General features: G+C 36.6%; 32 protein-coding genes (1 of these 32 running past the window's edge). 18 read left to right on the top strand and 14 right to left on the bottom strand.

Annotation, left to right across the window (positions count from 1 at the left end; all coding sequences use genetic code 11):
- Nucleotides 1–64 precede the first annotated feature (64 nt).
- Nucleotides 65–1,180 carry a DUF4382 domain-containing protein gene (locus ABD792_RS05730; protein WP_345004883.1) on the bottom strand — a complete coding sequence of 372 codons (1,116 nt, stop codon included), beginning with the start codon at nucleotides 1,178–1,180 and terminating at the stop codon, nucleotides 65–67.
- A 430-nt stretch (nucleotides 1,181–1,610) separates the two neighbouring features.
- On the opposite strand from ABD792_RS05730, the gene ABD792_RS05725 reads away from it, so the two are divergent.
- Nucleotides 1,611–2,366, top strand: a complete 756-nt coding sequence (locus ABD792_RS05725) for an SDR family NAD(P)-dependent oxidoreductase (protein ID WP_345004881.1) — start codon at nucleotides 1,611–1,613, stop codon at nucleotides 2,364–2,366.
- A 25-nt stretch (nucleotides 2,367–2,391) separates the two neighbouring features.
- Nucleotides 2,392–3,525, top strand: a complete 1,134-nt coding sequence (locus ABD792_RS05720; protein WP_345004880.1) for an ATP-binding protein — start codon at nucleotides 2,392–2,394, stop codon at nucleotides 3,523–3,525.
- A gap of 700 nt (nucleotides 3,526–4,225) precedes the next feature.
- On the opposite strand, the gene ABD792_RS05715 is transcribed toward ABD792_RS05720, so the two are convergent.
- On the bottom strand, nucleotides 4,226–4,744 hold the full coding sequence (locus ABD792_RS05715; protein WP_345004879.1) for a CvpA family protein: 519 nt from the start codon (nucleotides 4,742–4,744) through the stop codon (nucleotides 4,226–4,228).
- A gap of 66 nt (nucleotides 4,745–4,810) precedes the next feature.
- On the opposite strand from ABD792_RS05715, the gene ABD792_RS05710 reads away from it, so the two are divergent.
- The 3 genes from ABD792_RS05710 to ABD792_RS05700 all read left to right on the top strand — a co-directional run bounded on the left by ABD792_RS05710 (nucleotide 4,811) and on the right by ABD792_RS05700 (nucleotide 6,801).
- Nucleotides 4,811–5,167 (top strand): hypothetical protein, encoded by a 357-nt coding sequence (locus tag ABD792_RS05710; RefSeq protein ID WP_345004878.1) that lies wholly within the window; start codon nucleotides 4,811–4,813, stop codon nucleotides 5,165–5,167.
- Between the two features lie 148 nt (nucleotides 5,168–5,315).
- Nucleotides 5,316–6,335, top strand: coding sequence for a phenylalanine--tRNA ligase subunit alpha (gene pheS / locus ABD792_RS05705; RefSeq protein ID WP_345004877.1), 1,020 nt, complete (start codon nucleotides 5,316–5,318; stop codon nucleotides 6,333–6,335).
- 70 nt (nucleotides 6,336–6,405) lie between these two features.
- Nucleotides 6,406–6,801, top strand: coding sequence for a hypothetical protein (locus ABD792_RS05700; protein ID WP_345004876.1), 396 nt, complete (start codon nucleotides 6,406–6,408; stop codon nucleotides 6,799–6,801).
- A 38-nt stretch (nucleotides 6,802–6,839) separates the two neighbouring features.
- Here the strand turns inward: ABD792_RS05700 and ABD792_RS05695 are convergent, their stop codons facing one another.
- Both ABD792_RS05695 and ABD792_RS05690 read right to left on the bottom strand, forming a co-directional pair.
- Nucleotides 6,840–8,060 (bottom strand): glycoside hydrolase family protein, encoded by a 1,221-nt coding sequence (locus tag ABD792_RS05695; protein WP_345004875.1) that lies wholly within the window; start codon nucleotides 8,058–8,060, stop codon nucleotides 6,840–6,842.
- Nucleotides 8,061–8,063: 3 nt separating this feature from the next.
- Nucleotides 8,064–9,065 (bottom strand): NAD(P)H-dependent glycerol-3-phosphate dehydrogenase, encoded by a 1,002-nt coding sequence (locus tag ABD792_RS05690; protein ID WP_345004874.1) that lies wholly within the window; start codon nucleotides 9,063–9,065, stop codon nucleotides 8,064–8,066.
- A 134-nt stretch (nucleotides 9,066–9,199) separates the two neighbouring features.
- Here ABD792_RS05690 and ABD792_RS05685 point away from each other — a divergent pair, with 134 nt between their 5' ends.
- Nucleotides 9,200–10,135 (top strand): nicotinic acid mononucleotide adenyltransferase, encoded by a 936-nt coding sequence (locus ABD792_RS05685; protein ID WP_345004873.1) that lies wholly within the window; start codon nucleotides 9,200–9,202, stop codon nucleotides 10,133–10,135.
- Nucleotides 10,136–10,214: 79 nt separating this feature from the next.
- Here the strand turns inward: ABD792_RS05685 and nadD are convergent, their stop codons facing one another.
- The 8 genes from nadD to ABD792_RS05645 all read right to left on the bottom strand — a co-directional run bounded on the left by nadD (nucleotide 10,215) and on the right by ABD792_RS05645 (nucleotide 22,671).
- Nucleotides 10,215–10,793: a nicotinate (nicotinamide) nucleotide adenylyltransferase gene (gene nadD / locus ABD792_RS05680; RefSeq protein ID WP_345004872.1), complete on the bottom strand. Its 579-nt coding sequence runs from the start codon at nucleotides 10,791–10,793 to the stop codon at nucleotides 10,215–10,217.
- Nucleotides 10,794–10,803: 10 nt separating this feature from the next.
- On the bottom strand, nucleotides 10,804–11,391 hold the full coding sequence (gmk, locus tag ABD792_RS05675) for a guanylate kinase (RefSeq protein WP_425568117.1): 588 nt from the start codon (nucleotides 11,389–11,391) through the stop codon (nucleotides 10,804–10,806).
- 29 nt (nucleotides 11,392–11,420) lie between these two features.
- On the bottom strand, nucleotides 11,421–12,278 hold the full coding sequence (locus tag ABD792_RS05670) for a YicC/YloC family endoribonuclease (protein WP_345004871.1): 858 nt from the start codon (nucleotides 12,276–12,278) through the stop codon (nucleotides 11,421–11,423).
- A gap of 294 nt (nucleotides 12,279–12,572) precedes the next feature.
- A complete protein-coding gene (locus ABD792_RS05665) occupies nucleotides 12,573–15,917 on the bottom strand; it encodes a VCBS repeat-containing protein (RefSeq protein ID WP_345004870.1) in 3,345 nt (1,114 codons plus the stop codon).
- Between the two features lie 75 nt (nucleotides 15,918–15,992).
- Entirely contained in the window at nucleotides 15,993–17,564 is a 1,572-nt protein-coding gene (locus ABD792_RS05660) for a SusD/RagB family nutrient-binding outer membrane lipoprotein (RefSeq protein ID WP_345004869.1), read from the bottom strand.
- Nucleotides 17,565–17,575: 11 nt separating this feature from the next.
- Complete coding sequence (locus ABD792_RS05655; protein ID WP_345004868.1) at nucleotides 17,576–20,920, bottom strand: SusC/RagA family TonB-linked outer membrane protein; 3,345 nt, start codon at nucleotides 20,918–20,920, stop codon at nucleotides 17,576–17,578.
- A gap of 89 nt (nucleotides 20,921–21,009) precedes the next feature.
- On the bottom strand, nucleotides 21,010–22,011 hold the full coding sequence (locus tag ABD792_RS05650; RefSeq protein ID WP_345004867.1) for a FecR family protein: 1,002 nt from the start codon (nucleotides 22,009–22,011) through the stop codon (nucleotides 21,010–21,012).
- Nucleotides 22,012–22,101: 90 nt separating this feature from the next.
- Nucleotides 22,102–22,671, bottom strand: coding sequence for an RNA polymerase sigma-70 factor (locus ABD792_RS05645; protein ID WP_345004866.1), 570 nt, complete (start codon nucleotides 22,669–22,671; stop codon nucleotides 22,102–22,104).
- 436 nt (nucleotides 22,672–23,107) lie between these two features.
- Between ABD792_RS05645 and ABD792_RS05640 the strand changes: the two genes are divergently transcribed.
- Nucleotides 23,108–24,211 (top strand): formylglycine-generating enzyme family protein, encoded by a 1,104-nt coding sequence (locus ABD792_RS05640; RefSeq protein WP_345004865.1) that lies wholly within the window; start codon nucleotides 23,108–23,110, stop codon nucleotides 24,209–24,211.
- A 64-nt stretch (nucleotides 24,212–24,275) separates the two neighbouring features.
- Here the strand turns inward: ABD792_RS05640 and ABD792_RS05635 are convergent, their stop codons facing one another.
- Together ABD792_RS05635 and ABD792_RS05630 are read right to left on the bottom strand one after the other, a co-directional pair.
- On the bottom strand, nucleotides 24,276–24,986 hold the full coding sequence (locus ABD792_RS05635; RefSeq protein WP_345004864.1) for a LytR/AlgR family response regulator transcription factor: 711 nt from the start codon (nucleotides 24,984–24,986) through the stop codon (nucleotides 24,276–24,278).
- A gap of 76 nt (nucleotides 24,987–25,062) precedes the next feature.
- On the bottom strand, nucleotides 25,063–26,121 hold the full coding sequence (locus tag ABD792_RS05630; protein WP_345004863.1) for a sensor histidine kinase: 1,059 nt from the start codon (nucleotides 26,119–26,121) through the stop codon (nucleotides 25,063–25,065).
- Between the two features lie 118 nt (nucleotides 26,122–26,239).
- On the opposite strand from ABD792_RS05630, the gene ABD792_RS05625 reads away from it, so the two are divergent.
- The 11 genes from ABD792_RS05625 to ABD792_RS05575 all read left to right on the top strand — a co-directional run.
- Nucleotides 26,240–28,480: a GH92 family glycosyl hydrolase gene (locus tag ABD792_RS05625; RefSeq protein ID WP_345004862.1), complete on the top strand. Its 2,241-nt coding sequence runs from the start codon at nucleotides 26,240–26,242 to the stop codon at nucleotides 28,478–28,480.
- Nucleotides 28,481–28,549: 69 nt separating this feature from the next.
- Nucleotides 28,550–30,427, top strand: a complete 1,878-nt coding sequence (locus ABD792_RS05620) for a sodium:solute symporter family protein (protein WP_345004861.1) — start codon at nucleotides 28,550–28,552, stop codon at nucleotides 30,425–30,427.
- 7 nt (nucleotides 30,428–30,434) lie between these two features.
- Nucleotides 30,435–31,400: a glycoside hydrolase family 130 protein gene (locus ABD792_RS05615; protein WP_345004860.1), complete on the top strand. Its 966-nt coding sequence runs from the start codon at nucleotides 30,435–30,437 to the stop codon at nucleotides 31,398–31,400.
- A gap of 9 nt (nucleotides 31,401–31,409) precedes the next feature.
- Nucleotides 31,410–32,486, top strand: coding sequence for a carbohydrate-binding family 9-like protein (locus ABD792_RS05610; RefSeq protein ID WP_345004858.1), 1,077 nt, complete (start codon nucleotides 31,410–31,412; stop codon nucleotides 32,484–32,486).
- Between the two features lie 80 nt (nucleotides 32,487–32,566).
- Nucleotides 32,567–33,694: a glycoside hydrolase family 18 protein gene (locus ABD792_RS05605; RefSeq protein WP_345004857.1), complete on the top strand. Its 1,128-nt coding sequence runs from the start codon at nucleotides 32,567–32,569 to the stop codon at nucleotides 33,692–33,694.
- Between the two features lie 111 nt (nucleotides 33,695–33,805).
- Nucleotides 33,806–34,927: a putative glycoside hydrolase gene (locus ABD792_RS05600; RefSeq protein WP_345004856.1), complete on the top strand. Its 1,122-nt coding sequence runs from the start codon at nucleotides 33,806–33,808 to the stop codon at nucleotides 34,925–34,927.
- A gap of 97 nt (nucleotides 34,928–35,024) precedes the next feature.
- Nucleotides 35,025–37,268, top strand: coding sequence for a GH92 family glycosyl hydrolase (locus ABD792_RS05595; protein ID WP_345004855.1), 2,244 nt, complete (start codon nucleotides 35,025–35,027; stop codon nucleotides 37,266–37,268).
- Nucleotides 37,269–37,282: 14 nt separating this feature from the next.
- On the top strand, nucleotides 37,283–38,308 hold the full coding sequence (locus tag ABD792_RS05590) for a glycosylasparaginase (protein WP_345004854.1): 1,026 nt from the start codon (nucleotides 37,283–37,285) through the stop codon (nucleotides 38,306–38,308).
- Entirely contained in the window at nucleotides 38,298–40,646 is a 2,349-nt protein-coding gene (locus tag ABD792_RS05585) for a glycoside hydrolase family 20 protein (protein ID WP_345004853.1), read from the top strand. The genes ABD792_RS05590 and ABD792_RS05585 overlap by 11 nt, the downstream gene beginning before the upstream one ends.
- Before the next feature lie 142 nt (nucleotides 40,647–40,788).
- The gene (locus ABD792_RS05580) at nucleotides 40,789–43,146 is read left to right on the top strand and encodes a PSD1 and planctomycete cytochrome C domain-containing protein (protein WP_345004852.1); all 2,358 of its coding nucleotides are present in this window, start codon (nucleotides 40,789–40,791) and stop codon (nucleotides 43,144–43,146) included.
- Nucleotides 43,147–43,150: 4 nt separating this feature from the next.
- On the top strand, nucleotides 43,151–43,938 hold the 5' portion of the coding sequence (locus tag ABD792_RS05575) for a DUF1501 domain-containing protein (protein ID WP_345004851.1). 670 nt of this gene lie beyond the right edge of the window; the window shows 788 of its 1,458 coding nt (coding positions 1–788); its start codon is at nucleotides 43,151–43,153; its stop codon lies beyond the right edge, outside the window.

Raw genomic sequence — 43,938 nt, 5'->3', positions numbered from 1 at the left:
AGAGTAAAAAGAGGGACTTTAGTCCCTCGTGTAACAAACCTATGGACTTTCAGTCCATAGTGGTTTAGTCTTCAACCAAAGAAACGGCTTCCAATACGGTTTCGGCATTTACTTCTACAATTACATTTATAACATCATGTGAAACATATCCGGTAGCACTAATGGTTACGGTATAAGTTCCTGCAGGAATATTTTCTAACAAAAATTCTCCAGCCTCGTTTGAATCTTGCGTAGCTATTACAGCATCGTCTCCATCTTTTACGGTTACAGTAACCACAATGTCATTAGTAACATCGCCGCTAATTGATCCCGGTTTTAACTGTAATTCAATTGGGTCGGCAATCGTTGTGATTTCACCATTAACAACTGTTATGTCCATAGCACTTCCACTACCATAATCAGACGTTTCGTCAATGGGAGTTGCAACAACCTCGTAAGTTCCAGCAGGTACACCCCATAAAGCAAAAGCGCCAGTCTCGTCTGTGTAAGCCGAAATAATAAAGTCGTCGTCGGTTTCTGGAGTTTCCATGTCGTCAACCAAAACAGAAACCATAGACGGTATAACTTCTTCTGTTGCTGTTGTTACAGTTCCTTCAATTATACCCGAACTCGCTTCAGCACTAACATATAATACCGGTTTTAAAATAATATTACCAGAGTTCCCTGCCATTACAATAGATTTTTCAACATCAAAATCTAAAATAAAATCATAAGTAAAACCTTCTTCGATAAGAGCATCAACCTTAAGTTTTAAGCCCGATTGTTGTGCGCTAGGTGTTTTTAAATCGAATGTTTCATCCTCATCGTTATCATTTTTTATAACAATGGTATTGCCATTACCTAAAACCAATCGCATTTGGGATAATGTTCCTGCTGGAATTGGGAAACGCTCTACAAGCACCTTGCTAAACCCACCCGTAAAGTCTAACAGGTTAACGATTTCATTGTTTGCTTCAAGAGATATCCACCCATTATCATCTTCACTATCATCATCCATTTTAATCATAACATCTACAATCTCAACATTTACGGCTTCAAAATCCCCAGGCGCGTCTACAAGCCTTACGGAGATCCTTGGAGCTTCTTTACCAACACTGCCCGATTCAGAATCATTACAACCAAAAAATGAAATCAACAATAATGAAAAAGCAATTAGTTTTAATCTTTTTAATGTTTTCATAGTCATTCTATTTTTAAAAATTTTAATACAGTAGTATATACGGTGTCTTTTAGGATTTGGATTATAAATGCCCCAATCTTAATGTGTAGGTAAAGGCAAATAATTGATATCTAAAATGTTATAAAATACAATTTAATTTGCCATAGCTTAATAAGCGGTTTGTAATAGAACTGTATGCTTTTTTGCTAAAGATGCCCTAAATTGATAGTTACAGGCAACCTAGAATTAATAGACAATTATACAATATTATAGACGATTTAAGTATTTTTATACGTGAATTACATAAAAAGGCATATAAACTGTAGCCCAATGCTAAAACGATCGATAAATGGATTGTCTTTTAAGCTAAAAAAACTAAAACAATACAATCAATATGCTTGTTTAGATAGCCTTAAGGTAACATTTTCGAGAGAGCAATAAATATAAATACATGAATAAAACAGCCCTTATTACTGGAGCAACCAGTGGCATCGGACAGGCCACTGCATACATTTTCGCAGCAAATGGTATTAACCTAATACTATGTGGCAGGAGGAAAGAACGCTTAGAGGCCATCAAGAAAGATTTGAAAGGAGTAAAAGTTCATATCTTACACTTTGATGTGCGCGATAAAAATGAGGTTTTTAATGCAATAACATCGCTTCCTTCCCATTTTAAAAATATAGACATTCTTATAAATAATGCAGGAAATGCACACGGCCTCGATCCTATACAATCAGGCAGTATAGAAGACTGGGATGCGATGATCGATATTAATGTAAAAGGATTGCTTTACGTTAGTAAAGCGGTTATTCCGTTAATGATAGAACGTCAATCTGGGCACATAATCAATATTGGTTCCCTGGCAGGGAAAGAAACCTATCCAAAAGGAAATGTATATTGCGGTAGTAAACATGCTGTTTTGGCAATTACCGAAGGTATGCGTATCGATTTAAACCCCTTTGGAATAAAAGTAGGCGTTATAAACCCTGGTTTGGTCGAGACAGAATTCTCTAAAGTCCGCTTTAAAGGAGATAAAAGCTTGGCAGATAATGTATATAAAGGATACGATGCACTACAGGCAGAAGATATTGCCGAGATTATTTATTTTGCTATATCACGTCCGCCACATGTTAATATTGCAGATTTATTAGTGCTCCCAACAGCACAGGCCAGTTCTACTGTGGTAAAAAAATCTTTAAATTAGATTCGTATTTACAAAGTAAAGATGTATGATTAACAAACGCCTACTTATAAAACACCTCTTGGCTCACAATGACGAAAATAGTTTTTATGACAAAAAGCGAAAAATCGATATTGGACAAAAAGAAGGAAAAGCTAAGTTCTTAAAGCATATATGTGCGCTTTCAAATAGCAACCCCAAAAACAATTCATATATCGTTATTGGTGTCGAAGATGAAGATAACAGTATTATTGGCGTCGATTTTTTTGATGATAGCAAAATACAAAACCTCATCAATGCCTATTTAACCAATCCCCCTGTAGTACAATACGAAAACATTCCTTTTCCCCATTTACCAGACGATAAGGTTGTGGGCTTGGTCACCATTAGACCTAATAATGAGATCACTTCATTACGAAAGAATATATGGAAATACTATGGAGGAGCTGTGTTTTTTAGAGATGGTAGTATAAGCATGCCTAAAGTATTCGATATAGAAATTAAGGATATTAATTCTGAGATTGTCCAAGCCATTGAAAACAATGCTCAAAATAATATTGAGCATACCCTAGACGGCGTTTTTCATTTTTTAAATAAACGAAAGGATTACAATCCCCAATATAAGGTTTTTAAAGAGTATTTCGTTATGTGTTGGGCAGGGCAAAAAAAGACAGTAAAAGACGAAGTGTTTTTTTCGAGGGTAGATATAGAGCTTATTAACGAGCAAGTACGGTTGTTCTTTTCTGCGTTGGACGAAGTAGCCATTGCTTACGATAATGATAGTTTTAAAATTATTGAGTACGTTAATCTCGGACTCCAAAATACCTATAAGTTTTATCCTTTAGAAGAAACGGTTATTCATTTTGAAGATAACGCTAGTTACCATATAGATACAACCTTGTTATTTGAACCGCCTCAGTTTGATAAAAAAACACTCCATCATATTTACAATTCAAATAACAGTATTTTGGAAAAGCTAAAAAAAGGAAGAACTCTAACGAAGGGCGAAGCTTTGGATTTAAAAAATTTACCTGCTACTTATTTGATTTGCTATTTCAATCAATTTCATGAAGCAATCGATAAGCTAAATGAAGCAAAACCTTATTTAAAAGGATATAGTCTAGAAATTTACAGTATTTATAAAGAAACGATGAGGATATTAAGAAAAGTTAAATACAGTTAAAAAAGTACTTCATTATTTACATAAATAGGGTGTAAACTATAGCATGTAATAAAAATATGACTATATTTGTCACGCTATTAATCAATTTATATAACCTTGTTTCTATCGATGTATTTCGGAATTGAGACAAGGTTTTTTTGTTTTTGTCATGATAATTGAAATACTTGAATAACTAGCGGTAAGGTTACCAAATACCTTTATATTGAGGTCGTTATTTACAAGGAATTTGCTTACCATCCAGTAAAACATCCACTTTTTGTACATAACTGCCCTATGGCTAAAAGCAAATAAATGAATATCCCAGTCGAGGTTCACCCGTAGTTCACCCGTATCTAAGAGCAGTTAAAGCCATGTTGACTTCATATAAACCTTGTATAAAAGTAAACTATCAAGCATGTCTACAAGGTATCTATTATATAAAACATCTTTATTTCGATACAAGACCCCTTCAGAATCCCACATAGTCTACTTCTATTTTCAAGATATTGACTGGTCTTGTTGTGCAGACTATGTCATTCTGGACGTAACGAAGTGAAGTGAAGAATCTCTTTGCCATTCTTACGAAGTATGCGGGACAACCCATCATCATGAGATTTCTCACCACCACTTTGCTTAGTGTAGACTTAGTTCGTTTTCGATTAATCGAGTTTGTCGAAGCACAAAATTGTTGCAACAATTAGCAAAAGTCAATCCCTGCCGTTTAGGCATCACTTTCAGTTTGCGTTTCGTTGTCTGTTTCTGTTTGCAGGATAGTCGGAAAAACAAGTGGTACCAACGACTTTACCGGTTCGTACAATACAGAACCTTCAAGGTCTTTGCTTTCTGTAAACGGGATCGTATTGTTCATTCGGTCGAAAACAATTAAAATTACACTTAAAACCAAGCCAATTTTTAAAGCACCAAAAATACCCCCAAGCAATTTGTTAATAATGCCCAGAGCTGCTAGATTAGCAAGTTTCGTTAAAGCTTTACCTGCTAATGCTATAACAACAACAATTCCTATAAAAGTAATTGCAAAAGCTACTAGATGTATAGTTTCCTTGTTCCACTCTACATTGTTTTGTAAAAAATCCGCAGCAAAATTACTAAAATGAATGGCCCCATAAACACCAGCTATCAAAGCTACAAGAGAGGCGACTTCAACAAAAAGACCTTTCATAAAACCACGTACTAATCCAAATAAAAGTAAAGCCCCTAAAACAATATCAATTATGCTCATGTTACACAGAAATTTATCAAATATAAGTTAACTTTGCCATTTAATAACTTAGCTTGTTACATAAAAATGTCCAGAGATATACAATTAAAAGAACGTTGGGAATTGGTTGTCGAAAAACTTTCTAATCAATTTGCCGATGGAGATACCTTAGACCTAGATGCTATTATTTATTTAATAGGAGTACAGGAACTTGGGCAATTGGACAGAAGTTTTAAAAAAGACCAAAAGTTGGATTTAATGCATATTGCTATCTGTAAATTATTGGTGCCCTATGGCTATTATGAGTTGGATTATGTAGACGATGAAGGCTGGCCACATTATACAGCTAAAGAAAAACTGCCCTTTCTTAAAGCAGGAGAACAAAGCGTTTTGATGAAGGAAGCCATAGTCAATTACTTTTTAGAAACAGAGTTTATTGATTAGTTTTATAAGAACATCGAAATATAAATTAGCTTAAATCAGCTCATTTATCGGGAGTGTAAACTAATTTTGATATTTATAAGTTATTCTCCCAAGCCAATTGATACAGTTGCATAAAAAATAGTAAATTTGCCATCATTTTAAGGAGATTATGATAGATAAGATAAAAGAATTGATTGCTGAGGCTGAAACCTTTACAACACAGTCTAAAGAAGAAGTAGAAGCATTCCGCATCAAGTATTTAGGGAAGAAAGGATTGTTGAATGATTTTTTTGCTGAGTTTAAAAATGTTGCCAACGATCAAAAGAAAGAGTTTGGGCAAATCGTTAATAAACTAAAAAAAACAGCAGAAGAGAAAGTAAATGCCCTTAAGGAAGAGCTAGAGAATAAAGAAGAAGTAAAAGGGGTCTATGGCGATTTGTCACGACCAGGAGCGCCAATACAACTAGGAGCGAGGCATCCTATATCTATTGTTAAGAACCAAATAATCGATATTTTTTCGCGTATAGGATTCAATGTTAGTGAAGGTCCGGAAATAGAAGACGACTGGCATAATTTTACAGCCTTGAATTTGCCAGAATACCATCCAGCACGTGACATGCAGGATACCTTCTTTATCCAAACTAATCCAGATATTTTATTGCGTACACATACCAGTTCGGTGCAAGTGCGTTATATGGAAAATAATAAACCACCAATACGTACCATATCTCCAGGACGTGTTTATAGAAACGAAGCCATTTCGGCTCGCTCGCACTGTTTTTTTCACCAAGTTGAAGGGCTTTACATAGATAAGAACGTGAGTTTCGCAGATTTAAAACAAACACTGCAATATTTTACAACCGAGATGTTTGGAAAATCTAAGATTCGCTTAAGACCTTCGTATTTCCCGTTTACAGAACCAAGTGCTGAGGTAGATGTATATTGGGGATTAGAAACTGAGACAGATTATAAAATGACCAAGGGAACTGGTTGGCTGGAAATTATGGGATGTGGTATGGTAGACCCTAATGTCCTTGAAAATTGTGGCATTGACTCCAAAGAGTACTCAGGTTTTGCATTTGGTATGGGAATAGACCGTATTGCATTATTACTTCACCAAATAAGCGATATCAGGTTGTTAAGTGAAAACGATGTGCGTTTCTTAGAGCAGTTCAAATCTGCACTTTAATTAGTATTTCTTAATGGGTATTTGGCAGTTGCCTTGAAATCCATTAACATAAGAACTATAAAATCTAAAAGTGAAAAAAGATATTGAAATTCCTAAAGTAGAAAACGTTTATATAGCTGTGGTAAAGGAGTATAACGATATATACAAAACCCAAGATTGGAATGCATATATTGTTAATGATAAAGCCGTAGATTTAGAAATGGTACTTATTGTTACCAGTGGGTATTCTGAATCTAAGACCACTTCAATTTTTAGGAAAAGATTGGATAAATTGCCAGCAAAAAGTTATGCTAAAATTGAGTTGATGCAAGAAGAATTGTTTGCTTTGACCAATACCTTTAAAGTGTCCTTTTTTGAAGGCAATAAAATGTTCGACAAAACCTATACATTTAGAAAGAATACTATTAATCTTCAGGCCTTGCAACCAATTCCCTTAATGAAATCCAAAGGAGTTCTTGTAAAGTAATTTTTTTGAACACTTTTGAGCTTGTTTTTCTAAGTAGTTTACTTTGTAGAGGTGATTTCCAGCGGAATTTGCACATTAAACGAACTACCGTCCTTACGATTGCCTACATTTACCAGAGCCGATGCACAGTATAGAGTCGTTGGCGAGCCATCGTTCCCGATCAAAAGTTGCGGACGCTCCAGCCGATTCACTTTAAGGGTATCTCCGTTTTTAAGAAGGACTTCTTTTTTCATAAAAAACGGATCAACAGGTTTGGTATATACGATGCCATCTTGAGATTCTAAAATAGCTAAGCCCGGTTCTCCCTCTGTGATCCTCCCGGAAAAATCCTTAAACACCACGTAAAATTTTTCATGGGTTTTATGATACCAAACAAAAGGATCTTCTGCCGAAGCGATGGAACCATCTTCCATTTTTATGTCAAAAACAAAGGAGTCCAATGAGGTAAAAGGCCCATCTGGTCTATCTCCAATAGCGACACCATGAACACCACGCCATGAAGGGATATATACGTTCCCTTTAAAGTATAGTAGGTATTTGCCGTCTGAAGGGCGCTGTACTACTGAAGGATTTACAACAATAATGTTATCGGGTTTCGTAATAGTGCCTTCGGGAGAAGGGTTAATAATATTATTAGGTTTAACACGCGTTCTCGGAGCTAGTAGGGGCGTGTTAGGGCGTTTAAAATTGCCTGCAAGCAATTGTTCGAAGTTGTCAAATACAATAACCCCAATTTTTTGGTTTTGCTGTACCCGATTACGTTTGTTTAGTTCGGCCCCCGGAGAGCCTTTCGGTTGTATCCCTGGATCTTTTGATCCTATATAGTATAGATAGTATTTATCATTGAAATTTTTAATATGAGGGTTATGCACCATTTGAGCATCCCATGCCAATGTATCCCCTGCTAAAGCGCGTCCCTGAAGAACAACTTTTTGCATTTTGAAGTCTCTATCGGGAAAGTCTGAAACCGCATAAGCTATTTTCGAATTCAGTACCCATGAGTTACTAAACGCCGGAATAGAATCGCCACACTCCCAGGTACTGTATAGCATATGGTATTTCCCGTCATTGCCTTTAACCACACTGCCACCCCAAACAAAGCGATTGGGGTCGTTTAATACCGATGGACCTATTAGAATATCGCCCGTAACCGTCGCGTCTATTGGTTGTGCAGTTATATGTAAGCTATCCGGTTTAGGTGTTGTACAGCCTACTATTAGTGTAATTAATAAACATGTGCTTAGTAAGCGGATTACCATATTTTAATCCAATTTTTCCGTTAGTTTTTTAAATGTTTTTTTAGGGTCTTTTCCTTCGTATAAAATGTCGTACACGGCATTTATTATGGGTAAGCGCGTTTTCTTTTTGTTTTTTAGGTTCAATAAGTGAGCACTTTTGGTGGCATAATAGCCTTCTGCAATCATACTCATCTCCATTTGTGCCGATTTAACCGTATAACCCTTGCCGATCATGTTCCCAAACATGCGGTTTCTGGAAAACACAGAATAACCAGTAACCAGTAAATCACCTAGGTAAGCCGAATTATTTATGTTACGCTTCATTTTATGCATTTTTTTAATAAAGCGTTTCATTTCCCTAATGCCATTACTCATTAGTACACTTTGAAAATTGTCGCCGTATCCCAAACCATGTGCAATTCCGGCGGCAATGGCATAAATATTTTTAAGCATTACGGCATACTCCACACCTATAATATCATCGCTAATTTTGGTCTTTATATAGTCACTAGAAAGCGCGTTAGCGATATCTTGAGCCTTTTCATCGTCGGCACATGAAATGGTAAGGTAAGATAAGCGTTCCAAAGCGACCTCCTCAGCATGACAAGGCCCAGCAATAACAGCAATATTTTTAAAAGGTATTTTATAAGCCTCATGAAAATGTTCTCCAACCAATAAACCAGTTTCAGGCATAATACCTTTTACTGCCGATACAATAGTTTTATCCGATATGTCTACGGTTAACTTTTCTAATTCACTATGAATAAAGGCAGACGGGATTACAAAAATTAAAACGTCGGCATAAGCTGCCATCTCATTAATGTCGTTACTAAGCTTTAATTGGTTTAAATGGAATTCAACAGAGCTTAAATAATTAGGATTGTGCTGTTCTTTTAATAGATGTTCCTTAGTGTAAACACTCCTCATATACCAACCTACTTCATCTAAGTTTTCGCAAAGCATTTTTACAATAGCGGTTGCCCAGCTACCAGCTCCAAAAACAGCATACTTTAAATGGTTACTCATACTAAATAATAAATCATTGAAGTATCAAAAGTACATAAAAATATTCACCTCATTTTAAACATAAAGCTATTGCTTCCTTTTTTTTGGCACGCGTTTTGAATTCCTTGAAACATGAACTTTAAAACAGGATGATTATGAAGCCAGTAAAATTACTTTTAAGCTTTTCTTTGATAGCGGTGTTGTTCACTTCGTGTTATACAGAGGTAGTCGTAGATGATTATGAAGAACCAACAATTTCAATAAACCAATTATTGCGTTCTTATGAATTATGGTACGTCGATATTAATAAGACCATAGGTTATGGTGAAACCCCATTTTTACAAAAGGCCTTTACCGTTTCATTTAGGAATGGGACACTATATGCAAACAATAATATTGTAGGGTTAGGATCCACCGGAAATGGTTTTGGTATTGCAGTGGCCGATTACGATGCTTATGATATGATATTGGATGTAAATCATGATATCGATGGCTTTGAAACTTTTGATGTGTTTCAAATTGATAATAACACGATAGAACTTTATAATCCTAATAACGATACATCTTACTTTTTAGAAGGCTATCAGCGTAGTACTTTTGATTACGATTTTGTGTTCTATGATAATATTCATTATTTCTTACAGGAATACGAAGCATGGGAAAAAACATATACGAGTGAATACGGTGCTATAAACGAATTTGATAATGAAATGTTCTTGCAATTTTTAGCAGGTGGGGACGATTCAACTTTCCGAAGTTCTCAAAGTGAAAACGGAACGCCCGTAGATCTGTTGTATTGGAATTACACAGGTGTTTATGGAGTTGGGGATGTTACCGGAGATATGTACTTAAAAACTTTAACATTAGATTATGATTCCTTCGACAATGAATACTTTGAATTAAGCGTTATAAATGATGGAAAGATAGAGTTGTTCCATCCAGCTTCGGAGACGGTATATGAATTTGTTGGAAGGGGATACATACAGTATTTAAAGAAAACAAATGCTAAAGGTGTGACGACTACTACAGATAAGATGCGTAAGCATAGAAAGGATAAAGTGGAAAACCCACGAGAGAATACTCGGCAATAATATTTGGTTGGTTATTTAGTTATGAAACTGCTTAAGGAATTTTTCTTAGGTGGTTTCTTTTTATGGTAAATTAGCTTTATCATTTATAAAAATTGGTCTCATCCAAATAGTCCCATACCGCTTTTGGTAGCATAGGACTTACATTTTTTCCAGCTTTAACGGCCTTTCGAATAAAAGACGAAGATAATTCGATAATGGGAGCATCTATAGGAATAATGTTTTTATGCGTAATTGAAGCTGTATTTATGTTGTCTTGAGTAATTCGAGGATAAACGTAGATGTGGTGATTGTTTAGGATGAGTTCGTAGTTTTTCCATTTATGAAAGCTTTTTAAGTTATCCTGTCCCATAATTAAGGAAAATGTATGTTCAGGGTGTTTTTCCTGTAAATAAGTAAGTGTATTAATTGTATAGTTTGGTTGTAGTAAGTTGAATTCGATATCACTTGGCTTGAGTTTAGGATGATCTTTGGTAGCGCGATAAACCATTTCCAAACGCTGGTAATTATCCAGTAAAGTACTTTTCTTTTTAAAAGGGTTGTGAGGTGTAACTACAAACCATACTTGATCTAGATTACTGTATTCAACAATATGATTAGCAATAATAAGATGGCCTATATGTACAGGATTAAAAGAACCAAAAAACAATCCTATTTGCATGGTAAACCGTTTATGAATTTACAAAGTCGCCTACTATATTTTCGGCATCGTTAAATGCTTTTTGTAGGTCGTCATTTTCTATAATTACATCAAATAAGGGGGCTGTTGCTAATTCGGCAGATGCCTTTGCAACACGCATATTTATTTTATCCTCAGTTTCGGTTTTTCGCTTTTTTAATCTTATTTTTAATTCGTCTATACTAGGAGGTTTAACAAAAACAGCTAAAGTTTTCTCAGGGAACTTGCGTTTAATACGTAAGCCGCCCGAAACATCAATATCAAAAATAACGTGCTTTCCCTTAGCCCAAATGCGTTCTACTTCCGATTTTAAGGTGCCGTAAAAATTATCACGGTATACTTCTTCCCATTCCAAAAATTCACCGTGCTTTATTTTGTCTTTAAAGGCATCGGCCGATAAAAAATAATAATCTTTGCCGTCTTCCTCGGTTCCACGTTTAGCTCTAGAAGTTGCAGAAATTGAAAATTCCAAATTTAAATTGTCAACACCTAGCAAATGCCTTACAATGGTTGTTTTCCCTGAACCGGAAGGAGCGGAAAAGACAATAAGTTTACCTTCTTTTGAATTGTTTTTTGTCACGATTGTTTTTAATTTATGGTAAATAGTAATTATAGTACGTTAAGTAACTGTTCCTTAATTTTTTCCAGCTCGTCTTTCATTTGCACTACTAATTGTTGCATTGGGGCGTAATTACTTTTAGAGCCAATCGTGTTAATTTCACGTCCAATTTCTTGACTAATAAAACCTAGTTTTTTTCCGTTGGAATCTTCTGAATTAATACTTTCGGTAAAGTAGTTTAAATGGTTTTTTAAACGGACTTTTTCTTCGGTAATGTCAAACTTTTCTATATAATAGACCAATTCTTGTTCAAAACGATTTTCGTCATATTTTTCCTTTAGTTCTTCAACACCCTTAAGTAAGCGTTCGCGAACGCCTTCAATCCGTTCTGGATCCATTGCTATAACTTGCTCAAGTAAATTGCCAATTATGGTAATGCGGTTGTTAAAATCGATCTCGAGAACTTTGCCTTCATCAAGTCTGTAAGTGTTTAATTGAGCTATAGCTGCTTTTATTTCTGTTTCAATGGTTTGCCATTCACCTTCATCAATTTCCTCTCTAACCGTATTTAGAGCATCTGGAAACCGAACAGCCATTTTGAGAAGTTCTATTTCGTCTCCATTTACAACATTTCTTAATTGCTCAATATACTGTTTTACAACAGGCGTATTAATTTGTGTCGATGTGTCCTCGGCTGTTGCTTCCACATAAATAGAAAAATCTATTTTGCCACGTACTAGTTCATCAGCAAGTAATTTTCTAATAACAAGTTCTTTTTCTCTATAAATGGAAGGCATTCTGGCATTTACATCCAGATTTTTGCTGTTAAGGGATTTTAACTCTATCGTTATTTTTTTTGTGGGTAGTTGTAAAACAGATTTTCCATAACCTGTCATTGAATAAATCATAAACGGATGTTTTTAATTTATGCAAAAGTACATGAATTTTTTTACACGTTTAAATTTTATTTAATTGCCTGATTATATGTCAATTATAAAATTGAGAACGTGTGCAATCGCTCCGCTCTCACATTAAAAATTTTAAACATTCCCTTTTGTGAAAAAATGCTTAAAATTTATTAATGTTCGTTTCATTTGAAATGAGCTATGACAAATCTTGATACTTATAGAAAAGCGAATCAAAACTATGAAGCATGGAAAGCCATGTTTTAAATAGTAATTAGAACTGCATTTGTTTTGGTGTTAGTTTGAAAGAGACTTGTATTCTATTGCCTGTAAGTAATCATTGTTATTGGCAACCAAGATAATTTGTTTGTCTCCTACTTTAATAGTTTTCATTTGTTTTGCATCTCCAGGGGTAAAGAAACCACTTTCTTCAATCGATACAGGAGAAAATTCACCAGATTCGTTACCTTTTAAAAGGAGTCCCGTGCCAGCATCATTTCTGGGTGTTTCAATCTCAGAGGTGAAGAGGTTTCCTGTAATAAGAATATCTTTATTGCCATCTGAGTCATAATCGTTTATTAAAATACTATTGATTGACGAAACTTGTGCCAGATTGGGCAATGCTTTTACATTAAATGTGCCATTGCCTTGATTTTCGATATAGGCCGATGCAAAGGTCTTAGCCTTTAAGTTTAAGGCATCGTTGAGTGATGCGCCATAAATTCCCCCTAAGTCCGAATTGCCAAATTCCTCATAGGTAGGAAATTTTTCCTTTAGTGACGGTATTTGTTGTGTGGAGCAACTTTTTCCTCTAACCGGGAATGCGACACCGTGCTCGTAATAGCTTAATACAATGTCAAGACTGCCATTATTATCAAAGTCATAACTATACACTTCAAAGGGTTCTTTTTTAGAGGCTTTGTATTTATAATTTAATCCCAGATTCCCAACAATTAAATCCTTGTCCCCATCATTGTCCATGTCGGATACTTTTACACTGTAATACCAGCCTTCACTATCGGGTATTGCTTGTTTTTCAAATTTACCCTCTTTTGTTTGATAAAAGAAAGTTACAGGCATCCATTCGCCCACAACGACAAGATCTTCCAAACCATCTTTGTTGAAATCGCCCCAATCGGCCGAAGTGACCAACCCCAGATTTTTCAATTCTGGCATTTTTTCATTTGTCACATTAACATAGTTTCCGCCTTTGTTTTCCAAAATACAGCTCGTGGTAGGGAGTGGATATTTACGAGGTGTTAATCGGCCGCCAACAAAGAGATCCATATCCCCGTCCTTGTCAAAATCGTAAGGAATCACACACGATCCGCTGGTATGGTCTTTAGGCAGTTTTCCTTGGCTTTTAGAGAATTTACCTTTACCATTGTTTAAGTACAATCGATCTTGTAACTGAGGTGCTCCTATGTTAAACTCATTACCTCCACTAACCACATATAAGTCGAGATCGTTATCGTTATCTATATCAACAAAGGTTAAGCCCATATCTTCACTTTCCTGATCTTGTGTCCATGCCCCCTCTGCAATTTCATCGAAAGTTCCCTTGTTGTTTTGAATAAAGAGCTTTCCGGGAAATCCAGCAGCCCCCCCTAAAAAGAAATCTTCTTTTTGGTCTCCATTTACATCACCTACCGCTATGGCAGGGCCAAACTGAGACATTTTATGGGGTAATAAAACTTCATACTTATAATCATTGTAATTGTTTTCAATATGCCGCACTTGAGCAAGGTTTAAGGAGGCGGTGACTTCCTCAAATAGTTTAGTTTTTACCTCATCATTGTTATTGGTTTTTGTTTCAGAATTGTCCATTGAAACTTCATAAAGTTGGTTGGCAGCCAAATTATTCAATATTTTTTTAGTACCATTTGGCCACTGAATTACCACTTTGTCGACATTATTTTGATTCCCTATTCCAAAGTGCGCTATATCTTCACATTTCGACATATAGCCTCTAGCATTTGTTATTTGGAAAGTTTGTGTTAAAGAGTCATTTTGGAATAATGATATTTTAGTGCCGTAAATTGGTTCGTTTTTGTTAGAATTAAGTTGAAACCTCAAATAATTCCCTGAATTTTTATCACGGATGTTGTTCCTGTAAAGTAAAACATTATCATTTATGTTATTGATAATAAGGTCAATATCTCCATCGATATCAAAGTCGGCATAGGCTGCGCCGTTAGACAGTGTAGGGGTTTCCATTCCCCATGCTTCTACTTTGTTGCTAAAGGTTAAATCGCCATTATTTTTAAATATATAATTTGGAAGTTTGTCTGTAGGAGCTAGATCAACAAAATCCATTATGTTTATCATTGTGCTTGGATTTAGACCTTTTTGCCTGGCAACATTATTTATACTGTCTATTTTTTTTTCATATTTTAGAGTCAAATCACTATTACGGTTGTTGCTTATAATGCCATTGGTAACAAAAAGATCTTTAAAGCCGTCATTGTCAAAATCGGCAAACAGAGGTGCCCAGCTCCAATCGGTATTGGTAACACCTGCTAACTGTCCTAAGTCACTAAAAGAGCCATTACCATTATTTCTTTGAAGGGTATTGAACATATATTGATAATGCCCACCTTTATTAACAATGTCCCAAAATATTTCAGGAGCCATGCCTCCCATATTGGTTTTAATCCGTTTATGATCTTCAGCTACCATATCGACAACCATTATATCCAGATTACCATCGTTATCATAATCGGCAACATCATTTCCCATACTAAAATTTGAAATATGCTTAATGGATTTATCGAGTTTGTCTTTAAACGTACCGTTTTTTTGATTGATGTATAGATGGTCGGCAACATCAAAATCGTTAGAAACATAAATGTCTTGCCAGCCGTCATTATTGAAATCCCCCGTAGTTGCAGCTAAACCAAAACCAAAGTTTCTAATATTACTAGCAATTGTATGATCTTTAAATTTTCCATTTCCCATATTTTTGTATAGCCGGTCACTGAATAAAATATCTGAAAATTGCGATTGGTTCAGTTTATTTCCAATGTTTGGAATGCTCGGTGGCTGATTGACGATATATACATCCAGAAGACCATCGTTATCAAAATCAAAAAAGGTTGCTTGTATGGAAAACCCTTTGTCAGCTAGTCCAAAGGCTTCTGCTTGTTCTGTAAATGTCAGGTCACCATTATTAATGTATAATAGATTAGCACTTTTGTCATTTTCCAGATATACAAAACGGCAAACATAAATATCCTGATCACCATCGTTGTCTATATCAACAAAAGTAACGCCTGTAGACCAAGTTTCATCCAAACCAATGCCTGCTTTTTTTGAAATATCTTTAAATTGTAGGTCTCCTTTATTTAAAAACAGTTTGTCTTGAACCTGGTTCCCTGTAAAAAAGATATCCTGTAAGCCGTCATTGTTTATATCTCCAATAGCAACACCACCACCGCTTATAAACTGAGAATTGATCATATGATTATTCTCTTTAGTCTGTCTAACCTTATTTTCAAACCTTAGGTTTGAATACGAATCAGGTATCATGGTAAACAATGTGTCATGATCGTCTGGGATACTATCAGAATTACTGTTACAGTTGGTAAATAATAGAATTGAAGCTATTAAAATAAGCGTAATTTGTTTAAATCTTTTATGCATTATAGTTGCTGATAAATTATAAAAAAAGAGTTGTCCTTAGAATTAACGACAACTCTTTTAACTATATGATTAAACTTAAAAATTAGGACCTCCAGTGTCCCACCAAAGTCTTGTGCCTATTTCGTCTGGTCCTCCAAGAAATCCAGTTGCCTCAGCTACGGCTGCTGCATTGTTTTCTCTTTGACTATTAACAAAAACGAGCCTTCTTAAGAAATCATCGGCGGGAATCACACCCCAGTCAGCATTACTGTCATTTTTATAGTTATAGGGTAATTTCGGATATCCAGTACGGCGATGATCTACCCACGCTTCGATGGAATTTGTATAACCATCAATCCATTTTTGAGTAATGATTTTTTCCAATTTGGCTTCATTATCTGCTGTATCATCCCAAGCTACAGTAGCGGTGATCCGGCTTACAAAATCATTAATGTCACCACTCGCTTTTGGGTCGTCATAATCTATTGGCGTTCCAGTATTGTTTGCTAGGTAAGTTGCAGCACCTCCTGCTCCCCAGTCTTCAAATGAAAGGTTAACACCAGCTTCATAATGTTCTTGAGCTGTATCGGTTCCAGCCCAGCCCCTTAGCGCAGCTTCTGCTTTTAAAAATTGTACTTCAGCTGCAGTAAAAAAACGTCTATTAGTAACTTCTTTAAAATCTGAACTAATATTAGAGTAGTCTAAACGATCCCCTTTTGCTACTAGAAGCGCACCGTTTCTAATCCCTTTATAAGGGTAATTTGGGTGATCTGGGTATAAAGAAGCATCGGTGGCTGGATCAAAGAACTTTGAAATTCTTGGGTCGTCATAACCAATCAAAATGGATTCCATAGTTGCACTCATGCGGGTATCTCCCCAGCCAAAACTAATGGTAACTGGAGGGAAAACATCACCATATAGAGAGACCATGAAATTATCACCATTAGTTTCAATCAATCCACCTGGTTCACTCATAGCTTTTTCTCCCTGGGCTTTCGCCAAAGCAGGATCTACTTTAGAAAGACGTATTGCTAACCTTAGTCTTAAACTATTAACCAATTTATTCCATTGAGCAATATTACCCTTATAGCTCGCATCAAATTTAGCTAAACCAGTATAGTCCATATTGGCATTAAAAACCGCTTGGATTTCATCCAATTGGGTGAAAAAGGCATTATATAATGTAGGCTCAGAGTCATATAAAGCTGGTTCTTGTCCAAACTTAGTAAAGATTACCGGTCCGTGATAGGCAGTTAAGCGATGCATTCCTAAAATTCGTATAAGCTTTGCCCATTCAACAAAAACTGGATATCCTTCTGATTCGGCTACTTTCATTACTTGACTAGAAGGAGACATGATTTCTCCGTAGATTCTATCCCAATACGTATTCCATCGAATGTAATAGGTAGTATTATTTATACCACCTACAAATGGTGTTGGTGTTGCCAAGTGTCTTACCCAAGAATCGTGGGCTAGGTTATGCTCAATTTGATGGCCAAATAAGTTCTTGAGCATAGGTGGATAAAAAGCGCCTACATTATTAAAATCCTGTTTTAATGACTCATCGGTAATTTGATAAGGGTTTTCATTTAAGCCTTCAAAATTATCCGTACAAGCACTTATATTTAGTAAAAGTGCCGCTAAAAATATATATATTATTTTCTTCATGTCTTACTTATTTAAAATGTTAAACTCAAGTTTAGACCGTAAGTCCTAGCTGATGGTAAATTAAAATTATCTATACCCGCATCAAATAGACTCGTGCTTTGCGATAATTCAGGGTCATAAGGCGCATCCTTGTATAAATAGAATAAATTGTTACCTATAAAAGAAAGTGATGCATTTTTAAGCCAATCGAATTTATCTACATTAATATTATACGAAAGCGATAATTGCGAAAGCCTAACATTTGTTCTGTTATAAATATGCGTTTCATCAATACCATTTCTACCACCAATGGCATCATAATAAGTAAAGGGGTCTATTTGTGTTACAGATTGTCCGTTTTGTACTGCATTAATAATTTCATAACCTCGATCTCTAGCAACGGCTGAACGTTCTGATACTCCATAGCCATCTAATAAAGCTTCTGTTTGACTCACCGTGTAACCACCAAATTTCCCGTTGATCTGCATGTTCAATGAAAAATCTTTATAATTTAGAGTATTATTCCAACCTAAAATGAAGTCTGGCTCTGCATTTCCTATTAATTCTCTGCTTGAGGTTTTTAGAGGTCTTCCGTCACTATCATCCAATATGATACGACCTTGTTCGTCTCTTTGGAATTTGAACGCATAAATATCACTTACGGAACCACCTTCTACTAGGTTTATACGGATACCTTCTGAACCACCTTGGCCTATGGATTGTGTATCTGGATGCAATGCTACAATCTCATTTGTGTTTTTGGAAAAGTTGAACGCTGTAGACCATGTAAAATCGTCGGTTACAATGGGTTTTCCAGAAAGTGTTATTTCCACCCCTTTATTGGTAATCTCACCAGCATTTACAAAAAAGGATGTATAATCTTCAATGGGCTGATTAACTTCTATAAATTGATCTTTACTAGTAATATTATAATAGGTGAAATCAATACCCAATCTATTATTAAAAAAACGCCAATCTAAACCAAGTTCAGAGGTAGTAATAATCTCAGGCTTTGCATCTGTAAAAGGTTTAACGGTATTAAAGTTAACTGATCCATCGGCGTTGATAGTATGTCTTGGGAAGATCCTGTTATAGGGCACTTCATTACCAATTTCCGCAACTGATCCTCTAATTTTAGCAAAACTGATAAAATCTGGCATTTCAAACATTTCCGTTAAAATGGCCGTAAGACCCGTAGACCAATAAAAGTAGGAGTCGTTGCCTGTTAACGATAATGTGGAAGCCCAGTCATTTCTACCAGCTAAATCTACAAATACCATTTCTTTGTAACCTATAGTTGTGTTAGCAAATAAAGATTGTTTTTCTACCCTACTGTTTAGAGTAGAGCGAACCTGAATGGTTGGTTGTAGATTATCAAAATAAAATTCGTTAGCGTATATTAATTGATCTTGTGCAGCCCCAGGTATTACCTCAACACCCTTTCCAAACACTGTTCGTTGGTTAGTGCCTCCCGCTAAAGCCGTAATTGAAAAGTCTCCGAAGTTATTGTTGTAGGTTAGGATAGCATCAAAATACGTGCTAGTATCATCAAATTTTTCATAAATCCAATTACCGTTGGCGGCTACTGTGGTAGTATTACCACCTGAATTTCGTTTTGTTTCAAACTCTTTTACGGCATAATCGTAATTTCCTCTAACCTGAAATTTAAATTGCTCATTTATGTCCCATTCTATATTTAAACTTGTAATGGCTCTATTGGTTCGATCTACTTGAGACTCTTCATTTAGTAGCCAATAAGGGTTAGATTGTAAGTGATCTGCAATAAACCAATTCATTTCATTGGTGTTTCTAGTGGCATTAAATACGCTGTAATTGGTTTTATAATCTGCAAAATCTCTGTCTCTTGGGAACCAATATAGGCCAGTAAGAGGGTTGTTATAATAACCTGCTCTGTTACGATCATTAGTTTTCTCTTTCGCTAAAACGACATTTGAGGTCACTTTAACTTTATCATTGAAAAACTTGGTAGATTGCTTAAAGGATAAATTGTTTTTTACATATTTATTCATTGGAGAAACGCCTGTAGCAGAAGTGTTTGCGTAAGAGAAATACGCCTGTGTTTTTGCATTGCCACCACTAACAGAAACCGAGTTGAAATAGTTGGCTCCCGTTTCAAAATAATCGTCTACATAATTGCTGTCGTAATCACCCCGTGTATACGACCAGCTTTCTTTGGTTCCACCTTCACTGCCATATCTGAATTGTAATTCAGGCGTTTCAATAATACTTTCAAAAGTGATTCCAGAATTTACTTTAACAACAGTAGCTCCTTCCTTCCCGCTTTTGGTAGTGATTACGACCACACCATTAGCACCTTGACTACCATATAATATAGCTGCGTTGGCACCTTTTAATATACTCATGCTTTCTATATCGTCTGGGTTTAACTGAGATAAACCATCCCCTTGGTCGACTCCATCCCAAACACCTGGTTGATTCCCCTTATTATTAACCATTGGGATACCATCGATTACAAATAACGGGGAGCTATCGCCACTTAAAGATTTGCTACCCCTTATTTGAATCTTGGTAGATCCTCCAGGGCCAGAACTACTTTTCCTGATTTCTACACCAGCCGCTCTACCTGATAAGCTGCTAACAAAGTTAACATCTCTTGATCCTGTAAGGTCATCACCTTTAACGGTTTGTTGCGCATAGGACAGTGTTTTTTCTTCTCTTTTGATGCCCAAGGCAGTCACAACGACTTCGTCTAGGCTTTCGGCATCTTCTACCATAACCACATCAATGGAGTTGGTGTCTCCTACTGTTACGCTAATGGATTTCATGCCTATAAACGAAAATACCAGAACATCTCCTTTTGTGGCTTGAATGGTATAATTACCATCAAAATCTGTTTGTGCCCCGGTGGTTGTACCTTGAATAATTATGTTTACTCCAGGAACGGGGGCTCCATTTTCGTCTGTAACGGTTCCTGTTATGTCCTGTTGAAGCACATTTTTAAAAAACGCTTTTATTTCCTCTTGGGATTTCTCGCTATTAATAAGATTGTCAATCACTTTTATAATAGCGGTATTATCTTTGGGAAATAGGATGATTTGATCCTTTAGGAACCTGTAATCTATGTCGGTGGTTTTAAACAAGTTGTTAAGAACTTGTGTAAGCTCTTGATCTTTTGCTTCTAAAGACACTTTTTTTGTAACATCAATTAAACTGTTGTTGTAAAAGAAATTGAAATTGGTCTTCGTTTCTATTTCAGAAAAAACTTTTTCAAGTTCAATGTTTTTCACATCAATTGTTACATTTTGTCCATTGGCATCGACTGCAAAAAGCCTTGCCATGGTAACAAAAAGTAAGAGCATGTAAATTTTCATAATCCGTAAAAGATTTTTTTTCATAATTTTGTTTGATTTTAGAGGGTTATTACTTTCCGGAGTGATAATTTTTGATTTGAACTTGAAAGAGAATGTGGAGGCATTCTCTTTCTTTATTTTATATCATCCCAGAGCTTTATTTCCTTGTTTTCAATTGCGTACTTAATAGGCGAGGAAATAGTTAGCACTTTAAGTACTTCGTTAATGCTTAAATTGTCAAATGTACCTGTATACTCATAGTCTAATAGTTTTTGTGAATTAATATTAATTTTAACGTTATATTTTCTTTCTAAGTCAACAACAACATCTTGAAGGGGGGTTTTGTTAAAAATAAGTCGGCCATCTTTCCAGGCAACAACATCATGCGAGTAAACTTTTTCTATTTCTAACTTATTTTCTTTTTTGTAGAATACAGCTTTTTGGGAAGGGGCCAATACGATTGGAGTCTCTTCGTCTTTTATTAACTCTACTTTTCCTGTAACAAGTGTTGTTTCTATTTTTTTGTCACCATCATAGGATTTTACATTAAAGGATGTGCCCAGAACCTTTATTTTAAGATTGTTGGAGTTAACAATAAAAGGCTTGTAAATATTTCTTTTGATGTCAAAAAAAGCTTCTCCTATAAGTGTAACTTCTCTTAGGCTATCGTTAAACTCTTTTGGATAGATCAATTGGCTTTCTGCATTTAATACTATTTTAGAACCATCAGGGAGATAAATCTCTTTTCTGTCTCCTCTTTTCGTTGTAAAATGCACACTGCCGTCAGAATGAGCACTGTTTATTTGTTGTGGTGTTTCTACAATGGTTTCTGTACTGTTTTCAAAACTACCTTGATTCCATAGCACTGAAAGCATTATTATCACAGAAGCACATGCGTAGAGGAAAAGCCGCTTTGGTTTTCTTTTTTTTATGCTGTTTTTAAATCTTTCAAAAAAGAAGCTATTGCTATCGGGGTTATTAGGGATATCCTTAAATGTAGAAACGATATATTGCGCTTTAACCATATTAAACTTTTTATGGTTATCGGGATGCTTTCTAATCCATTCTATCGTTTTTCGTTTTTCGATAGCATCCATGTCATTTTTTATGTACCTAACAAGTTGTTTCTTATTCATCCTTATATGACGTCTTATTATTATGACGAAATTGGTTAGGGGTATCCCCTAGTCAAAATGTAATATTTATTATAAAATAGGTTAAATGTGTTAAAAAAGGGGGAAGAATTCACGAAGGGAAGCCCTCAAATGTTTAAGTGCTTTCGTTAAATGGTTTTCAACTGTTTTTGTGGAAATATTCATTTTTCCCGAAATTTCTTTGTGCTTAAGCCCCTCGATTCTGCTTTTAATAAAAACGTCCTTGCATTTTTCGGGAAGTAAGTTAATGGATCTTAAAACGGCTTCGTTTAACTCCCGTTCCAGAACCAATGAAGCGGCATCATCAGAAAGTGCATTGTAGTTTATGGAGGCTTCTAATTGAAGTAAATTGTTTTCTATGTTTAATAGTTGCTTTTTGGTTCTTAAATAGTCCAGACAAGCATTTTTGGTTAATGTGTAGATGTAGCCGTTTAAATTAGATTGAATATTCTTTTTAGACCATATCTTAATAAATACATTTTGTATTATTTCTTCAGCATCTTCTCTACTAGATATGTATTTAGTAGCCAGATACAGTAATTTTGACTGGTATAAGTTGAATAGGATTTCAAAAGCAGCAACATCTCCTTCATTAATAGAATTGATAAAATCCTCACTATTTATGTTTGCAACGCTACTCAATGAGAAGTTTTTTAGTTAGTTTAGTTTAGTAAAATTTAGATTTGAAGATAGTCAAATTTAACATAAATTTATTAAAAAAATCAAGAAATTTTTTTAATAACCTACTTGAAGTTAGTTAAATATTGTTTAATTGATGATCTCAAAAATAAGAAAATGATTGTTTTTTAAGTATTGAAAGTGAGAAGTTTAGGTGTGTGTTAAATTGTTTTTTTTAGGGAAAGGTTTAAGTTATAATAATCTGTAAAGATTGGTAGGTTTTGTATTGCTTTTTTGGTCTGTGGTTTCAGTTGCTTCTGTGTTGTCCCGTACTTTTTTGGAGAGTTAGTGCTAAACAGGTAAAAACCACTTTATGGGTTTGGTTCTCGTTTTGAATCTTTACAAAAGTTACAAAACCAGTTTTTATATATTTGTTGTTTGTCAAATAAATAAATATTAGATGAAGGGTCGATTGGTTGTTATGGTTTGTTGTTTTGGACTACTGGTTATTTTTGGATGTAAGAAACGAAAACCAGAAAGTGGTGCTGATTTAGTAGAAAATGACGTTGTAAAGGTTGAAAACAGTATTGTTAATAATCCTCCAGAAGGGATGGTTTGGATCCCATCGGGAACTTTTTTGCAAGGTGCTGTTCCTCAGGATCAAATGGCTATGGCTCATGAAAAACCGCAGCACCCTGTTCAAGTTGATGGGTTTTTTATGGATATTACAGAGGTTACCAATGCTCAATTTTCGAAGTTTGTTGAAGCTACGGGGTATATTACGGTAGCGGAGCGGGAAATTGATTGGGAGGAGATAAAAAAGCAAATTCCCGACGGCACCCCTAAACCCCACGATAGTATATTAAAACCAGGATCGTTACTGTTTAAAAAAACAAAGTCTTCGGTGCCTAATTTATACGATTTTTCACAGTGGTGGCAATGGTCAATAGGAACGAATTGGAAGCATCCTGTTGGGCCGGAAAGCACTATTGAGGGAAAGGGTGATTATCCAGTTGTTCATGTGGCCTATGAAGATGCTCAGGCCTATTGTAAGTGGGCAGGAAGGCGATTGCCAACTGAGGCAGAATGGGAATATGCGGCTAGAGGTAAAAAGGAAAATACAGCATTTTTCTGGGGAGACGACAGGAGTAAATTATCCAAAATGGCCAATAGTTGGGAAGGTGAATTTCCTGTAAACAATACTTTAGAAGATGGGTATGAAAGAGCGGCTCCCGTAAAAACATATCCGCCAAACGGATTTGGTCTTTACGATATGGCGGGCAATGTCTGGGAATTCACTACCGATTGGTATAACTTGAACTATTATAAAACCTTGGCAGGAAAAAATATAACAGCTAATAACCCTAAAGGAGCCGATAAGGCCTATAATCCCAACAATCCGTATATAGAGGAAAAGGTAATTAAAGGAGGTTCCTTTTTGTGTAGCGACTCGTATTGCGCCAGTTATAGGGCGTCAGCTCGAATGGGAACAAGTATGGATTCTTCTGCAGAACATGTTGGCTTTCGAACTGTTGCCACGCCCGAAATGTTATTAGGTCAATAAGCCTAAAGTAATTTTACTTGACGATCGATATTTAAATGCGCCGAGGTAGTTTACTATAACTTTACTATAACGAGGAGTTTAAAATCTGTTCTTTAACCGTTTCTAGATACGACCTGCCTATAACGTATTTAATGCCGTCTATTTCAATACTGTTGCCTTCAATAGCATCAATTTTATTAATGGCTATGGTGTAGGAGCGGTGAATACGAATAAAATCCTTAGAAGGTAAAAGATTGGTGAAATCAGACAAGGTGCTGTGAATGATATATTTTCCTGATGTAGTGCTTATTTTTAGGTAATCTTTTAAGCTTTCAATAATTAAAATTTCGTCTAAAAAGACCTTTTTCATTTTTTTCTTATCAATTTTGATAAAAAGATAAGGGCGCTGTTTTTCCCTGTTTGTTGAGGCCTTATTAATGTCCAGCCTTCTGTAAATTTTGTTAATGGCTTTCATAAACCTGGGGAATTCGATAGGCTTTATAAGATAATCAAGCGCATCGAGTTCGTAGGTTTCAACAGCAAAATCCGAATACGCCGTTGTAATGATTATAAGTGGTGGGTTTTCTAAACTTTTTATAAAGTTCAGTCCGTCTAAAACGGGCATATTTATATCTAAAAAAATAACATCTACGGTATTGTGTTTTAAAAAATTTAAGGCGTCAATAGCATTGCCAAAAGTGTCTACTAGATCTGCATCTTCAATTTGTTGCAGATAATTTTTCACAACATTAATAGCTAATGGTTCATCATCTATAATCAAGCATTTTATCTTCATCTGTAAGGTTTTTGTTGACAAAACTAATTGTCAATCTATTTAATAATCTACCTGTTGTTTGAATAGAGAGTATAAATTAAGCTACCTTAATTTTTAACTTTACAACAAATAGTTCTTTGTCACTCTTAATTGTTAATTTGTAATCGTTACGGTTATAACCCAAGGCCAGTCGTTTTTTTACATTTTCTAAGCCAATGCCACCAGTTTTATTAAAGCGTTTTTTGTGTTTGGTGTTAGACGGCATAGGGTTAGATATTGTAAAATAAAGAAAATCTTCCTTAATAGTAAAGTCAATGTCAATTTTAACATTTCCTATGTTTTTATTAACCCCATGTTTAAAAGCATTTTCTATAAAAGAGAGTAGTAAAATGGGGGCAATAACTTTATCTTGGATAGATCCGGATATTGACATGTTTACTTCTAGTTGTTCATCGTGTCTTACCTTTTCCAGATCTATATAGTTTTGAATGCACAATATTTCATTGGCTAAGGTCTGGCGTTTATGCTTTGTCTCATAGAGTAAGTAGCGCATCAACTCAGAGAGTTTAAGGATAATCTTTGAGGTTTTGTTCGACTTTTCGAGTGCTAAGGAGTTGATGTTGTTTAGGGTATTGAAAAAAAAGTGGGGAGATATCTGGCTCTTTAAGAACAATAATTCGGTTTCTAGTTGTGCTTTTTCAAGATCGGCCACACGCTTATGTTCCTCCAGGAAATCTAAAGTCATTTTGATAGCTGTAACAAATGTAACAACGTAAAGCTCACCAATCATCATGTCTATTGTATAGTTTAATGTTAAGCTTTCTGTTATTACAGGGCCTTCAGGCCATACATTGGTACTAACCAAATAATAGGTGAGATTGAATTTAATTATTACCATTATAAAAATGGTCGACAAAATGAAGATAATATATGGGATGTATTTCTTTTTGTAAACAAACTTTGGCATTAAGAAGTAAATATTGAAATAGCACAAGATCATATGAATCGGAAACCCAAAAAGACCTGTTTTGAGAGCATAAGGGAAATCGTTAAAAAAGCTTCCCCAACGGAATGTGTTAAATAAAAAATAAATCAACCAAAATATTACATGGTGCTTTAAGGAAACACGATAAGATCGATTAGTGTTAAAGTTCATGGCCTAAATATTTATTTTTTTTGGTGTTTAGCTTAGTTAAGGCGTCGCCCGTCTAAATTTATTTTATTTCAGGCTAAAATTATGAATTTTTATGTTGTTAAATAGCAGACTGAATTTTATGAAGAACATTTACTTATTTTTTTTACTGGTGGTATTTGCTTTAGGATGTGGTAAGGATAGTGAAAAAGAAAAGCCAAATAAACTAAAACTAACAACACATGTAGATCCTTTTATTGGGACTGGCGGACATGGGCACACTTATCCAGGAGCAACAGTACCTTTTGGAATGTTGCAGGTGAGTCCCGTAAATGGCATAAGTTCTTGGGATTGGTGTTCGGGCTACCACTATTCCGATTCTATTGTTGCTGGCTTTAGTCATTTAAGCTTGAGTGGTACAGGTATTGGTGACCTTGCCGATATTTTATTCATGCCAGTTAATAAGACAGTCGATTTAGCCAAAAGACCAAAATCACGAGATAGTATAAGTTACAAATCCCACTATAGTCATTCCAATGAAAAAGCAATCCCTGGGTATTACCAATTGTTTTTGGAAGATCATAAAATAAATGTAGAGCTAACAACGGCCCAACGAACAGCTTACCATAAATACACTTTCAAGGAAGGTGATGACCAGACTGTAGTGGTTGATCTGGGATTTGCTATTAACTGGGATAACCCTCTTGAAACAGGATTGCAAGTTGAAGATGCCTATACATTAAGTGGATACCGTTATAGTAAGGGTTGGGCCGCAAATCAAAAGGTGTTTTTTGTAGCAAAATTTTCGAAACCAATAACAAGTCAAAATTTATTTGCTGATGGAGAAGCGCTGCAAGGCACTGTAGTCGATGGAAACAAAACAGCTATCCAGATGTTTTTCGATAAAGGAAATACCAATCAATTACAAGTAAAGGTTGCTTTATCCTCCGTAAGTATTGAAAACGCAAAGACTAATTTAGAAACAGGAGATTTTAAATTTGAAGCTATAAAAACAGGAGCAGAGGATATTTGGCAAAATGCCTTAGGGAAAATACAAGTAGAAAGTACGGTCGATTCATTGAAAACAATGTTTTATACAGCTATGTACCATGCGCAACTTGCTCCAGTAACATTCAGTGATAAAAATGGACAGTTTAGAAAAGAAAACGACAGCATTGTTACAGCAACTAATTATACAGCCTATTCAACACTGTCCCTCTGGGATACTTTTAGAGCCGAACAACCTTTGTTAACCCTGTTAGCACCCAATAAAGTTTCGGATATTATTAATTCTATGTTGGCCTATTATGAAACAAAAAAGATTTTGCCAGTATGGACGCTTTATGCCAACGAAACCAATACAATGACGGGTTACCATTCTATTCCGGTAATTGCCGAAGCATACATAAAAGGAATAAAAGGGTTCGATGCGGAAAAGGCCTTTGAAGCGATGAAAAATACCATGATGCAAGATGAACGTGGACTGCACCTCTACAAGAAATTTGGGTATATTCCTTACAGTTTATTAGATGAATCGGTTACAATTACTTTAGAATATGCCTATGATGACTGGTGTGTTGCCCAAATGGCCAATGCGCTAGGTAAAACCGAAGACTATGAATATTTTTTAAACCGTTCTAAAGCCTACCGTTATTTGTTTGATGATAAAACTGGATTTATGAGGGGTAAATCTGTAGACGGTAAGTCGTGGAACGAACCTTTTGACCCTAAACACTCTAATCATAGAGAACAAACCGATTATACCGAAGGGAATGCCTGGCAACATAGTTGGTTTGTACCGCATGCTGTTGAGGACTTTATTAGTTTACATGGTGGTAACGACATGTTTACCAGTCGTTTGGAACAACTCTTTACAGAAAGCTCCGAAATTACAGGAGATAATATATCAGCAGATATCTCAGGTTTGATTGGACAATATGCACATGGTAATGAACCAAGCCATCATATAACATACCTGTTTAATCATGCAAATCAGCCTTGGCGAACCCAATACTGGGTACGTCATATTTTAAACACGCAATATAATACCACACCCAATGGTTTAAGTGGAAACGAAGATTGTGGACAGATGTCGGCATGGTATGTCCTGAGTTCAGTTGGTTTGTATCCATTAAATCCCGCTTCGGGCACGTATGAAATAGGTAGCCCTATTTTTGAAAAAGCTACCATTGGCCTTTCAGAAGACAAAACATTTGTGATAGAATCGGAAAATGTTTCAGATAAAAATATATACATACAATCTGCAACACTTAACGGCGAAGTATTTAACCAAACTAACATTTCCCATAAAACAATAGAAAAAGGTGGTGTCCTTCATTTTGTAATGGGACCAAATCCAAATAAAAATTGGGGAGTTAAGTAGGTTTTTATCTACTTTTGGTCGGATTTTTTAACAGGACTGTGCTTAGGCATTGAAAATAAAATAATATAAATGAATATCATTGACGTTTTAATAATAGTATTGTACATCGTTTTAACTTTGGGAGTAGGTATTTGGATATCTAAACGAGCTTCAAAAGGTTTAGATTCTTATTTTCTTGGAGGTAAAAGTATTAAGTGGTACTATTTGGGACTAAGTAATGGTTCCGGAATGTTCGATGTCTCTGGAACAGCATGGATGGTTGGGATCTTGTTCCTGTATGGAGTAAAGAGTTTTATGTTTATGTGGATGTGGCCTATTTGGAATCAAGTATTCATCATGATTTTTTTGGCGGCTTGGATACGACGATCCAATATAATGACAGGTTCCGAATGGATACTAACACGTTTTGGAGATGATAAGGCAGGTAGGGCGTCTCACTTAATAGTGGCTATTTTTGCAATTGTTGCTTCCGTAGGTTTTATTGCCTATTTCTTTGAAGGCGTTGGAAAGTTTATGACCATTATTTTGCCTTGGGATTTAACGCTATTGTTTAATGATGGCGTATTGTTAACCTCCGATCAAAGTTATGCTTTACTTATTATTTTCTTAACCACTTTGTATACCATTAAAGGCGGTATGTTTTCGGTAGTGGCCACAGAGGTATTGCAATATGGTATTATGGTTTTGGCAGGCCTTCTAATAGCGGTATATGCGTTTGTTACCGTTACGGATGTAGAAATAACTAGTGTGCTTTCCAGAGAATGGAATAATGTGTTTTTTGGATGGGAACTGGAAGGTTCCTGGTCAGGAAAGTATAAGGCCTTTAACGATCTAATCGATACACAAGGCTACAAGATGTTTGGGGCATTTATAGGAATGTCACTTTTTAAAGGTTTTTTTGCAAGTATTGCAGGTCCTACGCCAAGTTATGATATGCAGCGTATTTTATCGACACGGTCGGTAAAAGAAGCGGCTTATATGAGTGGCTTTACTAATTTAATTCTGTTTATTCCCCGTTATTTGCTTATAGGAGGTATTGTTGTTTTGGCTCTGGCCTATATAGCTCCCGATATGGCTGTGTCAAGTACGCTTAATCTTGGTGATTTAGAGATTATTTTACCAAAAGTCATTAACAATCATGTGCCTGTTGGTATTAAAGGTTTGTTACTAGCAGGTTTGTTAGCGGCTTTTATGTCTACATTTTCAGCTTTTGTCAATTCGGGACCAGCCTACATTGTAAACGACATTTATAAAAAATATTTTAAGCCAGAGGCAAGTAACAAGCATTATATAAGAGCAAGTCACCTTGCATCATTTGCAGTGGTTATTGTAGGAGTTATTATGGGGTTCTTTGCAGAATCGATAAATTCATTAACACTATGGATTACCAGTGCTCTTTATGGAGGTTACGTGGCAGCTAACTTTTTAAAATGGATTTGGTGGCGCTTTAACGGATGGGGCTATTTCTGGGGAATGACAGCAGGATTGTTTATAGCTACTTTACAGTTTTTGCTAGATCAAAATAAAGCAAATTTTGAAGTAGGCTCTTGGTTGTATGACTTAGCTCAAATTCCAGCAATTTATATGTTCCCTATTATCTTCGGAGTGTCTTTATTAGGCTCTTTTTTAGGGACATTCCTAACGCCAGCAACCAATATGGAGACGTTAAAAAGTTTTTATGCGAATGTGAGGCCTTGGGGCTGGTGGAAACCAGTATACAATACCTTGAAGAAAGACGATGCTAACATTACTAAGAATACAGATTTTACAAGTGATATGTTAAATTGTATTGTAGGTATCGTATGGCAATCAAGTATGATATTATTGCCTATCTATTTTATGGTAAGAGAATACCCTAAGATGTTTGTGGCATTATGTGTGTTTCTGATAACTTCTGCTATTCTGAAGTTCACTTGGTTAGATAAAGTAAAAAAATATAAAAATTAATATGAAGATGAATTCCATTCCGTGGCAAGACAGACCGGAAAATTGTAATGACGTGATGTGGCGTTATAGCGAGAACCCTATTATAGACCGATATGCTATACCGTCGTCCAATAGTATTTTTAACAGTGCGGTCGTACCGTTTGAAGATGGATTTGCGGGGGTTTTTAGATGCGATAATAAGGCGGTGCAGATGAATATTTTCGCCGGATTTAGTAAAAATGGAATCGATTGGGATATCAACCATGATCCGATTGTTATGAAAGCTGGTAATACGCAAATGATCGATTCAGATTATAAATACGATCCGCGTGTAGTTTTTATCGAGGATCGCTACTGGATTACTTGGTGTAATGGCTATCACGGACCAACCATTGGGATTGCTTATACCTTTGATTTTAAAGAATTTTTTCAGTGTGAAAATGCTTTTTTACCGTTTAACAGAAACGGCGTGCTCTTTCCACAGAAAATCAATGGAAAATATGCGATGCTAAGTCGTCCCAGTGATAACGGACATACACCTTTTGGAGATATTTACATAAGTTATAGCCCAGATATGAAGTATTGGGGAGAACATCGTTGTGTGATGAAAGCAACACCTTTTGAAGACAGTGCATGGCAATGTACAAAGATAGGAGCTGGCCCAATACCTATACTTACAGATGAGGGTTGGCTTATGCTATATCACGGAGTTATTAATACATGTAATGGATTTAGGTATGCTATGGGGGCTGCTATTCTTGAAACCGATGCGCCCGATAAGGTAAAATATAGAACGCAGCCTTATTTGTTAGGGCCTGCCAAAACCTATGAAATGGTTGGCGATGTACCAAATGTGGTGTTTCCATGTGCCGCTTTACATGATGCAAAAGAGGATAAGCTGGCCGTTTACTATGGAGCAGCAGATACAGTGGTGGCTTTAGCTTTTGGTAAATTGAGTGAAGTGGTTCAGTTTACAAAAGAAAACAGTTTGTAATTTTTTGAGATGAATATAAGATTGAAGGTTGTAGTAATACTACTCGGGTGTTTTTCTTTTGTGACTTTCGCACAAGAAAAAAAGGAAATTGTACCACAAACTTATGTGGCACATAAAGCTTCAGGCGATATTGCAATAGATGGTAAAGCAGATGAGGCCTCATGGAAGAAAGCACCTTGGACAAATGATTTTATTGATATCGAAGGTATAGTAAAACCAACCTATCAAACCCAAGTGAAAATGCTATGGGATGAAACGTATTTTTACATACTTGCAAAAATGGAAGAACCCCATGTGTGGGCAACTTTAAAACAACGCGATACCATCATTTTTTATAATAACGATTTTGAAGTGTTCGTAGATCCCGATGGTGATAGTTACAACTATTACGAGCTAGAATTAAATGCTTTAAATACCGTATGGGATCTGTTTTTAACAAAGCCATACAGAGCAGGGAATGTCGTTTTAAACGATTGGGACATTAATGGACTTAAATCGGCAGTGCACATTGATGGAACCTTAAATAATCCGAACGATAAGGATAAGGGATGGACTTTGGAAATGGCTATTCCCTGGAGCGTTTACAAAACATCCTACCATCAAGATGTGGTGCCTCGAGATACCTTTTGGCGCGTTAATTTTTCTAGGGTAAACTGGGACTATCAATTAACCAATGGAACATACGAAAGAAAAAAAGGGCCTAATGGTAAACACCTCCCAGAATATAATTGGGTGTGGTCTCCCATAGGTGTTATTAATATGCACGAACCAGAAAACTGGGGTTATGTGTATTTTTCTTCCAAAGAACCCGGAACGCAGGTTGATTTTACCATTCCAAAGGATGAAAAAGTAAAATGGGAATTGTTTAAGTTATACCGCGCATACAGAAAGTACCATGCAGCAAACAAGCAGAAAGTAACATCTATAAAAGACATTAGTCCATCGGCCATTACAGTTGAAGGCACTGAATTAAAACCGACATTGGAAAATCATAGTTTTGGTTGGACCATTTCTGTTAAAAGCCCTTTTACTAATGATTTGCTGATAATTAAAGAAGATGGCGAATTTTCAAAAAGAAAACAGTGATATGATCGCAGCAGGGGTACTTGAAATTAAATGATATATAGATGCAACAACTAAGTTCAAAAAATAATACGAATAAATTGATGAGATCAAGTGTTCTTTTTTTGCTGGCTTTAATATGTTTTGCCTGTTCAAAAACAGAAAAAAAAACAGAGGTTTTAGATAATAAGCCATTGAAAGTAATCGGTTATGTAGCAGGTTATGAAGATTTTGATCCCTCAAAAGTAGACGCTGCCAAACTAACGCACATTAATTATGCCTTTGCAAATATTGTGGATGGCAATGTTCAGTTTGAACTGGATGTAGATTCTGTTAAAATAGCTAGTTTAATAGCTTTAAAGAAGACGAACCCCAACTTAAAAGTATTGTATTCAGTTGGTGGTTGGGTTTGGTCAGACAAATTTTCCCATGTTGCTGCTTTCGACACGTCCCGAAAGAAGTTTGCCAACAGTTGTATAGAGTTAATGAAAAAGCACGGATTTGACGGTGTAGATCTCGATTGGGAATATCCAGGGCAACGAGCCGAAGATAACGCCTTTCGACCATCCGATAAAGAAAACTTTACTTTGTTGCTAGGCGAAATCCGTAGAGCCTTAGAAGCACAAGGAGAAAAGGACAATACCCATTATTTATTAACCATTGCTACAGGAGCAGACCAAGCATATATCGATCATACCGATTTAGGAAAGGCTCATGAATACCTTGACTTTATTAATGTTATGTGCTACGATTTTTATCATGGATGGTTTTTTCAAACAGGTCACCATGCTAATTTATATCCGTCAAATAAAGAAAAGTTTGAAGGTAATAGTGGTCAGCAGGCCATTGCAAGACATTTAGAGGCAGGCGTTCCTGCAAGTAAATTAATTATGGGCGTTCCTTTTTATGGCAGACAGTGGGAGAAAGTAATACCACAACATGATGGGCTTTATCAATCGGCCATGTCAACAGGTATTATTGTGCCCTACTGGGATATTGTTGAAAAGCTTAAATCCGGAAACTATAAAAAGCTATACGATGAATCGGCAAAAGCTTCCTACCTATGGAATGAACAGGATAGTACGTTTATTTCATGGGAAACACCAAAAGAAATTGATTTGAAAGCCAAGTTTATTAAAGAAAATGGACTTGGAGGTGCCATGTTTTGGGAGTATAGTTTAGATAAAGATCAAGAGCTGTTAAACACACTTTATAAAAGTATACAGGAGTGATTTAAGGTTTATTAGTATATAAATAAGCGCATCCACTGATTAACCTAAATTGGATAAAGAAATTATAAGATGCGTGTTACCGTAACCACTAAAAACAGAAAATATTAACAAATGAAAACAAAATATATACTTCTATCGACAATAATTATATTGTTTATATCATGTAATCAAAAGAGCAGCGATAAAACAGTAACCCAGGCCGTTCAAGAAGAGGTGGAAAAGCAAGCGTTCGAATTTGGTGTTTGGATTACTTCAAAAAAAGGGAAATCAGATGAAGCCTATGCCGAAGAATTCAAGAAGTATAGCGACGCTGGAATTGATGAGATTTTAATTAATACATCTACCGATCCTGTCGAATTACAACGGTTGGTGCCTATTGCTAATAAAGCTGGCCTAAGAGTGCATGCATGGATTATGGCAATGAATCGCCCAGGTGATACAGTAGCTTTAAAGCATCCCGATTGGTACGTGGTTAGTCGCGATGGAAAATCCTGTTTCGACCACCGTCCTTATGTAGGCTACTACCAGTGGTTATGCCCAACCAGAAAAGAGTCACGTAATCATGTTTTAGGTTTGGTAGAAGGTTTGGCAAAAGTGGATGGCATAGAAAGTGTTCATTTGGATTACATCCGTTTCCCGGACATTTTTTTACCAATAGGTTTGCTGCCTAAATACAATCTCACCCAAGATACGGAAATGGCAGAATACGACTTTTGTTATTGTGATGTCTGCATAAGTGAATTCGAAAAAGCACACCATAAAAACCCTAAAGAAAGTAAGAATACGGCAATTGATATGGAGTGGAAAAACTTTAGATTAAATGCGATCAAATCAGTTGTAGATGACGCCTATAAGATAGTACATAAATACAATAAGCGCTTAACGGCAGCCGTATTTCCTTATCCAGAGATGGCAGATCATATGGTGCGTCAACGTTGGGATAAGTGGGATATAGACGAAGTATATCCTATGATATACCACGGCTTTTACAACGAAGAAATAGATTGGATAGGTTATGCTACTAAGCAAGGTGTTAGTGATGTAGTAGAAAAAAATACAGGTATTAATACAGGTGTATTTTTACCAGCATTTGCATCGGCTGATGAGTTAAAGGAGGCAATTTATTTAGCAAAGAATAATGGTGCAAAAGGCGTAACATTTTTTGATGGGCCAGCATTAAAAGAAGACCATTTAAAAGTAATAAAAGAAGCAAAAACAGATATAAGTAAGTAAACTGCTTGGGGCAAGCTTACGAGGCATTTATTAGAAAAAACATTTTGGTTTCGAGACAAGCCTCGGAGTATTTAAATTTCGATTATCGAATAGGATTATGCGTAAATATAGTTTCATTGTTGTAGCAATAACAGCACTTTTTTTTAATTGTGCTCAAAATACTCATGAAACGAAACTAAAACACACCTCCTTTGTAAATCCATTTATAGGAACCGATGGCCCTGGAAACACCTATCCCGGAGCAACAGTCCCTTTTGGAATGGTACAACTAAGCCCCGACATTGGTATTCCTGGTTGGGACCGAATAGCGGGGTACTATTATCAAGATTCGATTATTTCTGGGTTTTCACATACCCACTTAACAGGAACAGGTGCCGGAGATTTATATGATATTTTGGTAATGCCTACCAATAGCCGATTTAATAAACGTATAGAAGCCAATAACTTTAAACCGTTTTCTAAATTTTCACACGAAAAGGAAGCTGCGGCACCAGGCTATTACATGGTCGATCTTTTAGACTATAACATAAAAGCAGAACTTACGGCTACGGAGAGAACAGGAATACATAAATATACCTTTCCCAAAGATTCTTTATCCCAAATCCATATCGATTTGGGATATGCCCTTAACTGGGATGCCCCAACCGATACTTATATTAAGGTTATCGACAGTGCCACCATTCAAGGATACAGAAAATCAACTGGCTGGGCGAGGGATCAACGTGTTTACTTTCAAATTAAACTGTCTAAACCTTTTGAATCCTATCAACTTTATAAGAATGATTCTCTGGTACAGAATGAAGCCACAGGCATTAACACTAAGATCATTCTTAATTATAAGACCAAGGACGATGAGGTGATTATTTTAAAAACCGGATTGTCTACTGCAGGTATAGACGGGGCTTGTAAATCAATTGCTTTAGAGGCGCCACATTTTAAATTTGATGTTTATAAGAAAGCAGCAGACAGCATTTGGGAAAAGCAATTGCGAAAAATAAAGATCGAAACAAACCAACTGGAAAAAAAGAAAATTTTTTATTCCATGTTGTACCAATCTATGTTAGCGCCCACTTTACTCAGTGATCATAATGGTAATTACAAAGGAGCTAACGATACCATTGTTAAAGCAAAAGGTTATAATAGATATGATACCTTTTCTTTGTGGGATACCTATCGGGCAGCACACCCACTTTATACAGTAATGCATCCTAAAAGGGTGTCCGATATGATTCGGTCGCTATTAGCACATTATAAAGAAACTGGGTTGCTACCAGTGTGGTCCATGCAGGGTAACGAAACCAATATGATGATTGGTTACCATGCTGTACCCGTTATCGTTGATGCTTACTTTAAAGGAATTAAAGGTTTTGATATTAAACTGGCTTACCAAGCCTGTAAGGCTAGTGCTATGGATGATGCCCGTCAAATAGAAGACTATAAAGAATTAGGCTATGTCCCTATAGATGAACATCACGAAAATTGGTCAGTTTCAAAGACCTTAGAGTACGCCTACGATGATTGGTGTGTTGCACAATTTGCCAAAGCATTAGGTAAAAAGGCCGATTATGATTATTTTAGGGAGCGTTCTGAAAATTGGAGACATGTATATGACTCGAAAAGCACGTTTATGCGCCCAAAATTTGGAGATGGTTCCTTTGTAAAACCATTTGTTCCAAAAGAATATACACCGTTTTTCTGCGAGAGTAATGCCTGGCAATATATGTGGTATGTGCCTCAAAATATTGAAGGACTCATTGGTGCAGTAGGTGGCAACGAGGCTTTCGAAAAGAAACTCGATTCCATGTTTACATTAAACCCACTACCTACCGATAAGTTACCCATTTTTAGTACGGGAATGATCGGTCAGTATGCACATGGTAATGAACCAAGTCACCATGTAGGATATCTGTATAACTATGTAGGTAAGCCGTGGAAAACGCAAGAAATTATCAGAAACGTTTTGGAGTCCCAATATAAGAACACACCTAACGGACATTGTGGAAATGAAGATTGCGGACAAATGTCGTCTTGGTATGTCTTTAGCGCATTAGGCTTTTATCCAGTAAATCCGGCTCAGGGTATTTATGCCTTTGGCTCCCCTATTTTTGATAGAGCCGTTATTAAACTGGAAAATGGCAGATCGTTTGTTATTGAAACTGTTAACGATTTAAAAGAGAACAAATACATTCAATCGGTGGTTTTAAACCGAAAAAAAATAAAACGAAATTACATCACACATAAAGAAATTATAAATGGGGGCACATTACGTTTTGTTATGGGTAATAAACCTGCTCCAAAAAGCAATTACACAATGGCTTTATCATCAAAAGTATACAATTAATAAGTAAGAAAGATATGTCAGATAGAAGAGATTTTATTAAAAAAGCAGCCTTAGGAACTATTGGTATCAGTACTATTATAGGGTGTAAAGAAGGCCCCAAAGAAGAAACCGTAGCCGCTACCAATGAGTCATTAGCCCAAGTTCAGCGCAAACCAGTAATTATCTCAACCTGGAAACACGGTTTTCCTGCCAATGAAGCAGCATGGAAAACACTTACCGGTGGTGGAACAGGGATTGATGCGGTAGAGGCTGGGGTTAGAGTATCTGAAGGAGATCCGAAAGAACGTAGTGTAGGATATGGTGGTTTACCAGATAGAGAAGGGAAAGTAACGCTCGACGCTTGTATTATGGATTCTGATAGTAATTGTGGTTCCGTAGCTTTTTTACAAGGTATTAAACACCCTATTTCGGTAGCTAGAAAAGTTATGGAAGAAACACCTCATGTTATGTTGGTAGGTCAGGGTGCTCTAAACTTTGCATTATCTAAAGGCTTTAAAGAGGAAAATCTTTTAACGCCCGAATCAGAAAAGGATTGGAAAAAATGGCTTGAAAAATCGAAGTATAAACCAGTTATAAATATCGAAAATCACGACACCATTAGTATGTTGGCTTTAGACGAAAATGGTAACTTATCAGGAGCATGTACAACCAGTGGAGCAGCTTGGAAGCTACATGGGCGGGTTGGCGATTCGCCCATTATTGGAGCTGGGTTGTTTTTAGATAATGAGGTTGGAGCGGCAGCAGCAACCGGTTTAGGAGAAGCCGTAATACGAACAGCTGGCAGTGCCATGGTGGTAGAGCAAATGCGCATGGGGAAATCGCCAGAAGAAGCATGTAAAATTATTGTAGAACGTATTTTTGAAAAGCACAAGAACCATAAGGACATGGAGTATCTCCAAGTAGGGTTTATAGCCGTTAACAAAAATGGTGAATACGGAGGCTACAGCTTGCGATCTGGATTTAATTATGCCGTTTGTGATGCCGAAAAAGGAAATAGAATGGAAGATGCCTCATTTAAAATGACATGGGATGAAAAATAAAAATAAAAGTAAAATGGTTAAAACATATAAACTAGTTATTGCAGTCCTTTTTTTAGGACTGTTTGCCTGTCAGACAAAACAGGTTTCATTTACCGAAAGTGATATTCAAATAATCCCGAAACCCGCTGAAGTAAAATTACAAGAAGGTGGTTTTGAGTTTTCTGAGAGCACACAATTCGTAGTTTCTGATGATGCACAAAAGCTTATGGCTGAAACTTTGTTAGCAAAATTTAAAAATGCTGCGGGATGGTCACCCAGTGTAACCAATAGGACACCTTCAAAAAACTATGTGCAATTTATAACAAGCAATGAGCTTGCGGATGAGGCTTATAAATTAGAAGTAACTTCAGATCATGTAACTATCGGTGCCAGTGGAAACGCTGGGTTTGTTTATGGATTGGAAACATTACGTCAGTTATTACCTGTGGCTATTGAAAGTCAGGAGCAGGTAACCAATACCAACTGGATCATTCCAAATGTAGTGATTCAGGATCAGCCACGTTTTAAGTGGCGTGGTTTAATGCTGGATCTGTCCCGTCATTTTTTTGGGAAAGAGTATCTTAAAAAGACCATAGACAGATTGGCAATGCATAAAATGAATGTATTGCATTTGCATTTAGTCGATGACCAGGGTTGGCGTATCGAAATAAAAAAATACCCAAAACTTACAGAAGTAGGTGCCTGGCGTGTGGATCAGGAACATCTGGCATGGAATGCAAGATTAAAAACAAAACCAGGAGAAAAAGGAACCTATGGAGGCTTTTTAACTCAGGAAGAATTAAAGGAGTTAGTGGCCTATGGAAAAACCAAGAATGTAGAGATCGTACCGGAGATCGAAATGCCGGCGCACGTTACGAGTGCCATTGCATCCTATCCTGAATATTCTTGTCTGGAAAAACCGGTAGGCGTGCCCTCGGGAGGACTATGGCCGATCACAGATATCTATTGTGCAGGAAAAGACAGTGCGTTCGAGTTTTTACAAGATATCCTTGCCGAGGTAATGGCAATCTTTCCATCTAAATACATTCATATAGGTGGAGATGAAGCAACAAAAACCAACTGGAAAACCTGTCCACATTGTCAAAAGCGAATGAAGACAGAAGGACTGCATGATGTTGAAGAATTGCAAAGTTACTTTGTAAAACGCATGGAGAAATTCATTAATGCCCATGGCAAAAAACTAATAGGATGGGATGAGATCCTGGAAGGTGGACTGGCTCCTGATGCCACGGTAATGAGTTGGCGTGGTGTAAAAGGAGGTGTAGAAGCTGCGAAGCAAGGACATGATGTTGTAATGACCCCTGGGTCACATTGCTACTTTGATCATTATCAGGGACCTCAAAGTTACGAACCATTGGCGTGGGGAGGATTTACACCCTTAAGTAAGGTCTATACCTTCGATCCGGTGGTCGATACTATGACACCCGAAGAGGCCAAGCATGTGTTGGGAGGCCAAGCCAATTTATGGGCCGAATTTATTCCAACAGAAGCCCAGTCCGAGTATATGATATATCCACGATTGGCCGCTTTATCCGAAACCGTTTGGAGTCCTAAAGAATTAAGGAATTGGGAAGATTTTTCGTCACGTATAAATACCATGTTTAAACGCTACGAAGAACTAGGTATCAACTATGCAAAGAGTGCTTATTTGGTAACCTCTGAAGCCAAAGTAAATATTGAAGAAAAGGTAGTAGAAGTTGTTTTAAAGAATGAGTTTCCTGGAGCAGACATCCGCTATACGACTGATGGCAGTGAGGTAAATGCTAACTCACAAAAATACATCGATCCTGTAAAACTTACCAAAACAACACGCATAAGAGCCTCTTTATTTGAGAATGAAAAACCGATAGGTAGAGCATTTGATGAAACCATAAAATTCCATAAAGCGGTTGGTAAAAGAGTTGAATACAAGGATAAATATAGTGATAGATACCAAGGGGCAGGTGCCTTTGGAATGGTAAATGCATTGCGCGGATCAAAAAATTTCCATGACGGACAGTGGCAAGCATGGATAGGAAAAGATATGGAGTTAACCATTGATCTGGAAAGTGAGATGGACGTTAATAAAATAACTGTAGGAACCTTAGAAAATCAAGGGCCAGGGATCTATTTTCCAATAGCCGTTGAGGTTTATGTTTCTAACGATGGAAAAACATTTGAAAAAGCCGGGCAGGTAGAAAGGGCTTATGCTGAAAGTTCTAAATCAGAACTAAAAGATTTTATCGTAAGTTTTACTGAGCGCAAGGCCCGTTATGTAAAAGTAAAAGCGATTAATTTAAAGCAGGCTCCAAACGGTGGAGGAACCTGGCTGTTTGTTGACGAAATAATTGTTGATTAGAGGTCTTTATGTTAGAAATCTTTTGGATGTAATTTTGTATATTTAGAAGTTAATGTGTTGATTAATAGTGGTTTTTTAAGCATTTGTGAGATTTTTAATATTTAGACCTTAATTGTATTACAAATCAAAATAGTAAGCAGTAATGTCAGAAAAGCAAGGAAATAAAAAACGGGGGATTTTAATATTATATTTTGCAATACCTTTTATTATCGTGTTGTTAATAAAATATAGTATTGGGGCTTCTCAGGATAAGTATCAAGGGCTTGGTGAAAAGTTGACTGGTTCCGAAAAAGAACAATTGCCAGGTAAGGGAATGAAGCTTCCGGATACTATCGATTTTATTTTCCATGTGAAACCTATACTTTCAGATCGATGTTATCTCTGTCATGGTCCCGATGAGGGTACCCGCGAAGCTGGTTTGCGATTTGACACTAAGGAAGGGGCTTTTGCAGCTATAGGTGAACATTTAGATAAATATGCAATTGTTCCTGGGGATGCTGCTTCCAGTAGATTAGTATTTAAAATTAATAGTACCGATCCCGAACAGATAATGCCACCATCAGACTCCAACCTTACTTTGTCGGAGTATGAAAAACAAATCCTTACCAAATGGATTGAGCAAGGTGCTGTTTGGAAAGATCACTGGTCATTTGTGCCACCCAAGAAAAAGGAAGTTCCTTCCATTTCAAATCCTGAATGGGCTAGTAACGAAATAGATTATTTTATTGCAAAACGTTTAGAACAAGAAGGGTTAGCGCCCTCTGAAAAGGCTACTAAGGAAAAACTAATACGGAAGGTGTATTTCGATCTTACAGGCTTGCCCCCCTCCATTGAGGAAATAGATGCTTTTATTCATGATGAGGATGCAAATGCATACGAAAAAGTAGTTGATCACTTGTTGGCCTCTCCTGCTTACGGAGAGCATATGGCATCAGGTTGGTTGGATCTCTCCAGATATGCCGATACACACGGTTATCAGGACGACCTGGAACGGGTTATGTGGCCCTGGCGAGATTGGGTAATAAGTGCTATCAATAGAAATATACCTTACAATCAATTTGTAAAATGGCAATTGGCGGGCGATTTATTGCCCGATGCAACACTCGAACAGATTGTAGCTACAGGTTTTAACAGAAATCATAAAATTACTCAGGAAGGTGGAGTGATAGATGAAGAGTACCGTGTCGAATACGTAAAGGACAGGGCCAACACTACCGCTAAAGCTCTTATGGGATTAACCTTGGAGTGTGCACAGTGCCATGACCATAAATACGATCCTATTTCACAAAAAGAATATTACGGCTTTTATGGGTTTTTTAATAAAGTAAATGAAAAAGGTCGGATTGATTATAATGAAATACCCGAACCCAATATAAAGATAACACCTAAAGAGGTTAAAGAAACACTATCGTTTATAAACTTGCCCGATTCTATTAAGGAGGTGCGTTTGATGGTTATGAAGGACAATGCACCCGAGAGAAAAACTCATATATTAAAGCGAGGACAATATGACGCACCATCAGAAGAAGTATCTTTGAGTACTCCAGAAGTTGTATTTGTTTACCCCGATTCGCTTCCTAAAAACAGACTTGGATTGGCAGATTGGTTCTTTAGCGAGGGAAACACTTTAACAGCAAGAGTTGCAGTAAACAGGATGTGGCAACACATTTTTGGTGTTGGTATCGTTTCTACTTCCGATGATTTTGGAAATCAGGGAGCCTTACCGTCACATCCCGATTTGTTAGATTGGCTAGCCGTTACCTTTAGAGAAGAAGGGTGGGATGTAAAGAAAATGTATAAACGTATGGTGATGTCCAGTACTTATCAACAGACATCAAAAGTTACACCCGAGCTTTTAGAAGCCGATCCGGATAATGTTTTGCTAGCCAGAAGTTCCCGAAGTAAACTAACCGCCGAAATGATACGGGATAATGCCTTGGCAGTAAGTGGTCTGTTAGTTAATAAAATTGGAGGGCCAAGTGTTAAACCCTATCAGCCACCAGGATTATGGGCAGAAACAACATCGGGACAGGGACTTACTAAATACATACCCGATACAGGAGAGAACCTTTACAGGCGTAGTCTGTATACGTTTTGGAAACGCACCGTACCACCGCCGTCTATGATGACCTTTGATGCGCCTACTAGAGATTTTTGTGAAGTGAAAAGGCAAAAAACAAGCACGCCTTTACAGGCTTTGGTGATGCTTAACGATCCGCAGTTGATTGAGGCAGCAGAACATTTAGCTATGAATACACTGGAGAAAGAAGCGACCACAGACGAGGAACGTGTTAAAACCATATTTAGAAAAATAACTTCTCGTTTTCCAGAGGAAACTGAAACAAACGAACTAGTACAATACCTAGAATACGTAAAAGATAATTACGATACAACTAACAGCGATGTAACAAAAGGAGAGGCCCCTTCTAAAGACGTTTATGCCTACACCGCTTTAACAAGTATGATTTTTAATCTGGATGAAGCTATTATAAAAGGATAAGGCCATGGAAGAGTTATCACAACATTTTATTAATAATAACAGAAGGCATTTTTTAAAGAAAATGGGGCTAGGCATTGGTGGGCTGGCCGCTGCTTCTTTATTGGATCCGTTTAATTCTGTTGCAGGAAGTAATCCCGCAGATCAATTGGCACTAAAACTGCCACATTTTGCTCCAAAAGCAAAACGGGTTATATACTTGTTTCAAAGTGGAGGGCCTTCCCAATTAGAGCTGTTCGACTATAAGCCCTTGTTGGACAAATTAAGAGGTGAAGATTTGCCTGATTCTGTTAGGAATGGACAACGCTTAACAGGAATGACCTCTGGACAAGATAAATTTCCTTTGGTTGGAAGTAATTTCAAATTCGACCAATATGGACAATCCAGGGCCTGGGTAAGTAGCTTGATGCCATATACCGCTAAAGTGGTCGATGAACTGTGCTTTATTAAATCGATGCATACAGAGGCTATTAACCACGATCCGGCCATTACCTTTTTTCAAACAGGATCTCAGCAGGCTGGACGCCCAAGCATGGGATCATGGATGAGTTATGGTTTGGGAAGCCTCAATGAAAATTTACCAACATTTACCGTATTGTTATCAAGGGGCACAGGAAGACCTTTTTCCCAACCTTTATATTCCAGGCTTTGGGGCAATGGCTTTTTAAGTTCTTTGCATCAGGGAGTGCAGTTTAGGTCGGGTAAAGATCCTGTACTGTACCTTAAAGACCCTGAAGGCATGTCGAGGAATGAACGAAGAAAAATGCTGGATTACATAAGCGAGTTAAATCAAAA

The sequence above is a fragment of the Snuella lapsa genome, assembly GCF_039539345.1.
In the GTDB taxonomy this organism is placed as follows: domain Bacteria; phylum Bacteroidota; class Bacteroidia; order Flavobacteriales; family Flavobacteriaceae; genus Snuella; species Snuella lapsa.
The sequence above is the reverse complement of the archived record's forward strand: the minus strand, read 5'-3'. Positions and strand labels throughout refer to the sequence as shown.

Bases quoted from the DNA above. Each gene is read 5' to 3' on its own strand.
- ABD792_RS05660 (WP_345004869.1), bottom strand. From the start codon at position 17,564: ATGAAGAAAATAATATATATATTTTTAGCGGCACTTTTACTAAATATA.
- ABD792_RS05690 (WP_345004874.1), bottom strand. From the start codon at position 9,065: ATGAGTAACCATTTAAAGTATGCTGTTTTTGGAGCTGGTAGCTGGGCA.
- ABD792_RS05595 (WP_345004855.1), top strand. From the start codon at position 35,025: ATGCGTAAATATAGTTTCATTGTTGTAGCAATAACAGCACTTTTTTTT.
- nadD (WP_345004872.1), bottom strand. From the start codon at position 10,793: ATGCAAATAGGATTGTTTTTTGGTTCTTTTAATCCTGTACATATAGGC.
- ABD792_RS05695 (WP_345004875.1), bottom strand. From the start codon at position 8,060: ATGGTAATCCGCTTACTAAGCACATGTTTATTAATTACACTAATAGTA.
- ABD792_RS05710 (WP_345004878.1), top strand. From the start codon at position 4,811: ATGTCCAGAGATATACAATTAAAAGAACGTTGGGAATTGGTTGTCGAA.
- ABD792_RS05720 (WP_345004880.1), top strand. From the start codon at position 2,392: ATGATTAACAAACGCCTACTTATAAAACACCTCTTGGCTCACAATGAC.
- ABD792_RS05640 (WP_345004865.1), top strand. From the start codon at position 23,108: ATGAAGGGTCGATTGGTTGTTATGGTTTGTTGTTTTGGACTACTGGTT.
- ABD792_RS05580 (WP_345004852.1), top strand. From the start codon at position 40,789: ATGTCAGAAAAGCAAGGAAATAAAAAACGGGGGATTTTAATATTATAT.
- ABD792_RS05620 (WP_345004861.1), top strand. From the start codon at position 28,550: ATGAATATCATTGACGTTTTAATAATAGTATTGTACATCGTTTTAACT.
- ABD792_RS05685 (WP_345004873.1), top strand. From the start codon at position 9,200: ATGAAGCCAGTAAAATTACTTTTAAGCTTTTCTTTGATAGCGGTGTTG.
- ABD792_RS05625 (WP_345004862.1), top strand. From the start codon at position 26,240: ATGAAGAACATTTACTTATTTTTTTTACTGGTGGTATTTGCTTTAGGA.
- ABD792_RS05715 (WP_345004879.1), bottom strand. From the start codon at position 4,744: ATGAGCATAATTGATATTGTTTTAGGGGCTTTACTTTTATTTGGATTA.
- ABD792_RS05600 (WP_345004856.1), top strand. From the start codon at position 33,806: ATGAAAACAAAATATATACTTCTATCGACAATAATTATATTGTTTATA.
- ABD792_RS05730 (WP_345004883.1), bottom strand. From the start codon at position 1,180: ATGAAAACATTAAAAAGATTAAAACTAATTGCTTTTTCATTATTGTTG.
- ABD792_RS05630 (WP_345004863.1), bottom strand. From the start codon at position 26,121: ATGAACTTTAACACTAATCGATCTTATCGTGTTTCCTTAAAGCACCAT.
- ABD792_RS05725 (WP_345004881.1), top strand. From the start codon at position 1,611: ATGAATAAAACAGCCCTTATTACTGGAGCAACCAGTGGCATCGGACAG.
- ABD792_RS05665 (WP_345004870.1), bottom strand. From the start codon at position 15,917: ATGCATAAAAGATTTAAACAAATTACGCTTATTTTAATAGCTTCAATT.
- ABD792_RS05610 (WP_345004858.1), top strand. From the start codon at position 31,410: ATGAATATAAGATTGAAGGTTGTAGTAATACTACTCGGGTGTTTTTCT.
- ABD792_RS05635 (WP_345004864.1), bottom strand. From the start codon at position 24,986: ATGAAGATAAAATGCTTGATTATAGATGATGAACCATTAGCTATTAAT.
- ABD792_RS05670 (WP_345004871.1), bottom strand. From the start codon at position 12,278: ATGATTTATTCAATGACAGGTTATGGAAAATCTGTTTTACAACTACCC.
- ABD792_RS05605 (WP_345004857.1), top strand. From the start codon at position 32,567: ATGAGATCAAGTGTTCTTTTTTTGCTGGCTTTAATATGTTTTGCCTGT.
- pheS (WP_345004877.1), top strand. From the start codon at position 5,316: ATGATAGATAAGATAAAAGAATTGATTGCTGAGGCTGAAACCTTTACA.
- ABD792_RS05590 (WP_345004854.1), top strand. From the start codon at position 37,283: ATGTCAGATAGAAGAGATTTTATTAAAAAAGCAGCCTTAGGAACTATT.
- ABD792_RS05655 (WP_345004868.1), bottom strand. From the start codon at position 20,920: ATGAAAAAAAATCTTTTACGGATTATGAAAATTTACATGCTCTTACTT.
- ABD792_RS05650 (WP_345004867.1), bottom strand. From the start codon at position 22,011: ATGAATAAGAAACAACTTGTTAGGTACATAAAAAATGACATGGATGCT.
- ABD792_RS05585 (WP_345004853.1), top strand. From the start codon at position 38,298: ATGAAAAATAAAAATAAAAGTAAAATGGTTAAAACATATAAACTAGTT.
- ABD792_RS05615 (WP_345004860.1), top strand. From the start codon at position 30,435: ATGAATTCCATTCCGTGGCAAGACAGACCGGAAAATTGTAATGACGTG.